Source organism: Halorubrum ezzemoulense (assembly GCF_004126515.1).
GTDB classification, from domain to species: Archaea; Halobacteriota; Halobacteria; order Halobacteriales; family Haloferacaceae; genus Halorubrum; species Halorubrum ezzemoulense.
The window spans coordinates 338,658-392,821 of the sequence record NZ_CP034940.1 but is presented as its reverse complement, the minus strand read 5'-3'; the positions used below and the strand labels follow the sequence as shown (position 1 = coordinate 392,821).

Annotated in this window: 57 protein-coding genes, 13 tRNA genes and 5 pseudogenes (2 of these 75 cut by a window edge); 29 read left to right on the top strand and 46 right to left on the bottom strand. The window is 63.2% G+C overall.

All coding sequences use genetic code 11. The features are described from left to right. The 5 genes from EO776_RS01920 to EO776_RS19710 form a co-directional block, all read left to right on the top strand. Positions 1 to 1,817, top strand: partial view of a helix-turn-helix transcriptional regulator gene (locus EO776_RS01920; protein ID WP_129452308.1) — the 3' portion only. Its footprint begins 1,036 nt before the window's first position; the window shows 1,817 of its 2,853 coding nt (coding positions 1,037-2,853); the start codon falls outside the window, past its left edge; it ends in the stop codon at positions 1,815 to 1,817. After that, on the top strand, positions 1,817 to 2,074 hold the full coding sequence (locus EO776_RS01915; RefSeq protein ID WP_129452307.1) for a hypothetical protein: 258 nt from the start codon (positions 1,817 to 1,819) through the stop codon (positions 2,072 to 2,074). The genes EO776_RS01920 and EO776_RS01915 overlap by 1 nt, the downstream gene beginning before the upstream one ends. Further along, positions 2,067 to 2,717 (top strand): restriction endonuclease, encoded by a 651-nt coding sequence (locus tag EO776_RS18805; RefSeq protein WP_186279041.1) that lies wholly within the window; start codon positions 2,067 to 2,069, stop codon positions 2,715 to 2,717. The genes EO776_RS01915 and EO776_RS18805 overlap by 8 nt, the downstream gene beginning before the upstream one ends. Before the next feature lie 128 nt (positions 2,718 to 2,845). After that, entirely contained in the window at positions 2,846 to 3,346 is a 501-nt protein-coding gene (locus tag EO776_RS01905; RefSeq protein ID WP_129452305.1) for a PaaX domain-containing protein, read from the top strand. Positions 3,347 to 3,376: 30 nt separating this feature from the next. Further along, complete coding sequence (locus tag EO776_RS19710) at positions 3,377 to 3,724, top strand: type II toxin-antitoxin system PemK/MazF family toxin (protein WP_129452304.1); 348 nt, start codon at positions 3,377 to 3,379, stop codon at positions 3,722 to 3,724. A 58-nt stretch (positions 3,725 to 3,782) separates the two neighbouring features. Here the strand turns inward: EO776_RS19710 and EO776_RS01895 are convergent, their stop codons facing one another. Then, entirely contained in the window at positions 3,783 to 5,033 is a 1,251-nt protein-coding gene (locus EO776_RS01895) for an RNA-guided endonuclease InsQ/TnpB family protein (RefSeq protein ID WP_094519895.1), read from the bottom strand. Between the two features lie 178 nt (positions 5,034 to 5,211). On the opposite strand from EO776_RS01895, the gene EO776_RS18800 reads away from it, so the two are divergent. From EO776_RS18800 to mntA, 5 genes are all read left to right on the top strand, one after another. After that, positions 5,212 to 5,820, top strand: a complete 609-nt coding sequence (locus EO776_RS18800) for a restriction endonuclease (RefSeq protein WP_186279040.1) — start codon at positions 5,212 to 5,214, stop codon at positions 5,818 to 5,820. Positions 5,821 to 5,891: 71 nt separating this feature from the next. Further along, positions 5,892 to 6,224 carry a ribbon-helix-helix domain-containing protein gene (locus EO776_RS01885; protein ID WP_089309126.1) on the top strand — a complete coding sequence of 111 codons (333 nt, stop codon included), beginning with the start codon at positions 5,892 to 5,894 and terminating at the stop codon, positions 6,222 to 6,224. Further along, positions 6,221 to 6,688 carry a hypothetical protein gene (locus tag EO776_RS01880; RefSeq protein WP_089309125.1) on the top strand — a complete coding sequence of 156 codons (468 nt, stop codon included), beginning with the start codon at positions 6,221 to 6,223 and terminating at the stop codon, positions 6,686 to 6,688. The genes EO776_RS01885 and EO776_RS01880 overlap by 4 nt, the downstream gene beginning before the upstream one ends. Before the next feature lie 137 nt (positions 6,689 to 6,825). Next, entirely contained in the window at positions 6,826 to 6,993 is a 168-nt protein-coding gene (locus EO776_RS18795; RefSeq protein ID WP_176450732.1) for a hypothetical protein, read from the top strand. 324 nt (positions 6,994 to 7,317) lie between these two features. Beyond that, on the top strand, positions 7,318 to 7,749 hold the full coding sequence (mntA, locus tag EO776_RS01875) for a type VII toxin-antitoxin system MntA family adenylyltransferase antitoxin (protein WP_186279039.1): 432 nt from the start codon (positions 7,318 to 7,320) through the stop codon (positions 7,747 to 7,749). Between the two features lie 143 nt (positions 7,750 to 7,892). Here mntA and EO776_RS01870 read toward each other — a convergent pair whose 3' ends face one another. After that, positions 7,893 to 8,306, bottom strand: a complete 414-nt coding sequence (locus tag EO776_RS01870; protein WP_129452303.1) for a MarR family winged helix-turn-helix transcriptional regulator — start codon at positions 8,304 to 8,306, stop codon at positions 7,893 to 7,895. Positions 8,307 to 8,433: 127 nt separating this feature from the next. On the opposite strand from EO776_RS01870, the gene EO776_RS01865 reads away from it, so the two are divergent. Further along, positions 8,434 to 8,982, top strand: a complete 549-nt coding sequence (locus tag EO776_RS01865) for a hypothetical protein (RefSeq protein WP_094580561.1) — start codon at positions 8,434 to 8,436, stop codon at positions 8,980 to 8,982. Between the two features lie 48 nt (positions 8,983 to 9,030). Here EO776_RS01865 and EO776_RS01860 read toward each other — a convergent pair whose 3' ends face one another. The 3 genes from EO776_RS01860 to EO776_RS01850 form a co-directional block, all read right to left on the bottom strand. Further along, complete coding sequence (locus EO776_RS01860) at positions 9,031 to 9,294, bottom strand: nucleotidyltransferase family protein (RefSeq protein ID WP_129452302.1); 264 nt, start codon at positions 9,292 to 9,294, stop codon at positions 9,031 to 9,033. Positions 9,295 to 9,386: 92 nt separating this feature from the next. After that, positions 9,387 to 10,580, bottom strand: a complete 1,194-nt coding sequence (locus EO776_RS01855) for an RNA-guided endonuclease InsQ/TnpB family protein (RefSeq protein WP_129452301.1) — start codon at positions 10,578 to 10,580, stop codon at positions 9,387 to 9,389. Between the two features lie 220 nt (positions 10,581 to 10,800). Further along, complete coding sequence (locus EO776_RS01850) at positions 10,801 to 11,745, bottom strand: hypothetical protein (protein ID WP_089309120.1); 945 nt, start codon at positions 11,743 to 11,745, stop codon at positions 10,801 to 10,803. Positions 11,746 to 12,776: 1,031 nt separating this feature from the next. Between EO776_RS01850 and EO776_RS01840 the strand changes: the two genes are divergently transcribed. From EO776_RS01840 to EO776_RS01820, 5 genes are read left to right on the top strand one after another with little or no spacing between them, the layout of a single operon-like run. Further along, the gene (locus EO776_RS01840; RefSeq protein ID WP_089309118.1) at positions 12,777 to 13,175 is read left to right on the top strand and encodes a DUF7344 domain-containing protein; all 399 of its coding nucleotides are present in this window, start codon (positions 12,777 to 12,779) and stop codon (positions 13,173 to 13,175) included. Between the two features lie 22 nt (positions 13,176 to 13,197). Then, complete coding sequence (locus EO776_RS01835) at positions 13,198 to 13,668, top strand: hypothetical protein (protein WP_246041467.1); 471 nt, start codon at positions 13,198 to 13,200, stop codon at positions 13,666 to 13,668. Continuing rightward, positions 13,608 to 14,576 (top strand): IS1595 family transposase, encoded by a 969-nt coding sequence (locus EO776_RS01830; protein ID WP_129452300.1) that lies wholly within the window; start codon positions 13,608 to 13,610, stop codon positions 14,574 to 14,576. The genes EO776_RS01835 and EO776_RS01830 overlap by 61 nt, the downstream gene beginning before the upstream one ends. 27 nt (positions 14,577 to 14,603) lie before the next feature. Next, positions 14,604 to 14,861, top strand: coding sequence for a hypothetical protein (locus EO776_RS01825; RefSeq protein WP_246041466.1), 258 nt, complete (start codon positions 14,604 to 14,606; stop codon positions 14,859 to 14,861). Further along, positions 14,839 to 15,120 carry a hypothetical protein gene (locus EO776_RS01820; RefSeq protein WP_089309116.1) on the top strand — a complete coding sequence of 94 codons (282 nt, stop codon included), beginning with the start codon at positions 14,839 to 14,841 and terminating at the stop codon, positions 15,118 to 15,120. The genes EO776_RS01825 and EO776_RS01820 overlap by 23 nt, the downstream gene beginning before the upstream one ends. Positions 15,121 to 15,221: 101 nt before the next feature. On the opposite strand, the gene EO776_RS01815 is transcribed toward EO776_RS01820, so the two are convergent. The 21 genes and pseudogenes from EO776_RS01815 to EO776_RS01720 form a co-directional block, all read right to left on the bottom strand. Further along, positions 15,222 to 15,557 (bottom strand): hypothetical protein, encoded by a 336-nt coding sequence (locus tag EO776_RS01815; protein ID WP_129452299.1) that lies wholly within the window; start codon positions 15,555 to 15,557, stop codon positions 15,222 to 15,224. 35 nt (positions 15,558 to 15,592) lie between these two features. Next, positions 15,593 to 15,665 (bottom strand) — tRNA-Gly (locus tag EO776_RS01810). A gap of 24 nt (positions 15,666 to 15,689) precedes the next feature. Continuing rightward, entirely contained in the window at positions 15,690 to 17,219 is a 1,530-nt protein-coding gene (locus EO776_RS01805; RefSeq protein WP_129452298.1) for a TROVE domain-containing protein, read from the bottom strand. Positions 17,220 to 17,287: 68 nt separating this feature from the next. Further along, positions 17,288 to 17,362 (bottom strand) — tRNA-Arg (locus EO776_RS01800). Between the two features lie 481 nt (positions 17,363 to 17,843). Next, a tRNA-Glu gene (locus tag EO776_RS01795) sits at positions 17,844 to 17,919 on the bottom strand. Positions 17,920 to 17,964: 45 nt separating this feature from the next. Beyond that, positions 17,965 to 18,369 (bottom strand): hypothetical protein, encoded by a 405-nt coding sequence (locus EO776_RS01790; RefSeq protein ID WP_049931919.1) that lies wholly within the window; start codon positions 18,367 to 18,369, stop codon positions 17,965 to 17,967. Positions 18,370 to 18,381: 12 nt separating this feature from the next. Continuing rightward, a tRNA-Met gene (locus EO776_RS18790) sits at positions 18,382 to 18,452 on the bottom strand. 104 nt (positions 18,453 to 18,556) lie between these two features. Beyond that, positions 18,557 to 18,629 (bottom strand) — tRNA-Glu (locus EO776_RS01785). Positions 18,630 to 18,663: 34 nt separating this feature from the next. Next, positions 18,664 to 18,790, bottom strand: a tRNA-Thr gene (locus tag EO776_RS18785). Between the two features lie 80 nt (positions 18,791 to 18,870). Continuing rightward, positions 18,871 to 18,953, bottom strand: a tRNA-Leu gene (locus tag EO776_RS01770). A 42-nt stretch (positions 18,954 to 18,995) separates the two neighbouring features. After that, a tRNA-Leu gene (locus tag EO776_RS01765) sits at positions 18,996 to 19,077 on the bottom strand. A gap of 47 nt (positions 19,078 to 19,124) precedes the next feature. Further along, positions 19,125 to 19,210, bottom strand: a tRNA-Ser gene (locus EO776_RS01760). Between the two features lie 369 nt (positions 19,211 to 19,579). Continuing rightward, positions 19,580 to 19,662 (bottom strand) — tRNA-Ser (locus EO776_RS18780). A 4-nt stretch (positions 19,663 to 19,666) separates the two neighbouring features. Beyond that, positions 19,667 to 19,739 (bottom strand) — tRNA-Pro (locus EO776_RS01755). Positions 19,740 to 19,991: 252 nt separating this feature from the next. Next, a tRNA-Asp gene (locus tag EO776_RS01750) sits at positions 19,992 to 20,065 on the bottom strand. Between the two features lie 3 nt (positions 20,066 to 20,068). Next, positions 20,069 to 20,144: transfer RNA gene (locus EO776_RS01745), tRNA-Gln, on the bottom strand. Between the two features lie 627 nt (positions 20,145 to 20,771). Next, a pseudogene (locus tag EO776_RS01740) lies at positions 20,772 to 21,215 on the bottom strand (zinc ribbon domain-containing protein); the annotation flags it as partial. A gap of 64 nt (positions 21,216 to 21,279) precedes the next feature. Continuing rightward, positions 21,280 to 21,840, bottom strand: coding sequence for a hypothetical protein (locus tag EO776_RS01735; protein WP_094520793.1), 561 nt, complete (start codon positions 21,838 to 21,840; stop codon positions 21,280 to 21,282). A 2-nt stretch (positions 21,841 to 21,842) separates the two neighbouring features. Beyond that, entirely contained in the window at positions 21,843 to 22,295 is a 453-nt protein-coding gene (locus EO776_RS01730) for a hypothetical protein (protein ID WP_246041463.1), read from the bottom strand. Continuing rightward, positions 22,279 to 22,551 (bottom strand): hypothetical protein, encoded by a 273-nt coding sequence (locus tag EO776_RS01725; protein WP_129452297.1) that lies wholly within the window; start codon positions 22,549 to 22,551, stop codon positions 22,279 to 22,281. Before EO776_RS01725 ends, EO776_RS01730 begins: the two co-directional genes overlap by 17 nt. A 15-nt stretch (positions 22,552 to 22,566) precedes the next feature. Then, positions 22,567 to 22,818 carry a hypothetical protein gene (locus EO776_RS01720; RefSeq protein WP_080508589.1) on the bottom strand — a complete coding sequence of 84 codons (252 nt, stop codon included), beginning with the start codon at positions 22,816 to 22,818 and terminating at the stop codon, positions 22,567 to 22,569. Positions 22,819 to 23,091: 273 nt separating this feature from the next. Between EO776_RS01720 and aglF the strand changes: the two genes are divergently transcribed. Next, positions 23,092 to 23,862 carry a UTP--glucose-1-phosphate uridylyltransferase AglF gene (gene aglF / locus EO776_RS01715; RefSeq protein WP_049931913.1) on the top strand — a complete coding sequence of 257 codons (771 nt, stop codon included), beginning with the start codon at positions 23,092 to 23,094 and terminating at the stop codon, positions 23,860 to 23,862. Positions 23,863 to 23,966: 104 nt separating this feature from the next. Here the strand turns inward: aglF and EO776_RS01710 are convergent, their stop codons facing one another. Together EO776_RS01710 and EO776_RS01705 are read right to left on the bottom strand one after the other, a co-directional pair. Continuing rightward, complete coding sequence (locus EO776_RS01710) at positions 23,967 to 24,407, bottom strand: hypothetical protein (protein WP_049931912.1); 441 nt, start codon at positions 24,405 to 24,407, stop codon at positions 23,967 to 23,969. Beyond that, on the bottom strand, positions 24,404 to 24,922 hold the full coding sequence (locus EO776_RS01705; protein WP_049931910.1) for a DUF7342 family protein: 519 nt from the start codon (positions 24,920 to 24,922) through the stop codon (positions 24,404 to 24,406). The genes EO776_RS01710 and EO776_RS01705 overlap by 4 nt, the downstream gene beginning before the upstream one ends. Before the next feature lie 90 nt (positions 24,923 to 25,012). Here EO776_RS01705 and EO776_RS01700 point away from each other — a divergent pair. Next, a pseudogene (locus EO776_RS01700) lies at positions 25,013 to 25,222 on the top strand (UTP--glucose-1-phosphate uridylyltransferase); the annotation flags it as partial. Between the two features lie 48 nt (positions 25,223 to 25,270). Here the strand turns inward: EO776_RS01700 and EO776_RS01695 are convergent. From EO776_RS01695 to EO776_RS19230, 3 genes are all read right to left on the bottom strand, one after another. After that, positions 25,271 to 25,675 carry an HVO_A0114 family putative DNA-binding protein gene (locus tag EO776_RS01695; protein ID WP_049931933.1) on the bottom strand — a complete coding sequence of 135 codons (405 nt, stop codon included), beginning with the start codon at positions 25,673 to 25,675 and terminating at the stop codon, positions 25,271 to 25,273. Positions 25,676 to 25,698: 23 nt separating this feature from the next. Beyond that, positions 25,699 to 26,004 (bottom strand): toxin-antitoxin system TumE family protein, encoded by a 306-nt coding sequence (locus EO776_RS01690; protein WP_049931908.1) that lies wholly within the window; start codon positions 26,002 to 26,004, stop codon positions 25,699 to 25,701. A 123-nt stretch (positions 26,005 to 26,127) separates the two neighbouring features. After that, positions 26,128 to 26,463: a DUF7342 family protein gene (locus EO776_RS19230; protein ID WP_246041461.1), complete on the bottom strand. Its 336-nt coding sequence runs from the start codon at positions 26,461 to 26,463 to the stop codon at positions 26,128 to 26,130. On the opposite strand from EO776_RS19230, the pseudogene EO776_RS19575 reads away from it, so the two are divergent. Both EO776_RS19575 and EO776_RS19215 read left to right on the top strand, forming a co-directional pair. Next, positions 26,450 to 28,663 (top strand): annotated as a pseudogene (locus EO776_RS19575) (nucleotide sugar dehydrogenase); the annotation flags it as partial. The gene EO776_RS19230 and the pseudogene EO776_RS19575 sit on opposite strands and share 14 nt — an antisense overlap. Positions 28,664 to 28,666: 3 nt before the next feature. After that, positions 28,667 to 29,161, top strand: a pseudogene (locus EO776_RS19215) (UDP binding domain-containing protein); the annotation flags it as partial. A gap of 3 nt (positions 29,162 to 29,164) precedes the next feature. Here the strand turns inward: EO776_RS19215 and EO776_RS01675 are convergent. Then, positions 29,165 to 29,638 (bottom strand): hypothetical protein, encoded by a 474-nt coding sequence (locus tag EO776_RS01675; RefSeq protein ID WP_199237899.1) that lies wholly within the window; start codon positions 29,636 to 29,638, stop codon positions 29,165 to 29,167. Next, positions 29,635 to 30,081, bottom strand: a complete 447-nt coding sequence (locus EO776_RS01670) for a VanZ family protein (RefSeq protein ID WP_049931902.1) — start codon at positions 30,079 to 30,081, stop codon at positions 29,635 to 29,637. The genes EO776_RS01675 and EO776_RS01670 overlap by 4 nt, the downstream gene beginning before the upstream one ends. Positions 30,082 to 30,209: 128 nt before the next feature. Here EO776_RS01670 and EO776_RS01665 point away from each other — a divergent pair, with 128 nt between their 5' ends. The 3 genes from EO776_RS01665 to EO776_RS01655 are packed head-to-tail and all read left to right on the top strand — an operon-like array spanning position 30,210 to position 32,906. Beyond that, positions 30,210 to 31,310, top strand: a complete 1,101-nt coding sequence (locus EO776_RS01665; RefSeq protein ID WP_094520791.1) for a DUF4330 family protein — start codon at positions 30,210 to 30,212, stop codon at positions 31,308 to 31,310. A 60-nt stretch (positions 31,311 to 31,370) separates the two neighbouring features. Then, positions 31,371 to 32,033: a hypothetical protein gene (locus EO776_RS01660; RefSeq protein WP_094520790.1), complete on the top strand. Its 663-nt coding sequence runs from the start codon at positions 31,371 to 31,373 to the stop codon at positions 32,031 to 32,033. 45 nt (positions 32,034 to 32,078) lie between these two features. Then, positions 32,079 to 32,906, top strand: coding sequence for an undecaprenyl-diphosphate phosphatase (locus EO776_RS01655; protein WP_094520789.1), 828 nt, complete (start codon positions 32,079 to 32,081; stop codon positions 32,904 to 32,906). Positions 32,907 to 32,965: 59 nt separating this feature from the next. On the opposite strand, the pseudogene EO776_RS01650 reads toward EO776_RS01655, so the two are convergent. The 3 genes and pseudogenes from EO776_RS01650 to EO776_RS01640 form a co-directional block, all read right to left on the bottom strand. Further along, positions 32,966 to 34,224 (bottom strand): annotated as a pseudogene (locus tag EO776_RS01650) (RNA-guided endonuclease InsQ/TnpB family protein). Positions 34,225 to 34,369: 145 nt separating this feature from the next. Beyond that, positions 34,370 to 35,110, bottom strand: a complete 741-nt coding sequence (locus tag EO776_RS01645) for a bacteriorhodopsin (RefSeq protein WP_129452295.1) — start codon at positions 35,108 to 35,110, stop codon at positions 34,370 to 34,372. After that, positions 35,103 to 36,710 (bottom strand): methyl-accepting chemotaxis protein, encoded by a 1,608-nt coding sequence (locus EO776_RS01640; protein ID WP_129452294.1) that lies wholly within the window; start codon positions 36,708 to 36,710, stop codon positions 35,103 to 35,105. The genes EO776_RS01645 and EO776_RS01640 overlap by 8 nt, the downstream gene beginning before the upstream one ends. Positions 36,711 to 36,890: 180 nt before the next feature. On the opposite strand from EO776_RS01640, the gene EO776_RS01635 reads away from it, so the two are divergent. Further along, positions 36,891 to 37,340, top strand: a complete 450-nt coding sequence (locus EO776_RS01635; RefSeq protein WP_094494352.1) for an acyl-CoA thioesterase — start codon at positions 36,891 to 36,893, stop codon at positions 37,338 to 37,340. Between the two features lie 75 nt (positions 37,341 to 37,415). On the opposite strand, the gene kdgK1 is transcribed toward EO776_RS01635, so the two are convergent. Then, positions 37,416 to 38,372: a bifunctional 2-dehydro-3-deoxygluconokinase/2-dehydro-3-deoxygalactonokinase gene (gene kdgK1 / locus EO776_RS01630; RefSeq protein ID WP_099289233.1), complete on the bottom strand. Its 957-nt coding sequence runs from the start codon at positions 38,370 to 38,372 to the stop codon at positions 37,416 to 37,418. Positions 38,373 to 38,461: 89 nt separating this feature from the next. After that, a complete protein-coding gene (locus tag EO776_RS01625) occupies positions 38,462 to 40,483 on the bottom strand; it encodes a glycoside hydrolase family 36 protein (protein ID WP_089308872.1) in 2,022 nt (673 codons plus the stop codon). A gap of 121 nt (positions 40,484 to 40,604) precedes the next feature. On the opposite strand from EO776_RS01625, the gene bga reads away from it, so the two are divergent. Beyond that, on the top strand, positions 40,605 to 42,716 hold the full coding sequence (gene bga / locus EO776_RS01620; RefSeq protein WP_049931894.1) for a beta-galactosidase Bga: 2,112 nt from the start codon (positions 40,605 to 40,607) through the stop codon (positions 42,714 to 42,716). Positions 42,717 to 43,357: 641 nt separating this feature from the next. Here bga and EO776_RS01615 read toward each other — a convergent pair. Genes EO776_RS01615 through EO776_RS01590 form a run of 6 tightly spaced genes read right to left on the bottom strand, consistent with a single transcriptional unit; the run spans position 43,358 to position 49,792 of the window. Next, positions 43,358 to 44,212 (bottom strand): SDR family NAD(P)-dependent oxidoreductase, encoded by an 855-nt coding sequence (locus tag EO776_RS01615; RefSeq protein ID WP_089308870.1) that lies wholly within the window; start codon positions 44,210 to 44,212, stop codon positions 43,358 to 43,360. Positions 44,213 to 44,252: 40 nt separating this feature from the next. Then, the gene (dgoD, locus tag EO776_RS01610; RefSeq protein ID WP_049931892.1) at positions 44,253 to 45,401 is read right to left on the bottom strand and encodes a galactonate dehydratase; all 1,149 of its coding nucleotides are present in this window, start codon (positions 45,399 to 45,401) and stop codon (positions 44,253 to 44,255) included. A 6-nt stretch (positions 45,402 to 45,407) separates the two neighbouring features. Then, complete coding sequence (locus EO776_RS01605; protein ID WP_086215462.1) at positions 45,408 to 46,529, bottom strand: ABC transporter ATP-binding protein; 1,122 nt, start codon at positions 46,527 to 46,529, stop codon at positions 45,408 to 45,410. A 3-nt stretch (positions 46,530 to 46,532) separates the two neighbouring features. Further along, positions 46,533 to 47,369 (bottom strand): carbohydrate ABC transporter permease, encoded by an 837-nt coding sequence (locus tag EO776_RS01600; protein ID WP_049931890.1) that lies wholly within the window; start codon positions 47,367 to 47,369, stop codon positions 46,533 to 46,535. Further along, positions 47,369 to 48,439, bottom strand: coding sequence for a carbohydrate ABC transporter permease (locus EO776_RS01595; RefSeq protein WP_049931889.1), 1,071 nt, complete (start codon positions 48,437 to 48,439; stop codon positions 47,369 to 47,371). Before EO776_RS01595 ends, EO776_RS01600 begins: the two co-directional genes overlap by 1 nt. A gap of 18 nt (positions 48,440 to 48,457) precedes the next feature. Next, a complete protein-coding gene (locus EO776_RS01590) occupies positions 48,458 to 49,792 on the bottom strand; it encodes a sugar ABC transporter substrate-binding protein (RefSeq protein ID WP_049931888.1) in 1,335 nt (444 codons plus the stop codon). Positions 49,793 to 50,116: 324 nt separating this feature from the next. Here EO776_RS01590 and EO776_RS01585 point away from each other — a divergent pair, with 324 nt between their 5' ends. From EO776_RS01585 to EO776_RS18775, 3 genes are all read left to right on the top strand, one after another. Next, positions 50,117 to 50,863, top strand: a complete 747-nt coding sequence (locus tag EO776_RS01585) for an IclR family transcriptional regulator (protein WP_049931886.1) — start codon at positions 50,117 to 50,119, stop codon at positions 50,861 to 50,863. Positions 50,864 to 50,923: 60 nt separating this feature from the next. Then, positions 50,924 to 51,562, top strand: a complete 639-nt coding sequence (locus tag EO776_RS01580) for a bifunctional 4-hydroxy-2-oxoglutarate aldolase/2-dehydro-3-deoxy-phosphogluconate aldolase (protein WP_094521477.1) — start codon at positions 50,924 to 50,926, stop codon at positions 51,560 to 51,562. Between the two features lie 75 nt (positions 51,563 to 51,637). Further along, positions 51,638 to 51,814: a hypothetical protein gene (locus EO776_RS18775; protein ID WP_155120039.1), complete on the top strand. Its 177-nt coding sequence runs from the start codon at positions 51,638 to 51,640 to the stop codon at positions 51,812 to 51,814. Here the strand turns inward: EO776_RS18775 and EO776_RS01575 are convergent. Further along, positions 51,808 to 52,671 (bottom strand): ABC transporter permease, encoded by an 864-nt coding sequence (locus tag EO776_RS01575; RefSeq protein ID WP_176450727.1) that lies wholly within the window; start codon positions 52,669 to 52,671, stop codon positions 51,808 to 51,810. The two genes, EO776_RS18775 and EO776_RS01575, sit on opposite strands and share 7 nt — an antisense overlap. Beyond that, a complete protein-coding gene (locus tag EO776_RS01570; protein ID WP_094521478.1) occupies positions 52,668 to 53,735 on the bottom strand; it encodes an ABC transporter ATP-binding protein in 1,068 nt (355 codons plus the stop codon). Before EO776_RS01570 ends, EO776_RS01575 begins: the two co-directional genes overlap by 4 nt. Before the next feature lie 56 nt (positions 53,736 to 53,791). Here EO776_RS01570 and EO776_RS01565 point away from each other — a divergent pair, with 56 nt between their 5' ends. After that, positions 53,792 to 54,164 carry the 5' portion of a hypothetical protein gene (locus EO776_RS01565; RefSeq protein WP_049931879.1) on the top strand. 86 nt of this gene lie beyond the right edge of the window, so only the first 373 of its 459 coding nucleotides appear in the window; the start codon lies at positions 53,792 to 53,794; the stop codon falls past the right edge of the window.

Sequence of the window (54,164 nt, the reverse complement as noted above, 5' to 3'; positions counted from 1 at the left end):
CCCCTCAACAATCCACAAGTACAGTGTCGCCCCGCCGGGCAGGTGGGGAGACACCCACTCCCGACGAGTGGGTGGCGGCAACCGGCGACCCCGACGCAGACGCCGACTACATCCAGTGGCTCAGTGGCCCTGCAAACGCTCCAAGCAACCTCCACGAGCGATTCACCACCGTCGCCCACGACGATGCCATCACGCTCGTCGACGACCAACTCCACGCGTTCGACGACGGCCGGGTTACGTACCTGAGCCACACCAACGAGGATACCCACGTCGTGCTCCAGTGGGGTGGCCCCTTGGCCACCCTGGGACGTCTCGCGGGGGCCTTACTGAGCGAGAAAGCCCTCTCGAAAATCCTCACACCCTCCCGGCTCGGCTACGAGTTCGAAGCGATCGATGACGATACCCAAGCGTATCCAACAGACCGCATCCTCCGCCGTGGCCACCAAGTCGGCTGGTACAGCGATGCCGAAACCACCTACGGGGCGTGGCGCGATCGAATCACAACGGTTCGAGACCGACTCCTCGCACAGGTTGCCGAACTCACAGGTAGCGACGACACCGCCGCCCGCGCCAACCTCTTCGAAAATCTCCACGGCCTGATCGCGTCGGCGACCCAGCTGTATCACGCAGCCGGTATCGATCTCACGACCACCCTTAGAGTGCCCGATACCGACGCCCTCGCACGCAACCCCGCTCAACGACAGGCCCTCTGTGAATTCCTCGCCAAAACAGCTCTCAAACAATCCGTCTACGGAATTCACTCGGGCTACCGCATGCTGTTCGAAGACCGGCCCGCAAAGCTGTGCCGGCGACTCCCCACCGAAACGGCCCACGACGCGACGATGGATCTCACCATGTCGTGGGTGGTTGCCGGCCCGACGATCACGGAGCTCCACGACGACATCACCGCCGCCCTCGCGAGCGAACTCACGACGGTCCGGGAAGCGATCGCTGACGGCACCGAAACCGCACCGACACTCGAAATCCCGGTCGTCGACGGGACGACCTACCCCGCCATCCGGCGGGTGATCGACGAGGTCGCGATGACCCACGACGCCCAGTGGACACCCCGCGAGCGCCAGCGACTCGTGCGGCTGTGTCTGCGCTCGTTCGGCCCGGCGGACACCCACCAGGCATGTCCGTACGACGTCGTGGTGAGCCTCCTACAATCGCTGAACGAGTCTCAAACGCCGACGCTGGCCGCGGTCGAGCGCGCAGCGGCCACGCTCCCCCCGGAGCGCTTTCGACCCGATCTGACGCCGACAGCGACGAAGCTGTACGCCACCCTACTGTGTGCCGACGGGCCACTCGGCCGCTCAGAACTGATCGAGCAAGCAGACATCTCCGCGAGCAGCTATGACCGTCGCCTGAGCGATGTCCGCGATCTCGATCGCGTCACGCCCGTCCAGCAAGGGGGCCATCGCCGGTGGGCAACGACGACTCCGACGCCACGCCCGAAGACACCGCCAGTGACGGCGTGGCTCCCGGCGAACAGCGATCGGCCCGCGCCGCTGGTGACGTATCGACAATCAACCACACCCGCCGGGCCGAACAGCCCGGATCCCGACCGCACGGGGAGAGACGATCGCAGTGGGTGGGACAGACACCCACCACTCTCGATCACCACCAAACCCAGCGGAAACACCGCTCATACCACGCGTCCAATGACGACCACCAACACGAGCCGCCAGCCGAACAGCCACGCCCACCAGCTCCCAGCCACCCAAGACCACCCAAATACCATGCCACCGACGACACACCCGACAACAGCAGTCGCGACCCCACAAACACAGCTCCCGAATGGAGGTGACCAATAGTGAGCGACCAAACACTCGATCTGGAGACCACGATCAGACGCGATCGCCCGACAGCGACGGACGGAACTGTCCAGGTCAGCACCGACAGCACTGACGTCACGGAGGGATCGCGTGTCCTCCTCGGCTTCGGCGATGACCGCGAGGTCACCTTCGCCGTACTCACGCCGACAGAAGCCCAAACGATCGCCACAGCTCTCGAAGACGCAGCCCAGCAGGCAGACGCCGCAGACACACTGGAGGACCCAACCGATGAGTAACGACAGCCTCGATTTCACGGACGAAATTGACACCGTGGGCACCCCCGACGGCGAGGATCCGGACCACGATCCAACCAACGGTCGCTGGCTCGAGACTCGGGTCGCCGAGACACTCGAGCAGTGGGGATACAGGACAGCCCGCAACGAGTACTGCTTCGGGCTCGAAACCGACGTGATCGCCCGCCAGGACGATCTCCGTGGTGATCCTGACGATTTTCTCGTCATCGAGTGTAAAGACTGGCACCAAGTCCCGGTTCAGCGGGACGCTGTCGAAGCGGTCGCGCTGCGGGCCGCACTCATGCGGGCAATGCCCGTCCTGGCTGTCTCCCGCCGCGTAACTGCGAGTGCGTGGCGGTTAGCCCAACTACTCGACGTGCGGATCGTCACCGAACAGGATCTCGACAAAGGCCAACTCCCGCCGCTGACCGAACGCCGGCCGCCGAGTGGAACACTCAACGCGCGGCGAGAACCGCTCATCCACGACGTGCGTGACCGGCTCCCGCTTCTGGTTCACCGTCGAAGCAGCCTCGATATCGAAGCCCCTGTCTTCCACATCGCGGATCACGGTCCGTGTTACGTGCCAGATCGAGCGGGCAACGACGAGTACGTTAAGGCCGCCGACAGCGACTACGAGTTCGGATAAGTACGGTGGTAGAGGGGGTAGACGACCTTTCGTAGGGTATCCTGAATATGCCTCCTTACGGTCACACAAATCTGACCACCATGATACTTATATATTACAAACGCATACAAACATATACATTTAGACTCATGCCCATCGATCTTCGAAGACACGACCCGGACGACGCGATCAATATCCGCCCGGGCACAAACAAAGCCGCAATCGTCAAACTTCTTTATCGGAATACGAACCTTGCGTACACGCCGGCAGAGATACAAAACGCACTTGATCTGCCGCGCGGCACCACGTCGACGACGCTATCTCGCCTCCATGATGACAGACTGATCGGCAAAACGAATGATGGTCTCTACCACGGACTTGAGCGACGGGATGACGTGAGGCGGTTCGCACGGAGCCTCGTTCAACTTGACGAGATGGCGGATCGGTACCCAGAGCCGGGTCTCACTCCAGATGACGTTGAACAAACTGGTGCGGGCGCACGAAGAGAGATCCCACGTGATCGCGCTGACACCGAAGAGGATCAGTCCGGGGAGGAACCAGCACCCGCGGACTGGGTCAACAGCACCGCTGCTCCTTCAACAACGGAGAGTAACACTGACGCTGACTCAGCGTCCGGTGACAGAGAGTAACGCTGCGGGATTCGATAGAACATCTTTCATATGGGCTACTACTACCCGCAAGGCAGTCTCGTGTTTGCTGCGGATCCAACCGGGGCACATAGCAATCCGCGGCCAGTAATCGTGATATCTGATGCTGATCGGCCGTACGTTGAGCAAGAAGCCACGGTTGTATGTCTAACCACACAGGCTGAGTACTCGTACGAGGTTACACGGTTGCCCGACGGCGTACTTGAAGGAGTGGAGCTGCGGAAAACGAGTTATGTGATGCCGTGGGCGATTTATACGATTCCACTATCGTCGATCCGAGATAATCTCCCGTCTGGGACCCTCACTGATGAGGGGATACAGCTTGTTGCGGATGTGATTGATCAGATGGTCCGACCGTGACATCCTCCTCGCCGTAAACGGCGAGGCTTCCCGTACCGCAGGTGGGATATTTGCTGGTCTACGACACGACCTGTTCTCTCGTGTGAAACGTCCCGCTCTCGCGGTCGAACAAGTGTGTCGATGGCTGTGCCACACAGCCGTTACTCCTATCCTCGCCGTGAGGACTCGGAGTTATCTTCTGACGCATATTCTCCGCCCCGTTACAATCCGCGTTGGCTACCAACTCGCACGACGAGCAGACGTACAGCCCACGTTCGACACGGTTCGACTTCGTGTCGTCTCCACATCGCGAACACGTTTTCGAGGTGTTCCACTCGTTCTCTTTCAGCACCGCAACACCGCGCATCTCGCCTTTGTATTCGAGGTACTGGTAGATGCGGTCGAACGCCCATGAGTGTAGTTTCTTATTCCCGGTTTTGCCCCAGTCCGATTCTCGGACGTCTTCAGGCCAACTCACCGCGAGCGTGCCGACACCGCGTTCGACACACTCCGTGATGATGGCGTCCGTCAGCGTGTGATAGAAGTGTGTCTCACGTTCGGAGAGCTTCCGACGTGCCCACATCGACTGCGCTGACGGGCCGTTCTCTCCCTCGGTGTCGTACTCGGCTCTGGTGAAGTAGTGTTTGTCTTCTTTGAGCGAGTTGCCGGGGTATAGGACGTATTCATCCGGGAACGCGACCGTTGCGAGATTCGTAATTCCGAGGTCGATCCCTGCCACGCCGTCGCCAGTCGACTCCGCTGTTTCGAGTTCGATCTTACAGACGAAGTGGAGTTTCCATTCGTCACCGTTCCGGACTGCCCGGACGTTCTGTACGCGGTTGACTTCCGAGAGATCAACGTCTGGTCGAGTCTGGTATTCGCAAAGCAGGAAGTCTGAGAAGTGTTCTTTCAGATTCGAACCTTTCGAGAGTCGGACGCGGTTGTTCTCAGGGTCGTGTTTGAACCCGTCTTCTTTGAACGTGACCGTGGAACGTGGTCGGCTGTCGCCGTGTTTGCGGTAGCCGGGCGGATTCGCCTCACTGGAGTTGTGTCGCAGATCGAACCATGACTGGAAAGCGTCAGAAAGTTCTTCAATGACTTTCTGACTGGATTGTGCGTTCAAATCTTTCCAGCACGACTGGTTCTTCATGTACGATTTCAGCACACTACCGTTTGGGATCTCGCCGGTTGCGTCCCAGATACGGTCGGCTGTCCATCGTGCGACGTTCCAGATCTTCGAGGCGGAGTCTCCGAGCGAATCAAGACCATCACAGACCTGTTGGTGGTTCTGGATGGAACCAACGTAGGTACGTATGGCCTTAATCGCCATACATAGACTATGTAGACAAACTAACTTAATGGTGTGGATGTGTGTGGAATATCCAACCTGCCGTCCGTGATGGATTGGGTCAGCGTTGTCGGATTCACTCCCGGCGTAAACGCCGGGATTCTCTCCTCGTAGAAAGATAGGTAACGACAGCCCTGATTTCACGGACGAAATTGACACCGTGGGAACCCCCGACGGCGAGGATCCGGACCACGATCCAACCAACGGTCGCTGGCTCGAGACTCGGGTCGCCGAGACACTCGAACAGTGGGGGTACAGGACGGCCCGCAACGAGTACTGTTTCGGGCTCGAAACCGACGTAATTGCCCGACGGGACGACCTCCGTGGTGACCCTGATGATTTCCTCGTCGTCGAGTGTAAAGACTGGCACCAAGTCCCGGTCCAGCGGGACGCCGTCGAAGCAGTCGCGCTGCGGGCCGCGCTCATGCGGGCAATGCCCGTCCTCGCTGTCTCCCGCCGTGTCAGTGCGAGTGCGTGGCGGTTAGCCCAACTACTCGACGTGCGGATCGTCACCGAACAGGATCTCGACAAAGGCCAACTCCCGCCGCTGACCGAACGCCGGCCGCCGAGTGGAACGCTCCACGTACGGCGGGAACCGTTCATCCACGACGTGCGTGACCGGCTCCCGCTTCTGGTTCACCGTCGAAGCAGCCTCGATATCGAAGCCCCTGTCTTCCACATCGCGGATCACGGTCCGTGTTACGTGCCGGACCGGACGGGCAACGACGAGTACGTCAAGGCCGCCGACAGCGACTACGACTTTGGGTAAGAGCGGACGCTGGGGAGGTCACACCTCATCGGTGCCATAGACTTATTTAATTGTAATACCATCGTACTACCATGAAGTACGCGAGTGTCAGTGTCAAATTCCCGGTTGAATTAGATACCGAGATCGAGCGGTTCCTTGATGAGACAGGTATTTACACCAATAAAAGCGAGTTCATCAAGGAAGCCTGCCGGTCGCATCTTCGCGAACTTAATGACGACACAGCAATCACTGCGCTTCGCCTAGAGCAACTACTCGCGCAGGCTGAGCAGAGCCACCAATCAGATGCCGATATCGATGACGAGCTCACGGCACTCGGCGAGAAAGTCGATGCAGACGATCTTGAACGGGCCATCGAAGAGGCCCGTGAGGAAACGGCCACACAAGTGTACGGATCTGATTCGTGAAGATCCTTGACACGAATCTGTGGGTATTCGGTACACTGCGAACCAACGAACAGGCAACCGAATTGCTGACAGCAATCGATCGCGGTGAGACAACATCGGCGATTAGTGCGTATATGCTCCAAGAGGCGTTCGCCGCATTCGATCGCACGAAGGGCCTCTCTGCGGCAGAACGAGACGCTGTCAAAACCAATTTTGTGACACGCCTCACCCGGATGACGGGCCTTATCGAAGCGCCATCAAGTCGTGATGCGAGCGATGCGCTTCTTCGAGAACAGCGGTCGGCGCCCACAGTGCGAACACTGGCCCGCGTCTGTGGCATCCAGCCAAAAGACGTTCCAATCCTTGTGTTGGCGTTTGAGCACCGTGACCGCAAACCGACTATTCTCACGAATGATCAGTCCTTCGCAGAATTTGAGCCGGCAGCACACTCACTTCCTGAGATAACTATTACCCACATTTCCTGACCACACCAGCATGGTCTCTCACCCAACTACTTGATGTCCGAATCCTTACTATCGACGACCTCACCAAGGAGTCGCTCCCTCCACTGACCGAACATCGACCGCCGAGAGGAACGTTCCGCACCCGCCGAGAGCCGCACGTGAGCGAACTTCGAGATCGTGTGCCGCCGCTGTTTATCCGACGGAGTGATCTCAACATCGAGGCGTTGGTGTTCTTCGCTGGTGGGCAGGGCCCGGGTTACGCGCCGGATCGGTCGGGTAACGACGAGTATGTTGACGCCCACGACAGCGACTACGACTTCGGGTGAGAGCGGGCGCTTCCGGTCACATTACCACCAGTACCATTCGTCTTTAGTTAAGCTTGATAGTAATACAATTCCGAAAAGTATGCTTGTCAGTATTAGATGTAGGAGAAGCCACAGATGAGACACCAGTACCGGCGAGATCGAGCGATAAGCAACCATCACAAACGGCGTTTTCTTGCCGTATCTGGTGTGGCTGGGCCGTATTTGAGCGAAAACCACAGCTATCGAGTATTACTGAAGATATTAACTAAAGACGAATGCCACCAGTACCGTGTTGGAATGTAACTTGGCGGAATTCTTTTGTGATGATACGATGAGGATCCTCGTATGGAACCGAATGCTGATCAGTCACAGATACGCTCCGCTCTCAAGGATGTGGTCTGTGCTGATCCGGACATCGTCTTCGCCGTTGTATTCGGATCACAGCTTTCGGGAACAGTAACGCACTCATCAGATTTTGATATCGCGGTCAAGTTCACAGCAGACTGTTCTGAACGGGACCGGTTCAAAAAGCGGTGTGTACTGTCTGGTGAGCTCCAAGGAGAGGATCGCCCGTTCATCGACGTGTCCGATATTGACTCGCTCCCGCTGGATGTCGCACACGACGTGGTAAATGGCGAGCTACTCTGTGGCGATAAACAGGCCTTCGAGCAGTTCAAAACAGACATTGAGGCGGAATTTGACGAGCAACGTGAGACGCTTCGCCGGCACCAGCGTACGGTCATCGATCGGATAGCGGAGGATGGATTGCGTAGTTGACGAACGCGTCATTGCGGTCAAGCTCGAACAGATCGAACAGTACTACGCCAACCTCAACGCGAAACTTTCCCGTCGAGAGTTCCTCTCGAGTGAATCGCCTCGGAGTCAAGCCCCGAGACAGTCACCTCGAACCGCCTGTACAGCTACGACTCGGTGGGGCGTGGTGCGTTCTCGTACTTGACCATCTTCTCGGGCTTGTCTGTGATTGTCTCGTAGATTTGTTGGAGCGTCACCTCGGCTGCAAGGAGGTTGTGATCGTCGAGGAACTTCCGCCCTTCCGTAGTGAGGCCGTAGAATTTCCACGGGTACCCTTGTCGACGTTCGTCGGCGTCGAGGGCGACTTCGTTGACCATACCAGCGTCGATCAGTTTCTGGATGTGTTTGTAGACGGTGGCGTCGCTGACGCTGGGATTGAGCTCCTCAAGTTCGTACATCGATGGAAGCTGATCGGGATGTTGGAGGATGTTGTTGATGAGGGAAAATCGCGTCTGCTGGGTGACGAAGTGGACGAGTTCACGCGACTCCATCTCTTCAGCAGTCCCAAGTTCGGTGCTCATACTGTACAGTACACGACGTGGCGACAAGTAGTTTACTCTCGAGTAAATCACGCTACGACAACCCAAAGTACTTGAAAAGGTAATTTACGACATAAACTATATTTCTCTACTATGAAAACCTCACAGTATGCCTGATGAGGAGTCGCCGGTTCCTGGTGACGTTCTCAAAAGTGCCAAAGACCAGCTTGATCAGGAGGAGATATCGCTAGCTGACAATGAGGAAGTTCTCCACGCCTTGAGCGAGTTGACGCCGGCCTACGAGAACGATCGGTCGTACTTCGTCCTTGGGAACTATGATCGAGATCCGATCCGACGGCTGAACTTAGTGGTAGACCGTCTCAACCGTCGCACCGATGCGTACGCGTTCCGAATGGTCGATATCCGTGGAGAATGGGACAACAGCATCCAAAAATTCTGTCTGATTGCTGATATCGTGACGCATCTCGTCGGTGTCGCCGAGAAGGAGCCAAGTGACTTCCTCGTCGAACAGGGATTGCTCGTCGGGACGACTGAGTACTTCGCAAAAAGTCATGTTCTCAAGCGGACGTACGAGGATGAGGAGCATCCGTTTGGCTGGATGCAAGACGGTGTCTTCGAACTATTTGACCAGGAGGAACGGCTCTATTGCTGGCGGACCGAGGAGGATCTCGTTGAGGTGGCGAGCAAACTACCTTGATGTTCTCGACGCCGTCAAGGATGTCATCGAGATGATCCAAAGCCGCTGTCATACGGTGACGAGCTCGTCACGGACACGAGTCTCAATCCGTGGCTTCAACGAGTCTTTCGTCACGAGGTTGACCTCAATACCAAGCTCCTCCGCCAGTTCGTTTTCCAATCGAACGAGATCGAATAACGTTACTGGCTTGTCGAACGCGACAAGTATATCGAGATCACTATCGGATTCTTGTTCACCACGGGCATACGATCCGAAGATACTCAACTCGCTGATCGGATACTCCTGCTCAAGTTTCGGCGTCAACGACCCCACCCTACTTCACTCGGTCTAGCGACCTCGTTCGTTGAGGGTGGGGCTTGTCAGTGATCTCGGCCTCTAACCCATAGAGGTGAGGGCTGTATGCCCTAACTCGGCGTCCGCGATCCTGACTTCAGAGCGTATTGACTGACACTCCTCCCACGGGGCGGCTGATGGCCCCGCCGGAGATACAGTTCTGCCACGTTCTTCGCTGCGTTGTAATCGGCGTGATTCTGTTTCCCGCAGTGACGGCACTCGAAGGCTTCGCTGTGGCGGTTCTTACCATGGACGAACCCGCACTCGTTGCACCGCTTGGATGTGTTTCGTGGGTCGATTGTATCCACGAACAACCCCTCGTACTCGGCTTTATACTCAACGAAATCCTTGAGCTTCCGGAAGGCCCACTCCGAGTGCCATTGCGCGAACGGCAAGTCGTCACGGATGTCACTGAGGTCTTCGAGGATGATCCCAGCGCAGTCGTGGGCGAGGGCTTCTTCGACAATCCCATTCGCTACACTGTGGAGGACGTGCTTTACGTACCGCTGTTCGCGGCCCGATAGCTGCTCAATCGTGCGATGGGCCGACTGCGTGCCTGTCCCCTGTAGTTCACCACGGACACGCTCACACTCGCGGCGATAGTGGTTCAGCTCACCAGCACCGAAGAATCGTGCCGTACTGGTGACGGCGATCTGGTTGACGCCAAAGTCAACACCCAGTACCGCTCCGTACTGCGTCGTTGACTCATCAGCGTCTTGTTTTGGCGTTCGATACCCGAGGTGGATGTACCACTCACCGTTACGGTAATGTAGCGTGGACTCAGTGTACTCCCACTCATCATCGGTGAGATAGTCGTACTGGTATCCATCCGGGTTCTCCGGTAGTGCGAGATCCGCGTGGACCCTGGAGTGGTCGCCTAGCGTCGTGAGCGTGATCTTCCTTTGGTCGGGAAAGACGGTGAGTGTTCGCCGGTCAAAGACCATCGACCGGCTGGTGAACTGCGGTTGTGTGGCCGTCTTATCCTGTTTTCGGCGTTCGATGCAGGACTTAATCACCCCAGCAACCTCATGACAGGCGAGCGTAGCGTGTTGGTCGCCCAGCTCGGTTTCCTTCTTGATCGTTTCCTTAGCGTGATTTCTGACATCGGACTTGGTGTGGCAGGTTTCCCATGCGAGGTCGCTGCCAATATTGCAGCCGTCGCGCCACTCGTCAATGGTATCGAGTAGCAGTTGCGCATCCTCGGCTGAACGAAGCTCAAGCCGGGTAATGAGCGTGCGACGGTGGTACTTGTCGTCCGACGCCATATATTCAATAAAGTGCTAACAGTATCTATATTCTGTGGTGTCGGCTCCTCCCCTCCCTACTCGCTCCCCTTCGGTCGCTCCTTGAGGAAGGGGACTCCGCCTTGTGATTAGTTGATCACGACGATGTATACGCCGCACTACAAGACCTCGAACGCTATCGGGACTTCCTACACGACGTACAGGCGTATCTCAACGAGATCGATGCGCTGTAGTTGATGAGCTATTTTGCGACCCAATTGGCGAGTTCGGGAAAACACTCGAGACAGTATTCCACCACCATCCCACGCTCGATTACGTCCGAGACAGTCTGGGCATCACGCTGTAGTTGGTCTCGCGGATCCTCGTCGGTCTCGTCGAACACATCGAATCCCAACTCACGCTCGTAGCCACAGGGAGGATTTTCGGCTCGGTGGACGATCGACGGTCCTGACTTTTGTGCCGCAGTATACTGACTATCGATCTCTACCGGTGTCGAAAGGATTTCTTCACCAACAGAGTCACGTATGGCCGGTAGTTGGTCGGGCTGAATTTCACGAAGCTCCGAGACGTGATCCATCGCGGGCTCGAACCCCATCGCGTCATCGAACGATCCATAGTCACACCGCCGCACGGGCATATACGAGAGCCGAAGACGATCCGCCGCAGATCCGACTTGTTGGCGAATGGCGCGTGCCCGATACAGCATCGACGTGTACGTCTCGTGGACAGAGTCGACATTCCAGGACGCGCTCATATCGCGCCGTATCTGGACGAGAAACACCGCACCTTCGACACCGGACTCGGTCAACAGCCCACCGTCCCCTCGTTCTTTCGACAGGCGCATTTCTGTCGCGTACGCTGGGAAACACTCAGAACACGGAGACAGGTCTCGGTTAAGCGCTTCCTCGTGTGTTAGATAGAGGTATCGTGACTCCGTCGAGACATCAGAGTGCTGTGCTGTCGTCACTCGTACCCCGGATTCGGTGACGAGTTCGCCCGTCTCCACGGCTGGCGGATCCCCGTCTGTTATCCGAGTAGCATTGTGGAACCCATGGAACGTGTCCAACTTAGGAGATCCATCGTCATCGTACCTGTGCCACCACTCAACGGCTACAGGGTCATCCGGTGCGGGCGTGTCCTCATTTAATGGGGGTAATTCAGCCGGTTCAGGGGTGTTGTATGTCATTATTGTGGGCCTCGTTCGCGGGAATTGTAAACCAGCGCGGATCGATGATTCGCAGCTGTTCGCGCTCCCCAGCTAGGTGGCATACGCTCGGTCTACTTGTTGCGTGAGATCTCGACGAGCTGGCCGTCAGTGAATTTCGCGTCGAGACTGACGTAGTCACCATCGATAGATCGGTGGAATTCGAATGTGCCGTGATATGCCGTATCCGACCACCCGTGGTGGATCTTCCGCATACTTCCCCGGCCCGTTCGATCTCGGTGTCAAATCCATCTGTCTCCTCGTTGTACCCGGGACGTTCTTCCTCAGGGACGTGCTCATACTCGGTGTCCTGCTTCAACAACCGCCCCGCTGACGTGACCTTGTAGTTCTCCAGCATCGGCTGGTGACGTGTGAGCGATTTCGTCTGCCACGTGATCTCGAATGGATCGGCACCGATATCTGGGAATGCTACATCCAGGCCGTCTTCGAACGTTAATCGATCGAATAATCCCATTAGCACACTTCAGAGAACCTAGCGGTCAGTTCCACATTCAACCTGTACTCTGCGATGCGAAATTGTCGAAGCGACATGGTGTACCCGACGGGGATGTCCCACTTTGTTGTACCCGCTACAAATAAACAAGACGAATGCCCCGGGGCGCGATCTCAAGACGATTCACAGCGCTGTCGGATTCGGTGCTCCAGTTCAGTTTGTATCTCCCGATTGGGATGTAGGAGTTGGCAGTTCAGGCTCCTGTGAGATATGACGAGACGACGAGACACATCCACACGGAGTGTGGATCTCGATAGGCTGTACCATGCGGATTCAACTAGACAGGACGGAGACTCCCCCGAGTACGTTTTCGGGTTTGAGGTTCGGTTCACGATCCAGCGAGGGCCACGCCGTCGCTTCCGGTTCGAACCCAGACAGAGCGGGCCTGGTTGGTGGCGCTTCGAAAACGAGTGGGTCGGCTGTCGCTGGCGGCCAGTCGGCCGTGAAGTCGTTGATCACGTCGATCTCCGAGTCACACTAGCCGATCAGAGAGGTCCCCATGAGCGGTGACGGCCCATACGACGGGCCGGGCGAGGACGAAGACCTCCCGCTGTATCGCGAGACAGATCTGTTCTATCTGCTGAGCCACCACCGCAAGCGCACCGTCGTGCTCACGCTCGCCGTAGCGCCGTGGAGTCGCGTCCACCTGCGGCAACTCGCAGAGATGCTTACGCTCCTGGAAGCGGATGCGGAACACCAAACGCTCTCGACAGCGCAAGTACGGACGGTCAGAACGAACCTCAAGCGGTCACATCTCCCACCGCTCATCCGAACTAGCGTTATCGCCTGGGACGACGAGCAGGCGGACGTCATCGTCCCTGGTCCGGCGTTCGCGAGCGCCCTCCACACGCACACAACGGCTGGGCATTCGCTGGCACGCTCGCCAGACGATTTATGACCAATCCTGACAACCAACATGTATGAGTGGTATCGAGCTTCGAGATGAGACGCTCTCTGTCGACCGTGCACTGAACCAACTTGATGAGCTGGCTATCGCGTTTTCAGATATCCTTGATCAGGTCGGAATTGAGCACGTCTACATTGCGGGATACGTCTCGATTCTTGCTGGCCGAGCACGCTCAACCGAAGATGTCGATGTACTGATCGAGCCGATTGATGAGGCGACAGCAGACACTCTCACAACACATCTTGAGGCGGAGAACTTCTGGGGACCAGCAATGCCGCTGTCATCACTGTACAGTATGCTTGAGAACGGCGATCCAGTCTGGGTTGCGCCAACGGATCAAATCACCCCGCATCTCGAAGTGACGCTCTTCAGTAGACTGGCGGAACCAGGAGCATTAGTGCCTCTGGCCCGGCAAAAACGGGTATGTATGAAGACCGTCCTGCCTTCGGCCAGAGGCTATCAGAACTTGCGGAACTTGGGGTAATAGAATTTCGGGCCGAGCCGCTCGACGCCATCGTCGAGCGGCGTCTCAAGACGATCTGGGAAGAACGCTCCTGTCCACACTGCGGCGCAGACAACCTCCACGCTCTCAACGGCTCTGACCGCATCTGGTGTGGCCGCTGTGACTGGAAAACCACGTACACGCGAGGGACACCCTTCTACGATTCGGAACTCACCCCAGGTGAGTTCCTCATCGCCTTCATCCTCTACGCTGATACACTCCTCAGCATTACCCAAATCGCTGAACTCCTCTCACCGTGTTACACGACGCTTCACGACCAGCTCAGAGAGTTTGAAACCGCGTTCTGTCGGGGATTTCCGACTGTCTGGGAGCGCATCTCCCAGACAGTCGATGGGCCAACACAGGTCGATGAAACACAGCAGGTGTGTTCGGGCTTCAAAGGCCAAGATCCGCCGCGGGAGGGACTCAACCGCGGCGGGTCGCCCGAGGGTGGACGTACCCGCTGGACAGGGGATCAGGGTGACGAACTGACGCTCGTCGCGGCGTGCCGCGACGTGCTTCGCGTGGTCTCAGCTCAGGAAGGAAGCGACTATGAAGATGACCTTGGGCCAGTTATCGAGGAAGCAGACGACCTCTCCCAGCCGCTGGGAGAGGTCTGGACCGATGGACTGCCAGCTTACCGAGGCATGGAGCACGATCACCAATACGTTGTCCACGACGAGAGGTACGTCTCCGACAAAGGCGTCCACACGAACCAGGTAGAGTGTCTCTGGTCAGTGCTCCAACCGTGGTTGGCGAAGTTCCGCGGCCTGTCCAAGCAGGGCTTGGAACAGGCCGCTCGGACCTACGGCTTCCTCCGGTCACTGAACCTTACTGGGGCACCGATCCACAGTCTCGTGGACTGTATCGCTGTCAATGTATTCCGCTAGTTCCGCCAGTCTACCGAAGAGCGCGAAGTGAAAACGGTCCGCGATGAGTTCGATCAGGCATCGCTTTCGCAGGCGATCACCGCACAGATCGGGTCCACATCGATTCCAATCGGGCCACTCGAACTCCAAATCGCGTACAAACTACATCTCGGCGCACAGAAAGACATTGAAGACGCCGTCCACCTGTATACCCTCTTCGAGGAAACACTTAGTGCGGCCCGCCTCGAACGATGGGCACAGCGACTCGACGTTGAGGCCGAATATGAGCGACTCACTCAAGCCTGACACTCTCGACGCGAAACACGATGGTGACTGGCAGCAGCGCATCACCGCGATCAAACGCTGGGTGGCGTATATCAACGCAGAGCCACCGGAAACGTGGGGGCCACAGCAGAACGCAGTGGTCAATGGACAGCTCACTGCTGCCCAACACGTCGCAACCTCAGCAGCCCATCAACAACACGTGACAGCAGTTGCCCAAGAGATTCGTGATCTTCAGGAGAGCGACACCGAGACATCGACCGTACGAGACGATCACGACTGATCAAGCGACCGATCAGGTGACACGAGTCGCTCGTGACGACCAACGTTATCCTCCCCGGCCGGAATAACGTCCTCTCAAGAACGATGTGGTAGCCTGCGTCATCAAGGCAGACCCTGATCCCATCCGATTCGTTGGATCGACTCAAGACCCGGAACCTCGGCAAGTCGGTCTCTGATCTCCGCTTGAGTCATTGTCGTCGTCCAACGAACTGCGACTCCAACGGTAATGACCGTGGCCGACAGTTTTGGCTCGATACTGTGGAGTTCGTCTATCAGTACGTCATCGACAGCTGCCGTCTGTGAGAGACGGTCTTCGGCGTCGGTAACGAGATCACCGTCTGCGCCACAGGGGATACGGATCGTCACGACGGCAGTTGTCGTCGAAGCTGTGTCGTTGGTATTGGTTACAGCCATTCTATCATCTCCGTAGAGGAGCACCGCATGGGCTAATTGGTCCAGAGCTGTGCTCCGAGTGCGCGAGGGACGATTCGAACGCCCGTCTCGGTCGTGGCAGGACCGCGTGGTACCGAACGCCACCACTCGCGCATGGTGAAAAATGAGAGAACCAGACTATACAGGCTCGAACGCATCGATGCCGCCGAGAACCTGCGCCGGCTTCTCGGCGTGCTTGATGAACGTGAGCACATTTTCCGTCCAGCCAGAGATATTGTAGACGTTCTCGTAGCCTTCCGGTGTTACCAGATCACCGTAGGCGGCAAGATCGACGAGATACAACGCCGTGTCTGTAGCGACCTCCGCTCGGTAGGCATTGAACGCCGACTTGACGGTCTGGGCATCGCGCGCCGTGAACGGCGTGCTGTCCCAGATCTGCATGTCGGTAAAGACGACGATGCGCTCAACGGGCTCACCTCGCTCGCGGAGGTAATCGATTGCCTTCCAGCCGTTCGTCGAATTGCCGACGGCCTCGTCGATGGCCAGCACTGCGTCTTGACGCTGGAGGACTGGCGTGTCGACGTGCATCGGAACGGTCTGGAAGTCGTCGCCGAACCCGCCGATCTCGGCACCTTGATCGGCCAGGATCGCCCCGAATAACGCGCCGATCTCTTTCAGGCGGAGCGTGCTATTCGTGGACAGCGCCATGTCCATCGACCCTGAGAGGTCCACAGCGACGAATGTATCTCCGAGTCCGTCGGGCACCGTCTCGACAGCGACGTCGATCGCCTTTTCCAGCCACCGTTCGACCGCTGGTGCTTGGACCTCCGCATTCTGGAGCGCGGTGTACGCCTGGTAGTACCGGAACGGGTACAGCGGCGCGTACCGGACTGCTTCCAGGTCAAGGTGGTCCACGATGGTGTCCTCGTCAACGCCGGCTTCAAGCATGTTCCGGAGGTTCCGGATCGACGCGAAGATCGGCAGCGTGTACTCGTCGTCCTCGATGAGCAGTTCCCAGGCGGCTTGGGTGTTGCCGCGCTCGGAGATAACCGTCTCCCAGGTGTTCGGCGACGGCAACGGGTCGACGCCGGGATAGTCGTCGAGATCGCCGCGCATGAATCGCTCGAACAGCACCTCTTGGTCGGTGTCGACGGGCGTGGGGTGGACGCGGTTGAACACGTCGTGTAGCGTCACCTCACGCCGCGACAGTTCGTACTTGCCCAGCGTGTAGGCGTCGGCCATCGAGACGAGCGCGTCTTCGATCCCGCGTCGAAGCGGCCACGGGGCAGTCCCGCCGAACAGTTGGTCGTGGATGGCAAGTGCGGTCGCCGTCTCGTCCATCCGCTGGATGATCGCTGGAGCCCACTCGCGGATGAGCGACTCGGGTGAGTCATCCTTGAACCGGTCGTCGTTGGCTGCCAGCACGAGCAGGACCTGTGGAATGTCTCGCAGGGAGAGTTCCTGACGCGCGTACGCGGCGAGTTTCAAGACGAACTCTGGATCCTCGTCTGCCGCGGCGTCAAATCGCCGGACGACAGCAGCGAGTTGCTCGTCATCGGTCTCGTAGAACGAGCCCTCCAGCAGTTGGTTGATCGTGCGCTTGTACAGTGCGAGTCGTGGGTCGGCAGGCTCGAACGCTTCTCCACCCTCGTAGTTGGTGGTTCGCGTCGCCTCCGCGACCGTTTGTTTTGGCGTGTTGAATTCCATGCTATCACGCGGAGCCGCAACAGGCGACTCCGATACCGGTGCTGCTCACACGTGCTGCGAGCAGCGAACGTCTCCGGCACGATTCGAACGTGCGACACTCGGCTTCGAAGGCCGGTGCTCTGTCCGGACTGAGCTACGGAGACAAAGACGTGGCCGGGAAACCGCTGGAGCCGGAACAGCGTGCTACCTTTACACCACGGTGGAACAGTGAGATTCCACCGCCGGGATTCGAACCCGGACTTCCGGCTCCTGAGGCGAAGGATGACTCCAACTCGACGGCCACGAGATGAGTGATGGCGACCGGAACACTGTCGGGGCGGGACCGGTGTCAAGAACACTCTTGTGCTCTCTTTGTCCGGGATGTTATCGATGGACGGCGCCACCGACAGGATTTGAACCTGCGAGTTCCTAGCGAAGCAACGCCCCGACTCGACGGTCGCCACGTGCGGCCGGTCAACCGGTGGTGCGACGGGCTATGACTCCCGTTGGATGTGCTTTGCGGGCGAAGAAACGCACCACCTCGACGACCACACGCTTGGGGAAAGCCGGCCGTGACAGCGTCACGGATCCGTGGCTGCCCGCTATGTCAGACACGGAAAACGCTGTCAGGACCAGCCCCCCGAGTGCTCCCGAGGGGAATCGAACCCCTGGCCTCCAGTTTGAAAAACTGGCGTCTCTCGCCAACGGAGACTCCGGGAGCGCTGGAGAGTAAATCAAGCGCTGAGGTGCGGCGGACACGCACGGATTATTGCAGGCGTTCGAAGCCCTCGAGTTGCCCGTGCGTGAACGTCACTTGATACGTGACAAGTGTATCGAGATCCTCGACGGAGTGTGTGAGCTCGAAACGGCCGTGGTAGTCGTCTCGTTCGATCCAGCCGTCGTGGACTCGATTTAGACTGCCGGCCATGTAGCGAAAATCGTCCTCGTCGACGTCGTCACGGCTCGCGTATGGTCTGTCTTCCGGCGGGACCGCTTCGGTGTGCCACTCCTCTTCTAAGAGATGACCATCCGCCGTAATCCGAAATGTGGTCATAGTCGGTCGGTCGATACATTTCGTCTGCCAGTCGACGTCCTCGGCAGGAGTCATCCCTTCGGGGTACTCCGGTAGGTGGACGTCGTCGTAGAGTTCGACTGTATCGAATAGTCCCATTATTGTCCTCTATTGCGGGACCAGGAGTCGAACCTGGACCTCGGGAATATGAGCCCCGTGGACTGCCATTATCCTATCCTGCAGCACCACAATTCGGAACTCACCCATGGGCATCTCTCAGTTCTCCACAGCTGTCCGTCCCTCAGTCTCGCCGGCTGGAAGTGAGAGGTCTCGGACTGTTGGAGAATGCTCCAGCCCGGATTCGAACCGGGGGCTCGGCCGTGAGAGGGCCGTGAGTTTGGCCGCTACTCCACTGGAGCGGGTGGGCCTCTCCTGAAACGGGTCATCGGTCAGTGGGACGGGCAGGATTCGAACCTGCGTGTTCTCGTTACAAGTGAGATGAAGGAACTCTCACCGTCGCACCGGATCTCCGGTGAAAATTCGGCGAGAGTGTGTGAATGCCAGGCTCTTCCACCGTCCCGTAGTCTCCCCGGCACGACTCGAACGTGCGTCTCCTCCTCTACAGGGAGGCATCGTAGCCGTTAGACCACAGGGAGAAAATGTCGCCGCGAGGATTCGAACCTCGGAAGGACCTACGCCAGCGGGTCTGAGCCGCTTCTCGTTGACCACTTGAGTACGGCGACGTAACGGTGAAGCGAGAATTGTCTCCAGGCACGATGGCCGGATGCCGCCACCAGGATTCGAACCTGGGAAGGACTAACCACACGGGTCTCGACCGTGTCCGTTTGACCACTCTGGCATGGCGGCGCAATTCGAGAATCGCCGGCGACTCTGCGAATCACTTTGGCACGCAGCGGCGGGAGAGCGATTTGAACACTCGTGTCCTTGCGGACGCTGCGGTTCCAACGCAGTCCCTTGACCAAGCTAGGGAAACCCCGCCAACGGTGAGACGGAGAGTCGAACTCCGAAGCCTCCTGGCTCTCGGTTTCAAACCGAGCGCGGTCGCCTATCCGCACGTCTCACCATCTCCGTCAGAACTTGCTCCGATGAGCCCGCCTCGCGTTTCTCACCAGGACACCGGAAGACGCGCATTACTCAGCTTCTGAGCTTTACTACCGAGGCGAATGTGTTCATCAGCACCCAGTCACAGCAGGGATGGATGACGGTTACCTCGTTCCGTGGAAGTACGCGCCGTCCTCGGTGACGCAGATTCTCACACTTCCAATCGTGTCGATGGACGTTGTCTCACCGAGTGGAACGTGGCGGAACGCTTCTTCTTCGCAGTCAGGGCAGACATTCGTTGGCATCACGCCGTGTCCCGGATTCGAACCGGGAACCCGTCGCCGGGGCTGGCGTAGCAGGCCAGTGGGGTCACCATTCCCCAGTCACGGCACACTGAGCCGACGAGGATTCGAACCTCGGTCCTGTGCGCCCAAGGCACAGTTCGTCGTCCGCTGGACCATCGGCTCACTGGACTGCCGAGCGTTCGGCAGTTAGTTATCTATCTGTACGACTGTTTCCAACTGCGCAACCGCGACCGAGTAGTCGTGGTTGCGCGTCTCATCGCGGGGGCGTACTTCGGGAGGTTCCCGGGAATACCACACCGGCTCATGTAGGTTGTAGACCCTGCTGGGCCCAGCATCGTCGGAACGATCCAGCTGATCGCACCAACGGGCTGCCTACCTCGATGGGTATCCCCACGTGGTTTGTCCACGCGTCCACGCCGACGCCGGGATTTGAACCCGGATCACGGCCGTGACAGGACCGTATGATCGCCGGATTACACCACGTCGGCATGTCGCCCCGGCCGGAATCGAACCGGCGACTTCCGGATTCAAAGTCCGGCGTCCCTCGCCAGCGGAGACTCCGGGGCTTGACGTAGCCGCAGCTAACGCTGCGGGGGGTGTGTGCTAGCGACTCCTCGTACGCTCAGCGCGTACGGAATCGCTCGTTCGTTCCATTGTCAGGAACGAACGCAGACCAAACTGCCACGAGCTTCAGTCGCCGTACTCGCGTGACGCTGTGAGCTAAGCGAGTACGAGGCGAAAGCAGGCGGCACTCCCGTGTTCCCCAGCCCCTGACGGGTAGTCCGCGTGGGAGCCAGGTTATGCGGGTGAGAGTGTCCGGAGATCGCCGGAGTGCGTCGCGCTCTCGTGTTCGATGGTGACGCAGGCTCGACGATTCTCGTCCGGTCTCTCCGCACGCTGGTCTTGTAGGTACTCGCTGAACACGCGACCCGCGGCTAAACAAGAGCAAGCACGCCGCGGTTTGAAGCGAGTATCGACCATGTTGCGGGATTCTCCGTTTACGAGGTTTATTTTGGACGTCTGTTACAGATTATTGTGGGAACTGTATTAAAATTAGTCAGGGTGTGGTAACTATAGGCACTATTTTGACGAATCTAGTTCGCGGTCCGATCAGTCAACTACCCCACCCTACTTCGCTCACTCTGACGGGTTCGCTCGTGGAGGGTGTCGTCAGAACTCTTCGAGTTCTGGCTGCTAACCAGAAGTCTGTGACTTCTGGTGATGGGGCTTGTCCGTGAACTCGGCCTCGAACCCGTCCGGGTGGGCGGTGAATCCGTCACTCGGCGTCACTGTTCCAGACTTGAGGGCAAGCTGACTGTTTCCCGTCCGTCGAGACGACTGTTGGCCTCGACGGACGTACCGCATCCCGATGTTCTTCGCCGCATTGTAGTCCGCGTTGGCTTCCGACTCACACTTCACGCACCGGAAGCCGATCCGAGTCGTGCGATTCTCCTCAGCTGTGAATCCACACTCGGCACACCGCTGTGACGTGTACGCCGACCCGACTTGCTTCACCGAGATGCCGACCGCTTCGGCTTTGTATTCTACCTGCTCGTACAGGGTTCGGAACGCCCACTTGTGACCCCACGACGCACCCGTTCGGTTGCGGATGTCTGTCAAGTCCTCAAACGCAGTCACGAACCCGCTATCGACGGTGGGGCTGTTGTGGCTCAGCCCGAAACACAGGTCGTACTCGAAGAAATCAACCGTGGAGATACTCTTGGCGCAATTGCGCCACATATTGTGTATCCCAGCCTTTGGTTTCGACGTAGTAGCTGAGCACAGCGTCGACGTATTCTATGGGCAGGATCTTGTGAGTTGCGAGGATACAGAGCATGTGTGGTGTCGTGAAGAGTGTGTTCCGGTCGTCAAGTGCGAGATTAATGAAAAGGTAGTTGGTAGTGTTGAATTCGTCCGTGATGAAGAGTTCTGCCTCCAACTCGTTGGCCAGCCAGACACCTTCGGCCTCCCCCTGATCAAGCCCATAGTCGATCGGCTCGTCGGCCCGGTTGTCGACATCGTGTGTTGTTATATGATGGGCAGCTTGGAGGATGAGATCCGCGGCAGCAGCTAGGAGGTCATCATCTCCCGTGGCATGGGTGACCTCGCCGAGAACACTCGCTGGTACGTGGACGTCGTACCCGGTGAGGAGTGTTTTGAGTGGGTCCCCGCCAGAGGGAGCCTTCGGCCGCCCGTCAACGACCGGCGTGGCGAGATTCAACAGTACATTCGTATCGACGACGGCAACGGCGTGCTCCGACATTATCAGGCACGCGACTCGTCATCAGAATCAGCCGAATTTGAATCCGTCCATTCGGAAATCTCGCCGTCGTAGAAGGCATCGTCACTCGGGAGCCCATCCTCGAGTGTGGGTATAGCGGGCGTCCGATCGATCGACTCTCGGAGGAGTTTCAATCGCAGTGCCTCCTCACGGCCCAGAATTGCTTCGACGGTGTCGTAATCGACCCGGCCGTCGTAGTAGGCGTCGCTCAGCCGTCGCTGGAACTCCTCGTCGTTTACAAGCTCTTCGAGTTCGTCTTCAAGTGCGTCGATGATGAGACGGGTACGAGAGATGTCGAGGATTTCAATCGCGCTATCGGCGCGCTCAACGAGGGACTTCGGGGCGTTAAAATCGACGCGTGTTTTTTCCTCAGCCATCACACTATGTGTAGAATCCACACACACATAGTTTCTTTGCCGTTCAATCGAGTGGATCATTCGTTGACCACTCAACGCCCTCCCACGTTCGAACGGTGTCGCCAACGACCGTCCGAAACTCATCGACCGGCGTGGTACGGACACTGGAGGGCATCGGACCATAATCGTCCCACTCCGCAGTGTAGCGGACGACTCTCGATCGAAGACGGCCGTCCGCCGAGTCCGGATCGTACGTTTCGAAGATGTGGTGGACACCGAGCACGAGTACTTCTCCGAGTTCGTCGTGGCGGTAGATTGTATTTTCAGTGAGATTCATACGCGTTCGACGTGCTTATTCAATCTCTGCGTCCGGGCGATCGATACCGGCTTCCAAGTCGGCGAGATCGCGTTCGAGCCGATCGATGTGCGTTTCGAGGTCTTCGACGCTCATCAGAGCGAGACGGAGGAACGCGTCGTCCCGCTCCGGCATCAACGGAAGCTGACTCGTCGATGCCGGCAGGTCGTCCGACTGTCGTGCGCGTTTGCGGACAAGTTCTTCACGAGCGCTGCGCAGTTCTCGACGGATGAGTTCATCGTCGTCCATGGGTTGGCACACACCGGAGTACAGCCCGCTACGGCCCCGGAAGGGCGGTCGCACGGACCGTCTCACCGAGTGTGTGGCTTTCCGACCAACGTTCGGAGATTCATGATAGCGTGTGCCGAGACCTATGACAAATACTTTTTGTAGAGTACATAAGTTCCAGTACAGCATCAACTCCATCGGCGCCAGTCACACACTACAAGTCGTGTGGACAGTGCGACCAGCCGACTCGGAAAGGCAGAATCCTTATGATTGCCTGACCAGAATCCTCGAATCATGCAAGCAGTCGTACTCGCGGCCGGCAAGGGCACGCGCCTCCGCCCGCTCACGGACGACAAACCGAAGGGGATGGTCGAGGTCGACGGCAAACCCCTCATCACCCACTGCTTCGATCAGCTGATCGAGCTCGGCGCCGACGAGCTCATCGTCGTCGTCGGCTACATGAAGGAGGTAATCATCGACCACTACGGCGACGCCTACGAGGGCGTCCCGATCACCTACACGCACCAGCGCGAGCAGAAGGGACTCGCCCACGCGCTCCTCACGGTCGAGGAACACGTCGACGACGACTTCATGCTCATCCTCGGCGACAACATCTTCCAGGCGAACCTCAAGGACGTCGTCCGTCGCCAGCGCGAGGAGCGCGCGGACGCCGCCTTCCTCGTCGAGGAGGTCCCCTGGAAGGAGGCCTCCCGCTACGGCGTCTGCGACACCAACCAGTACGGCGAGATCACGGACGTCGTCGAGAAGCCCGAGGACCCGCCGAGCAACCTCGTGATGACCGGCTTCTACACGTTCACGCCCGCGATCTTCCACGCCTGCCACCTCGTCCAGCCCTCGAACCGCGACGAGTACGAGATCAGCGACGCCGTGGATCTGCTCATCCAGTCGGGCCGCACCATCGACGCCATCGGCCTCGACGGCTGGCGCATCGACGTGGGCTACCCCGAGGACCGCGACGAGGCCGAGCGCCGGCTCCAGGGCGACGACGCCGACGCGGACGGTGACGAGGCGGACGCGGACGCAGTCGTCGAGTCCGACGCGTAGGGCGACGAGAACGAGAGCTATCGCGACGCCATTAACGCGGTCTTTGTTGCCATCCGCTGGAGAATCTCACGGAGCATAGCCGTAGGATCGGGACAGTTCCCGTACTACAGTTCTCCCGTGTAGTCGGGAATGACGTTGTTGAAGAGGTCCTCACAGCACTCCCAGAGGAGTTTCGGAGGAGACGCCGCTTCGAACACGACCGCTTCATACGCCGGAGTTTCCATCGAAGCTGTCTGGTACTGGAAATGCGCTGCGCCGAGGTCGTCGTGGTCGTCGTCTTGATGCCAGCCGCAGTGGAACTCCGCGTTCGGATCGGCGTAGTCGATCCTGAACTCGTCATGGGGCGGCGTGAGCTTCCAGTGGACCTCGAGCTGCGGTGACTCGGAGCCGGTCGGCGGGACGACCCGCTGTGAGTCGATCGCAGCGGCGAGGTACCGCTTCTGGATCGCGTCCGGTTCGAAGCGGACGGAGGTGACCTCCGCTTGTCGCTCCAAGACGTCCTTGAGCGTCCGGTAGAGGGCCGGATTTTCCGCACCGCGGTTCATGCGGACGCGGAGCGGCGTTCACCGGGGAAGCGGTCGTAGAGGCGGAGTGCGTCTTCGACGAGACGCCGGCGCGTCTCGAGGTGATCCCACTCGCGGGCCGCTTGTCGACGATTGCGTTCGTCTGTGACGTCGTCTGTCCGGCCGAGGCTCGCACGGAGCTGATTGGCCGTTTCGACGTCGTATTTCGTCTTCCACGTGCGGATCTGCTCGTTTATGTCTTCGAGGCTCGCAGCGAGTTCGTCGGGCGAGTGTTCCTCGTAGAGTTCGCGCATCTCGGCGAGATACTGACCCACCGGATCCGGCTCGTACGTCGTCTGCTGACCGCGCGTGTCCGATCGCAGTGTACCGTCGTCGACCAGTCGTGTGAGGTACTTCGTCGCCGTCTCGTGGGCGACCTCGGCTTCTTCGGCTATCCAATTGGCTGTTCGGGGTTTCCCGACCGTGAGGGCGACCGCTTCGACGCGATCGGCCGCCGACAGACCGTTAGTCCAGCTCCGGTCCGGTTCGTCGCTCATGACCGCTGATATAGTCCCTACGTAGAAATAATTTGAGGTAGTTCAAATTAAATGTGATACACGGCGGCTCTCGGTCCACCGCGTCTGTCCTCGAACCGCGACGAGTACGAGGTCGGCGACGCCGTGAATCTGCTCATCCAGTCGGGTCACATCATCGACGCCGTCGGCCTCAACGGCTGGCGCGTCGACGTCGGCTACCCCGAGGACCGCGACGAGGCCGAGCGCCGGCTCCGGGGCGACGACGCCGACGCGGACGGTGACGACGCTGACGCCGACGCGGTCGTCGAGTCCGACGCGTAGGGCGCCGAGGACGAGCGGTATCGTGAAAGCGCTACGAAAGTCTCTCGTTCACGGTGCTGCTGTGCCGACGTTCCCGTTCGAACTCGCGAAGGGGATATCTATCTCGAGACCGTCGTAAGCCAGCAGCGGCTTCTTCGCTTGTCCTGTGCCGCCGCCTTCGAACTCGATGACGCCGATATCTTCGAGTTCGGAGAGATTGTGGTGTACTTGCTTGTAGTCTCGATCCACCAGGCCCGCAGTTTCACGAATGCTTTCGGGTTCGTGTTCGAAGATTGCCTCCAGTAGCTCCAAGTTCTTCGGACTAAGGAGGCGGTTGAGTTCAGCGTACGAGCCGAAGTTGAGTACTGGCTGAGCGTCGTCGAGGTCTTCATCCTCTTGGGCGGCCTTGATACGGCTGCGCGTACGCTGGTCGAGGCGATCGCGTTTGCCGACGGTGATTTTGAGCGTGGGCATGGTGTGTCTCTCTTGGAAGCGTCCTACTCCGGCCAGTCCCACGAAACGGGGGTCAGCTCTTCGACGTCCCGCTTGAAGCGGTCATACAGGGCCAGCATTCCCGGAAACGGAATGGTTTCGTCATCATCTCTTGTGTGGCGTTCGTGACCCTTCGTCCGTTCGTGGGCGTTATCGTAGCGAAGGATGGTGTCGCCGCCAACCTCTCCGAGGTGTAGGCCGTAGTCCCATCCACTCGGGTATTTTGCCGCCTCCGTCTGCCGGATGGTCACATCAACGACGTAGCCATCTTCGACATCCTTCCAATCTTCGATGGTGGTGTAGGACGCCATCCGTCACCCTATGTTGTCATCTCCATAGAAATAAAGGTGTGGACGAAAGAACATAGGTTTGGAGATAGAAGCCGAACATATCCGAGAGAGGTTCAAGAGAGGGCTGGGTTTCCGCTCCGATACTCATGCGGACGCGGAGCGTCGTTCGCCGGGGAAGCGGTCGTGGAGGCGGAGTACGTCTTCGACGAGGCGCCGGCGCGTCTCGAGGTGGTCCCACTCACGGGCCGCTTGTCGACGGTCGCGTTCATCTGTGAGGTCTTCTGTCCGGCTGAGGCTCGCACGGAGTTGGTTGGCTGTTTCGATGTCGACTACCCCGAGGACCGCGACAAAGCCAAGTGGAGCCTCGCCGGCGACGAGATCGCAGAATCCGACACCAGCATCGAGGATGTCGACGAGCCCGACGCGGTGCCAAACCCTAAAACGCCCGTCCCCGAACCCCCATCTAATGCGCGTGAGCATCGTCGGCAGCGGCTACGTGGGGACGACCGTCGCGGCCTGCTTCGCCGACATGGGCCACGAGGTGGTGAACGTCGACATCGACGAGGAGATCGTCGCGGCGATCAACGACGGCCGCGCGCCGATCCACGAACCGGGTCTCGACGACCTCCTCGCGGAACACGGCGGCGGCACGCTCACGGCGACGACCGACTACGCCGCCGTCCGCGACACCGACCTCACGTTCCTCGCGCTGCCGACCCCCGCGAACGACGACGGGAGCATCGACACGTCGATCATCGAGGCGGGCGCCGAGGCGCTCGGCGACGCCCTCCGGACGAAGGACGGCGACCACGTCGTCGTGACGAAAAGCACCGTCGTCCCGACGACCACCGGGGAGACGCTCGCCCCGATCCTCGCCGAAGCCTCGGGGAAGGAGTTCGGCGACGACCTCCATGTGGCGATGAACCCAGAGTTCCTCCGCGAGGGGACGGCCGTCGCGGACTTCCAGTCGCCCGACAAGGTCGTGTTCGGCACGCGGCCCGACGACGCGGTCGCACTCGACGCCCTCCGCGGTGTGTTCGAACCGCTCCTCGACGCCACCGACGCCGCGGTCGTCGAGACGGGGATCGCCGAGGCCGAGATGATCAAGTACGCCAACAACGCGTTCCTCGCGAGCAAGGTCAGCCTCATCAACGACATCGGGAACGTCTGCAAGCAGTTCGGCGTCGACGCCTACGAGGTGGCTGACGCGGTCGGCCTCGACGACCGGATCGGCGAGCGCTTCCTCCGCTCCGGCTTAGGGTGGGGGGGAAGTTGTCTGACGGGCGATCAGCGCATTCTAGCGAAGGACGAGACGGGTACGAGACATCTCACGCTCGGCGAGTTCTTCGACGAGTACGTTTCCGACGGGACCGTCGACGACGTTTCGGTACTCAGTCGGTCGGAACAGGGCGAGTTCGCGTTCAAGCCCGTCAAGGTGGCGACGCGCCGCCGATACGACGGTCCGCTACACACGATCCGGACGAAAATGAACAAACGGGTGACCGTCACGCACGACCATCCGATGATTACGCTAAAGGGGAACGATACCGCGGTCAGGCCGGCTGCGGAGCTCGAAGCGGGAGATTCCGTACCGGTGTTGGCCGATCTCCCGAGCGATCCCGTTTCGGAGTTTGACCTCATCGAGATCGTTGCCGAGTCGCCCGACTTCGAGAACGATCGGGTGTATCTGAAACCGTCGACGCCGTTGGAGGCGAACAAAGACAAGGTGTACGAGGTGCTTCGCGCGTATAACGGTCAGTTCGATTATCACAAGGTCTCCGATCTCGTCCGAGATAACTACCTGCCGCTCGACGTGTTTCTCACCTACGAGGAGGAGTTGCCGGTCGACAGGGAAGACCTGTCCCTCTACACGACACGGGGCGGTGGGCAGACGTACGTGCCAGCTATACTCCGCGCGGACGAGCGGTTCTGGCGGTTCATCGGGTACTATCTCAGTGAGGGCCACATCAACAACGACACCTCTGGACACGGGTCGACCACCAGAAGACGGATTCAGTTGAGTTTCCATCCAAGCGATGAACCGGAGTACGTCAGCGATGTTGAGTCGTACTACGAGGATCTGGGGATTCGGTATCAAACAAGGCAACAGGAGACTACGACGGCGATCAGCGTCTCCAGCCGGGTTTTCGCCGCGTTCCTCGAGTGGCTCGGCTGTGGTACCGGCTCCTACTCCGCGGCGATCCCCGACGACGCGTTCCAAGCGACGGCCGACGAACGCGTGGCGTTGCTTTCAGGACTGTTCCGCGGTGACGGGCATATCGAGTACACCAATCACTCGAACGCCGTTGTCTACGACTATGGCTCCGTTAGCGAGGAGTTGATCGACGGGATGACGCTGCTACTCCACAGTCTCGGCATCGTCCCGAGCTACAAGACCTCGCAGTCGGCGAAGTCGACGCGGCCGGCCCACTTCCTGCGTGTGAGTTCGAAACGCCAGATCGCGGCGCTGAAGGAGCTGTTCCTGCCCGAAGAGCAAGACCGGATCGACGATCGGCTCGACGCGTATGATCGGGACATCGCACCGACGGGGCACACGGCGGACGGCGGATTTACCTCAGTTCCGGTTCGCGATGTCACCGTCGAGGAGACGACGACGGACGTTTACTCGCTGGAAGTCGCCGAGGACCATACGTTCGTGACGACCGACGGACTAGTCGTTCACAACTGCTTCCCGAAGGACACGAATGCTATAATTGCGGCCGCGAAGGATACCGGCTACGACCCCGAGTTGCTCGAGGCGGCCGTGCGCGTGAACGACGGGCAGCCGGATCGGCTGCTCGCGCTGCTCGACGACCACGTCGACGTGCGCGGCGAGCGCGTCGCCGTCCTCGGGCTCTCGTTTAAGTCGGGCACCGACGACGTCCGGAACTCCCGAGCGATCCCCGTCATCAAGGGGCTACAAGCGCGCGGTGCGACCGTGGTCGCGTACGATCCGGTGGCGACGGAGAACATGCGCGCGCACTTCCCGGACGTGGAGTACGCCGACTCGGCGGCGGCCGCGCTCGACGGCGCGAGCGCGTGCGTCGTCTGTACCGACTGGGACGAGTTCGCCGCGCTCGACGCGGAGTTCGACGCGATGGACGCCCCGATCGTCGTCGACGGCCGGCGGATCATCGAACGGCGCGACGGACTCACCTACGAGGGACTCACCTGGTAGCGATCACTCGGACCGACGACGCCATAGGCCGCTCGCGACGAGGAGCGCCCCGACGCCGCCAGCGGCGAGCGACCCGGCCAAGAGGGGATAGCCGATATCGATGACGACGCGGACGAGGTAGATCGACCCCTCGTACCCGACGAAGTAGTGGTTCGTCACGTCGTTGCGGTACGCGAACCGAGTACCCTCATCCGACGGCCCGCGGTCCGAGTAGATGCGGTCTGCCGAGTTGACCGCCCCCCTGACTGCGGCCTGTTCTTCCGGAGACAGGGCCGCGAACTCGATCGGCTCGATCTCGCTCGGCGAGTACGCGTCGAGCGACGCCGCCATCGCCTCCTCGGTGGGTGCCTGCGCATCGATCGACGTCTCGTAGGCGGGTAGCCCGAGGTACGCGCCGCCAAGACACGCGAGTAGGCAGCAACAGCCGAGCGCGACGCGGAGGGAGACTCGCGTTCGGTTGAACTGGACCATGCTCACTGGACCGGCGCCTCGATCTCGCCAACCCGCCGCATCCGATAGAACCGAACCCTGCGCGTCAGTACGCGCCAGCACACGGCCGCGACGGCGGCCCCGACCGCGTTGGTGAGCAGGTCGCCGAAGTCGGCCGTGCGCGCGTCGAGCGTCGACTGGAGCAGCTCGATACTCCCGCCGTAGCCGACGGCGAGCAGGAACACGACGCCCAACACGGTTCGGTCGCGCCACGGCGAGTCCTGAAACGCGTACGCGAGCGTCACCGCGAGTCCGGCGTACGCCAGCCCGTGGAGCCACGTGCCGTACGGGAACACGCCGAGGGGACCGGTCCGTATCACGCCGCTTCCTGGCGGCGTGAACACCGAGTAGTAGAGGATCGTCGACGCGACCGCGACGACGCCGGCGAGGCGGAGCCACCGCGGCACGAGCGGGAGTCGGAGCCGACTCATCGTACCACGCTCCTCTGTGGGCGCCGGCAAAAGGGTACGGATCCGCGCAGTTGAGCGCACGCCGAACGAATACGCTTTTTACGCGCGCGCCGGTCGTCGTTGGTAATGCCGCGCTCGGAGGGACCTCCATGGAGTTGATCGACGACGAGGGACGGCTGTTCGGCCGCGTTAACGTCATCGACGCGCTCGTCGTGCTGCTGATCGCCGCCGTCGTCGTCGCAGGCGCCGCGTTCGTGCTCACCGACGACGCAGCGCCGCCACCGGAGACGGACACCACGTACGCGACGCTCGACGTTGGCACCGTCTCGCCGTACGTTGTCGACGCTATCGAGGAGGGTGATGCCTACGACTCCGATAGCACATCAACACTCCGGATAACAGACGTTCATCTCACGCCACAGGACGGTCAGACTCGCGTCGTCCTCCGCGTAGCGCTTGAAGGCGAACGCAACGAGCAAGGAAGTCTCACGTACGCAGGGGCCCCACCACGACTCGGACGGACGCTCGATATCACGACCGACCGCTATCAGGTCAACGGCCAGATTCGTGACGTCGGCGACAGCGACGCATTGGCTACCGAACAACAGCGCGTGTTGCTCTCGAGTCAAGTCGATGCGGGCACCGCGCAGGCGGTGACCCCGGGTGACGAGATTCGCCTCAGCGACCGCACCGTGGCCCGCATCAACAACGTCACCACCTACACGACCAACCGATCGACCCAACGACAGCTGTTCGTTGAAGCGACGCTCGCCGGGCACCGCCAGCAGGACCGGCTCCGGTTCGGCGGCAGTCCAGTCAGGCGAGGACAGAGCGTAACACTTCCCACAAATGAGTACACACTCGACGCGCGAATCGAACAGGTCAGCCACGATATCGACATGGACGCGACAACGACCCGGACCGTGACGCTCCGGATGGAGGAGGTTCGCGAGGACTTCGCGGACGCCATCGAACCGGGGATGGTCGAGCGGACCGGCGACACCACCGTCGCTCGCGTCACCGGCGTGGAGACGGAGCCGTCGCTCATCATCACCACCGGCGAGAACGGCAGCGTCAACGTCGTGGACCACCCGGTGAACCGCGAGGTGACGATCACCGCGGACCTCCAGCTCCGAGAGATGCCGAGCGGCCTCGCGTTCAAGGGCGACCAGATCCGGCAGGGGTCGACCGTGGCGCTCGATCTCGGCACGGTTACTGTGGAGGCGACGGTCGTCACCGTGGGGCGGTAACCACGTCCAAGTCCGCCACAGTCGCAACACACATGAGCGCCCACCCGAAGATCGATTCAGATGAGTGACGAGACGGAGGCGGGTACGCTGGCCGGAGGCGTACGGCGGGCGGCCCGCGAGTCGCGTCTCGGTCGCCTATCGCGGCGCACCGCCGACGCCGTGCGCGACTCGTACCTGTACCGCTGGCTCACCGCGGAGCCGGACCCGGATGTGATCGTGATCGATCTCCGGGAGACGTGGACGGTCGGCCCGTTCATTCGCCTCCTCGATGCGGTCCTCGACCGGCTCCTCCCCGCGCTCGACGACTCTCGCCTGGCGGCCGCGGTCCGGGCCGGCGTGCGGCAGACGTTGGCGGCGCCGGCGGTCGCCGTCGGGCTGGCGCTCCTCGCGGCGGGCCTCGCCCTCGGACTGGCGAGCGTCGCGGCCGGAACGCTCGGGACGACTCGCCTCGTCGTTGCGGGCGGCCTCGTCGCCGCCGGCGTGCTCGCCACCCGCGAGCGCCGGAGCTGGGCGGCGCTGCGCGAGACGCGTCCGGTCGAGCTCCTCGTCGCCGCGCTCGAACCCCCGGAGCCGCCGGAGGGAGCGACCGCCGACGCGAACGCGACTGAGACCGGACGGGAGCACCGCTCGACGGACGAGGACGCGAACGCGGGCGACCCCGACGGGACGGAACCGTCCGAGCCGGACTCGTCGGTCGACGGGCGGACCCGCTCCGGCCGCTAGGCCAAACGGGGTCGCTTAAGTGACTGCCCGCGCCCGATTTGGGTAGTGACCACCACGGAGCTGCTCGTTGCGATACTCGCCGGGATCGTTCAGGGGGTCGTCGAGTGGCTCCCCGTCTCGAGTCAGGGGAACCTCTCGCTCGTGCTCACGCTCGTCGGCACCGACCCCGCGGTGGCCGTCCAGCTCGCCTTATTCCTCCAGCTGGGGACGACGCTGTCGGCCGCGACGTACTACCGCGCGGAGATCGCGACCATCCTCAGGGCGATCCCCGGGTGGCGCCCCGCGACGGCGTACGACGCGGACCACGCGATCGCGACGTACGTCGTCGTGGCGTCACTTTTCACCGGGCTCGTCGGGATTCCGTTATACGTCCTCGCCGTCGACCTCGTCAGCGAACTCACGGGCGGCGTCTTCGTCGCCGCGATCGGCGTCCTCCTCGTGGTCACCGGCCTGCTCCAGCGGGCCTCGGACACGGTGAGCATGGGCGGCCGCGAGACGCCCTCGCTGGTCGATTCGATCCTCGTCGGGGGCGCGCAGGGGTTCGCCATCCTCCCCGGGATATCTCGGTCGGGCGTGACCGCGAGCGCGCTGCTGTTCCGCAGCTACGACCCCCCGACCGCGTTTCGGCTCTCCTTTCTGCTGTCGATTCCCGCAAGCGTCGGCGCGGCCGCGCTCACCGTCACGAGCGCGGGCGGCCTGCCGGGGATCGCGCCGGTGCCCGCGGCGGTCGCGCTCGGCGTGAGCGGCGTCGTCGGCTACCTGACGATCGACGCGCTCATGCGCGTCGTCGAGCGCGTCCCCTTCGCGACGGTGTGTTTCGCCCTCGGCGCGCTCGCGATCGTCGGCGGGGGCGGGATCGCGCTGCTCGTGTGAACTGAATCACGCGACGGCAACCCGTCTACGGGTTTCCCGGCTGCGTGAACTACCCTACCCTACTCGCTCACGGCTGACGCCGCTCGCTCCTTGAGGGTAGGGCTTCCTGCTTCTACGACGCGCTTTGCAGACACCGAATGGGTGTCCGCAGGGAGCGCAGTCTCCACAGGCGTATCTTCGGGCCATCCCAGCCCTAATTCAGCAAAGCCTCTCTGCAAGACGTTCATCGCCGCATTCGCGTCACGGTCACATTCAAACCCACACGAGGGACACGAATGCTCTCTAACCCAGATAGGTTTCGCTGTCTCCACGCCACACGACGCACACTCTTTCGTCGTGCCCCGCGCTTCGACTTGAACCACGTGCGTCCCGTACAGCTCGGCTTTATATTCGAGCAGAGTGATGAACTGTCGCCACGCCGCATCCTGCTTGTTCTGGGCGTTGTACGACTGTTCCAGCATCCCCTTCACATCCAAGTTCTCGACGAACACCGCGTCGTACTCGCGGACGAGCCACGTCGTGAGTTTGTGCTGGTAGTCCAGCACCTTCCGCCGGATGTGACGCTTGATTTTCGCAACCTTCAGTCGTTGTTTCTCGTAGTTGTTTGACCCTTCCTCTTTGCGAGAGAGTTTGCGTTGCTTGCGACGGAGTTGTTCGTACTCGTCTCCGAGATCGAGCCAATCTACAGTTTTCCCGTCCGAGGTGTGGATGTAGTTACGGATACCGAGATCGATTCCAACGCTGTTGTTCGTGTTGAGTGCATCTACGCTGGGTTTCTCGGGGAGATCGGCCTCATCGGTTTCGAGACCGAAAGAGACGAACCACTCACCGGTTGTCTCTTTTTTAATCGTGACTTCTTTGATCTCCGCTGTATCTGGGAGTTCGCGGTGGTAGCGGATCGGGATGTCACCGATTTTGGAGAGCCAGAGTGTCGCGTTGCGGCCACTCGTGTTTTTGAGTTCGAAACCGGACTGCGAATACGTCATACTCTGAAACTCCGCTGGCGATTTCCACTTGAGCATCCCGACCTTCTGACCATTCCGTTTCTTCTCAGAGAGATTCGAGAGGTTCTGATAGAACCGCGTGACGGTTCGCTGGAGTGCTTTCGAGTGAACCTCTGTGAACACGGAAAACTCGTCTTTCCAGTCGGTGAGACGGTCGTGATGCTTGTACGCCGACCCAACGTTGTCGGCGTCGTTGTGATTCGTGTACTCGTACCGCGTGAAGTTGTACGCTTGGCGATGAACGTCGATGTGCTGTTCGACAGTCTCCGCCACCTTTGTGTCGGATAGGCGTGGTAGCGGTGACTGTATTCCATCGCTGTCCCTCAGTTTGGGATATGTTTATTTAATGGTTTGTACTGCGTGCGGCGATTCATCCCCTCCCTACTCGCTCCCGATAGTCGCTCCTTGAGGAAGGGGCATTCTCGCCTCAATTCTGGTAAAAAGTCCGATTACGCCGACTCAGTCCGCGCTCGACACCGACACCGTTGCGGTCGTGCCCCGACCCGCATCACCGTCCTCCTCGCCGATCTCGGAGTCGGCCTCGGCCGCCAGCGTCTCCACGTTCGCGAACACGAAGCCCGCGAACCCGACCCGGAGCAGGAGGTCGAGGTACTCCAAGGTCACCGCCGCGGAGAACTGATCGAACAGCCCGGCGATCTGTAACATCGCCCACGCGATCAGGACGCCGAACGCGAACAGCGCGAGGTTCCGCGTCTTCTTGTAAAACAGCTCCCGGGCGGGCGGCTGTCGGGCGGCCGCGCCCGCGATCGGGCCGAAGAACAGCCCGATCAGGACAAGGTAGCCGACGAGGATCCCGAGGGTGCCCGCCGTCGCGAGCGCGCCTTCGAACACCTCCGCGAAGTCGTAGCCGAGCCGCATCGCGACGGTGAGCGCGACGATCCCCCAGACGTACCGCCGGCCCGCCCCCGAGACGAACGCCGCGAACCCGAACAGGAAGGGGTACGCGACGTAGTCGGAGAGCAGCTGCCCCGCCTCCAGCGTGCCGCTCCCGACCGAGAACGCCCCGATCCCGGCGCCCCACGTCCCGATCCCGACGCCCGCGAGCGCCACGACCGCGACGAACGGGTAGCAGTACCGCCGCAGCTCGGGGGGTTTACGCCGCGCCAGCGCGAGCAGGACGACGGCGGAGACCGCGTAGACCCCCGCCGAGGCGAACCGCACCGTCGACGGCTCAATCATCGGCGCTCACCTCCGCGTCGCCGGCGGCGCCCGCCGGGGGCTCCGTCCCAGCGTCCGTCCCCGTCGCGGTCGTCGCGGCCGCGACGTCGGCCGCGTCTCCGCGCGTCTCGAACTGGGCGAGCCGCTCGGTGAGCGACGCGGTCCGCTCGGCGAGCGCCGTCGCCGTCTCCGCGAGGTCGCCAACCGTCTCGGCGGTGTCGTCGGCGGTCTCGGCCAGCGTCCGCGCGCGGTCGGCCGCGTCGGTCGCCGAGTTGTGGACCTCCTCGACGCGGGCCGCGACCGACTCGATCCCCTCGGCGCCCTCGTCGGTCGCGCGGGCGATATCCCCCATCGCGACGTCGACGTCCTCGACGGTGCCGGTGAGTTCCTCGATCGCCTCGCCCGCCGCCCGGACCGCGGCGGTCGTGTCGTCCAGTTCCGTCATCGTCCGGTCCATCTCTCCGGCGACCGCCGACACGTCGTCGGTCACCTCGCCGATCGTCGACTCGATTGCCGTCGTCGACTCGCGCGTCTCCTCGGCGAGCCTCTTCACCTCGTCGGCGACGACCGCGAAGCCGTCGCCGTCACCACCCGCTCGCGACGCCTCGATGGAGGCGTTCAGCGCGAGGATGTTGGTCTGCTCAGCGATGTCGGCGATCACGTCGGTCGTCTCCGCGACGCCGTCCATCCGGTCGTCGAGCCCGGCGACGAGGTCGTCGAGCTCTGCCAGCAGGTCGCCGATCTCGACGATCGCCTCGACCGCCTCAGTCGCGCGCTGCTCGCCCTCCTCGCCGAGCTCGGCCGCGGCGCTCGCGTCGCCGGCCACCTCGTCGGTGGTGGAGGCGATCTCCTCGACGGTCGCCGAGAAGTCGTCGGTGTCGGCGGCCGTCTCGCGCAGCCGGTCGGTCTGCTCGTCCAACTCGTCGGCGAGCGTTCGCATCTCGTCGGCCACCTCCTCGTTCATCGCGGCCACGTCGTCGGCCTCGGCGGCCATCTCCTCGCTCGTCGCCTCCACGTCGCCCGCGAACGTCTGGATGTCCTCGATCGTCGTCGAGAGCCCGCCGGTCATCTCGTTGTACGCGGCCGTGATGCGCTCGATCGCGTCGACCTCGCTCTCCTCGGAGAGCTGTCGGGAGAGGTCGCCGTCGGCCGCCCGCTCCATCGCGCCGCCGATCTCGTCGGCGCGTTCGAGCAGCGTGTCGGAGAGCTCCTCGGCCTCCTCACGGGCCGTCTCCGCCTCCGACTTCGCGCGTTCGGACTCGGCGACCGCGTCCCGCAGCGACCGCCGGGTCTCGTCGAAGGCGTCGAAGAGCCGCCCGATCTCGTCGCCGCGATCGGAGCTGGCGCTCGCGTCGAACTCGCCGCGGCCAACGGCCTCGGCCGTCTGCGTCAGCCGCCGGAGCTCGACGGCGACGTTGCCGACCATGACGATCCCCAGCAGGCCCAGGTTCAGGGTGAGGACGACGCCGATCCCCATGAGCGACGCGGTCGCGGCCTCCGGCGTCCCGACCGTCGCGACGTGGCCCGCGAAGAGGCCGACGAACCCGAGCGTGACGACGAGGGTCGAGAGCACCGCCGCCCCGACGCGTCGACCGTACCGCCCGGTGATTACGTTCAGCATGTATGATCGGAGAGTAATAACCACCTTACTTAGGAGTACAGGCGAAATTACCGGGATCGATAATCAGAGCGGCGAGCGTGCGAGCCGCGGGCAGAGCGGTCGGCGATCGGAAATCGAGCGACTGCGAGCCGGCGACGCGCTGGGGCGCGGGCTTTTCCCTCGGCCGTGCCACCCGTATCCATGCCCAGCGTCAGCGAGACCTACATCGAGAACCGCCAGCGCGTCCAGCCCACCCACACGAACAACTACGCGTCGGCCCACGGGGGGAACGTCGTCAAGTGGATGGACGAGATCGGCGCGATGTCGGCGATGCGCGCCGCGGGCGAGACCTGCGTCACGGCCAAGATCAACGATCTCGACTTCAAGCGGCCGGTGCCGCAGGGGGACACCTGCGTCATCGAGTCGTACGTGTACGCGGTCGGGCGGACGAGCCTCCGGACGCGGATCCGCGCGTACCGCGAGTCGCCGCGGACCGGGGAGCGCGAGCTCACCACGGAGTCGTACTTCGTGTTCGTCGCCGTCGACGCCGACGGGGAGCCGACGCCCGTCCCGGACCTGGAGGTCGCGGGCGAGCGCTGCCGCGAACTCCGCGACGAGGCGCTCGCTGCGGAGCCAGACGAGGACCGCTGAGCGGCCGAGACGACCGATCCAAACGAGGACCACCGAACGTGCGGGCCGACCGCCGCGCGCGCGACGCTCGACGCGTCAGCGGCTGATCCGGTCGGCGCCGTCGATGACGGACGCGACCTCCGCGCGGGTCGTGACCGCGAGGTCGCCGTCGGTCGTCCGCTTCACGGCCGCCGTCGCCGACCCCCACTCCAGGGCCGCGGAGACGTCGCCGCCCCGCAGTCGCTCGGCGACGAACCCGGCGACGAACGCGTCGCCGGTGCCGATCGCGTCGAACGTCTCCGCCTCGAACACCGCCTGCTCGTACACGTCGCCGCCCGTGAGCGCCGTCGCCCCCTCGTCGCCGCGGGTGACCACCACGGTGTCGAGGGCGTGGTCGGTCGCGAGGCCGTGGGCGACCTCGACGGCGTCGCCGTCGCGGTCCAGCACCGCCCGCGCGTCCCGGTGCGGGACGAACAGGGTGTCGACGTGCTCGAACAGCGTCTCGTACGCGTCGCGCGCCTCGTCGGGCCCCCACAGCTTCGACCGGTAGTTCAGGTCGAACGAGCGGGTGGCGCCCGCCTCGCCCGCGCGGCGCAGCAGCGCGGTCGTCGTCTCCGCGGCGGCCGGCGACAGCGCCGGCGTGATCCCCGTCGTGTGGAACCACTCCGCGCCGTCGAGCGGCGCCGCGGGGAGCTCGTCGGGCTCGACGGTCGTGATCGCGGCGTCGGCGCGGTCGTAGATCACGTTCGTCCCGCGCGGGGCGCCGCCGTGTTCGAGGTAGTACGTCCCGACCCGACTCTCGTCCGGGTCCGCCCACGCGACTTCCGGGCTGACCCCGTGACTTCGGAGCTCGCTCGTCACCCGCCGGCCGAGCGGCGAGTCCGGGAGCTTCGACAGCCACGCGGCGTCGGCGCCGAGCCGCGCCGCGCCGACCGCGACGTTGCTCTCCGCGCCGCCGGCCTGGACGGCCAGCTCGCGCGTCGTCTCGAGCCGGTCGCCGCGCGGCGGCGACAGCCGGAGCATCGTCTCGCCGAAGGTCACGAGGTCAGTCATCGGCGCCACCCCACACAGCAGGTCTCGAACGTGTTCATACCCGGTGCTACGCTCGACCAATTATAAGAACGGGTGATCGGCGGCGGTCGTCACTCGCGGTCGAGCGCGAACGTCACGCGCTCCCCGTCGACCGCCGCCGTGAGGGCCCCGTCTCGAACGGTCGCCCCCGACGCGCGGTCCGACCCCCCCGTGAGCGTCGCGGCGTCGCCGAGCAGGTCGCCGTCCTCGGCCGAGACGACGGCGAACACGGCCGCGCCGTGCGGCGGCAGCTCGCGCTCGACGACCGGACCGGCAACAACCGAGCCGGAGAGCCCGTCCCAGACGACCCGGTCCGATTCTGGTCCCCCCCTCCACCCGTGCTCGCGCGCGTCGAACCTGACGGTCGACAGCTCGTCCGCCCAATTAAACAGGGCGACGGTCGTGGCCCCGTCGCCCGGCCGGTCGCAGACGACTCGCGACGGGAACCGCTCCTCGTCGAGTCGCCCGACCTCGCCGCCGGTCGCGGGCGGGATCGTCCGTTCGAGAAGCCGGCGGCCGGCCGCACCGATCTCCGCGAGCCGGTCAGAGAACACGTTCACGCCGCCGGTCGCGGCGACGAGCGCCGCGAACGACTCACGCTCGGCCGCGGTGAGGTCGCTCGTGTCTCGGACGAGCTGGCAGTCGGGGTCGTTGAGCCACCACCGCCGGTGGAGAAAGTTTCGGGTGAGTGTGTTGCGGACGGCGTTTTTCAGCCCCGGCTGACTCCCCGACTCCCCCGGCGTCTCCCATGTCGGGTCAGTGTCCGGGCCGACCCGCATGGCGTCGAAGAGCCCGACGCTCGGGGCCATCGGCGCGCCGCAGCCGAGGAGGAACGCGTCGTCGCCGGCCGCCTCGGCGATCGCTTCCACGCCCCGCCGATACGCCTCGATCCGGGTGGCCTCGGGGTCGTGCCGCTCGCCGGGGAGTGCCGCCGCGAAGAGGAAGTCGAGCTTCAGGTAGGTGAATCCCCACTCGTCGACAACCGTCGAGACGGTCTCGCGGAGCCAGTCGAGGACCTCTGGGTGCGTCGTGTCGAGCCCGTACAGCTCGGACCCGGCGCGGAAGCCGCCGTCGACCGGCGTTCCCGGACCGTCGCCAGCGCCGTCCGTCGGCTCCGTGACGAACCAGTCCGGGTGGTCGGCATACAGGTCAGCGCCGGCCTCCACGTAGAACGGCGCGAGCCACAATCCCGGGCGGTACCCCGCGGTCGCGATGTCACCCGCAACGGTGCTCATATCCTCGAACCCGTCGGCGATCGACCGCCAGTCACCGAACGCCTCCATGTAGCCGTCGTCGACTTGGACCACGTCGACCGGGATCTCCCACCCTCTGAGTTCCGCGAGGTTCTCCCGCACGTCCGCCTCGGTGACATCGGTGAAGTAGTGGTACCACGAACACCACCCGGTCGGCGCGCGCTCGGGTACGCGGGCGTCCATCCGCTCGCCGACGCGGTCGGCCAGCGCGGCCAGTCCCTCCCGCAGGTCGCGGTCGGCGTCAACCCACAACGGCGGTAGCTCGGTCCGCTCGCCGGGCGCCAAGCGCGTCCCCTCCAGCGGACACACCGCGCGCAGCGTCGCGACCCCGTCGGCGTCGTCGGCCACCTCGAACCGCGTGCAGAACCGGTCGTGTTCGAGGAACCCCGCCGTGACGCCGCGATCCCCCTCGACGAGCCCGGTCAGGTAGCTGCTGACCCGGTCGTCTGTCGACGCCGCGAGGTCGTTCATCATCGGGGCGTTGTCGGGGTCCTCGATCGGGAACCGCTCTCCGACGGAGAGCGTCCCCGTCGGCGTCCACGACTGGTACCCGTGCCGGTACACACGCGCGTCAGCGCCGAACGCGGTGTCGAACGCGCACGTCACGTCGCCGACTCGGACCGGTTCCTCGCCGGCGTTCTCGACGGTCACGGTCGCGGTCACGCCGCCGCCCTCCGTCGACAGCGACACCGCTGCGACCCGCACCCGCCCGTCTTCCCCGTCGGTCGCCGCCGCGTGGAGGCTCCCGACGAGGAGGTCGCCGGCGTCGTCCGCGACCGTGACCTCGCGGTCGGTCGGGTCGTACGTGACTGCGGTGGTGTGCGCCCTGCCCTCGTTCATATCACACCCTCTCCGTGCCCCCACAAATACCCTGCCACGCGAGCGCCCCGTCGGGCGGAGGCCGACCGCCGTCGACTCCGCCTATCCGAACGCTTAGGTGACACGGTCGACACGGTGAGCCATGCGAACCGGAGTCTGTTACTTCCCGGAACACTGGCCGAGCGAAGAGTGGGAACGCGACATCGCCGCGATGGCCGACGCCGGCCTCGAATACGTGCGGATGGCGGAGTTCTCGTGGGGAGTTCTTGAGCCCGAGCGCGGGGAGTTCGACTTCGGGTGGCTCGACGAGGCGATCGAGCTCGTTGGCGACCACGGGATGGAGGCGGTGTTATGTACGCCGACGGCGACGCCGCCGAAGTGGCTAGTCGACGAGCGGCCGTCGATCCGGCAGGAAGAGCCCGACGGCACCGTCCGTCAACACGGCAGCCGCCGCCACTACTGTTTCAACTCCACCGCCTACCGCGAGGAGACGGCACGGATCGTCGAGCGGGTCACCGAACGGTACGCCGACTCGCCGCACGTCGCCGGCTGGCAGACGGACAACGAGTTCGGCTGTCATCGGACCGTCCGCTGTTACTGCGACGACTGCGCCGAGGCGTTCCGGACGTGGCTCGCGGACCGCTACGGCGACATCGACCGGCTCAACGAGGCGTGGGGGAACGCGTTCTGGAGCCAGCAGTACGGCTCGTTCGAGGAGGTCGACCCGCCGGGGCCGACCCCCGCGGAGCACCACCCCTCACGGCTGCTGGCGTACGCGCGCTTCGCCAGCGACTCGGTCGTCGAGTACAACCGCCTCCAGGCCGACCTGATACGCGAGGCCGACCCAAACTGGTTCGTTACTCACAACTTCATGGGACGGTTCCCAACGCTGAACGCCTACGACGTGAGCGCGGACCTCGACCGCGTCGCCTGGGACTCCTACCCGACGGGATTCGTTCAGGACCGCTACGACGGGGAGGCGTCGCCGGACCAGCTGCGGGCCGGCGACCCCGACCAGGTGGGGATGGACCACGACCTCTACCGGAGCGCGCTCGACAGGCCGTTCTGGGTGATGGAACAGCAGCCGGGCGACGTCAACTGGCCGCCGCACTGCCCCCAGCCGGGCGAGGGCGCGATGCGGCTGTGGGCCCACCACGCCGCCGCTCACGGGGCCGACGCGGTGCTCTACTTCAGGTGGCGGCGCTGTCTCGAGGGGCAAGAGCAGTACCACGCCGGCCTCCGGAAGGCGGACGGCTCGCCCGACCGCGGGTACGCTGACGCCGCGCGCGCTAGCGAAGAGTTCGCGGCGCTCGACAGCGCCGACCACGTGGACGCGCCGGTGGCGGTCGTCTTCGACTACGACTCCCTGTGGGCACTCGACGCGCAGCCCCACGCCCCGGAGTTCGACTACTGGGCGCTCCAAGAGGCGTTCTACGGCGCCGTCCGCGGTCGCGGCGTCCAGGTGGACGTGGTCCCGCCGAGCGCCGACCTCTCCGGATACGCCGCCGTCGTCGCGCCCGCGCTCCACCTCGTCACCGAGGACCTCGCCGACCGGCTGACCGACTACGTCGCCGGTGGCGGGGAGGTCCTCTTCGGACCCCGAACCGGCGTGAAGGACGCGGAGAACAAGCTCCGACCGACGTCGCAGCCCGGCCCGCTGACCGACCTCGTCGGCGCGGCCGTCGACCAGCACGAGTCGCTGCCGCGGCGCCTCGAAACGGCGGTCCGGCGGGCGGACGGTCCCACGGACGACGGGAGCGATGCCGACGACGGCGCGGCGCCGTCCGCCTCGTTCCGGACTTGGGCCGAGTGGCTCGACCCGGACGCCGCTGAGGTCCGGTACACGTACGAGGTCGACGGGCCGGCGGACGGTCGACCGGCGGTCGTCGCCAACGCGGTCGGCGACGGACGCGTCACCTACTGCGGGGTCTGGCCCGACCCGGACCTGGCGGACGCGCTCGCGTCGGCCCTGCTCGACCGCGCGGGTATTCGTTACGCCGATCGGCTTCCGGACGGCGTCCGCGTCGGCTACCGCGGCGGCCACACGTGGGTGACCAACTTCACGGGCGACCGGCTCCGACTGCCCGGGATCGACCCCGACTCGCTCGCGGTCGACGACGCCGACCGGGACGCCGTCGACGCGGCGGGTGACGGCGGCGAGGACTCGCGCGCTGACACCGCCGTTGTGGGGTCATACGGAGTCGTCGTCATCGAGGGCGACCGCGTGGACGGTCTGCGGGTCGCTCAGCCGTAGTCGGACACGTCAGTCGAAACATACGGCTCCGCTGAATCCCATTCTTAAACCTTTTCGCCTGAAACAGCCGGTCGTTGAAAAGTGCTACCTGATCGATAGCGGGAGTGAGTGTTGTAGATCGGTGGTGCGAATAAGATATTTAAATAGGCGTGCGCCACGGCGTCGATCGTTTATAAATGGACGAAGCGGTCGGCGCGGGCCCGGGAGCGGGCCGGAGGCCCGCGAGCGGCGCCGGGCGAGGGAGTCGGTGGCGGGCGGAGCGAAGCGACGGCCGCCAGCGACGAGGATGGGGAGGTTTGAGGCTGCGGTGCTGTTCCGGGGCGGGAATCGAAGGGGCAGCCGCGAAACCGCCACAGGCGACGCAAGCACCGCAGGGAGGGAGTGGCAACGACCGACTGAGGACCGCAGCGAGCGCATCGAGTCCTCGCGACTGGGGCTTTAGAGGTGTTCACCGCGTCGTCGAGCGCATATAAACAGCTACCAGCAACACCACTCGATCAGTTATAAACGACCGCACTCGCGACCTGCGATACGCACTCCCGCCCTCACCCGTTGCCGTCCCCGTATTGATCACGACGATTCACAGTGTGTGATCGTCGGAGCAATTCAACAGCCACCAATTCGGAATCTTCCTCGACCGGCTACTCCGAGCGCTCTCGCGCCCGGTAGTCCGGGAGGGTGTCGTCCTGCATCACCGCGCCGCGGCCGCCGTCGACGAGGAGGGCGGCGCCCGTGACGAAAGCGGCGTCCTCGCTCGCGAGGAAGGAAACGGCCCCGGCGACGTCGGCCGGCGTGCCGATCCGGCCGGTCGGGTGGATCGACTCGACCTCCTCGAACCGCCCCTCGGGGAGCTCGTCGCGCGTCCGCTCGATCTCGACCCAACCCGGCACGACCGTGTTCACCCGGACCCGGGGGCCGAAGTCGACGGCGAGCGACCGCGTCATGCCGTTGATCCCCGCCTTCACCGCGTTGTATGGGAAGTGCGCGGGCATCGTCGCGTACGCGTGGTTTGACGAGACGTTCACGATCGCCCCCCGGTCCATGTGGTCGAGCGCCTCCCGCGCCGCGAGCCAGTACGCCCGGAAGTCCGTCTCGACGACGAACGCCCAGTCGTCGAGCGTCGCCTCGTCAGCCGCGGTCTCGGTCTGGACGCCGGCGTTGTTCACGAGCACGTCGAGCGAGCCGTACTCTTCGACGGCCGCCTCGGCGAGCGCCGCCACGTCGTCCGGGTCGCGCATGTCGGCGCGGACGAACGTCACGTCGCCGGCGGGCGCGCAGTCGGCCGACTCATCCGGGGACAGGTCCGCGATCCGGTCGACGACGGCCTCACCGGCCTCGACGGTGCGGCCGCTGACGACGACGTTCGCGCCCTCGGCGGCCAGCCGCTCCGCGACTCCGGCACCGATGCCGCGCGTCGACCCCGTGACGATAGCGGTCTTCCCGGCGAAGCGTCGGGGCACCGCGTGGTCGGTCGGTGATTCGTGTCGGCGGGTCATCGCTCTCTCCCGCGTCGCCGCGTTTGTGTCAGCATCCGGATCACCACTCCGCCACGGAGCCGTCGTCGTGCCGCCAGACGGGGTTGTGCCAGTCAACGTTGCCGTGCTGTTCCCGGACGTGCTCCTCGTCGATCTCGATCCCGAGCCCGTCGCCGCCGGGGATGTCGACGAAGCCGTCGCGGTACTCGAACACCGCCGGGTCGGCGAGGTAGTCCAGCACGTCGCTCGTCTCGTTGTAGTGGATGTCGAGCGACTGCTCCTGGATCAGCGCATTCGGCGTGCAGGCGTCGACCTGAATGCAGGACGCGAGCGCGATGGGCCCGAGGGGGCAGTGCGGCGCAATCGACACGTCGTACGCCTCGGCCATGGACGCGATCTTCTTCATCTCGGTGATCCCCCCCGCGTGCGAGACGTCGGGTTGGATCAGGTCCACGGCGTCCGCCTCGAGCACCTCCTTGAAGTCCCACCGCGAGTACATCCGCTCGCCGGTCGCGATTGGGATCGTCGTCGACTGCCGGATCCCCGAGAGCGAGTCGTTGTGCTCGGGCAACACCGGCTCCTCGATGAACATCGGGTCGTAGGGCTCCAACGCGGCCGCGAGCCGCCGAACCATCGGCTTCGACACGCGTCCGTGGAAGTCGACCCCAATGTCGACATCGTCGCCGACGGACTCCCGGACGGCCGCGATCCGGTCGACCGCGTCGTTCACGGTGGCCGGGGTGTCGATCGGCCGCAGCTCCGCGGTCGCGTTCATCTTCAGCGCCGAGAACCCCGCGTCGACCTTCTCGCTGGCGGCCTCGCCGACGTCTGCCGGCCGGTCCCCGCCGATCCACTGGTAGACGCGGATACGGTTGCGCGCGCGGCCGCCGAGCAGCTCGTGGACTGGCGCGCCGAACTGCTTCCCCTTGAGGTCCCACAGCGCCTGGTCGACGCCGGCGATGGCGCTCATCAGCACGGGGCCCCCGCGGTAGAACCCCCCGCGATACATCGCCTGCCAGTGGTCCTCGATCCGCGTCGGGTCCTCGCCGAGCAGGTAGTTGTCGAGCAGCTCCTCAACGGCCGCGACGACCGTGTGCGAGCGCCCTTCCACGATCGGCTCTCCCCAGCCGACGGTACCGTCGCTCGTTGTGAGCTTCAAGAATAGCCAGCGAGGCGGTACTTCGAACAGCTCGTAGTCGGTGATGTACATGATCGCTTAGTTCTGTGTCGTTCCGACGACAGCGCTGTCGACGGAGTCCGTTTTGGTTTTCAGCGCGTCGCCGGTCTCGACGTCGAACAGGTACAGCGCCGCCTCGTCGAAGTCGAACGCGACCTGTGACCCCTCCGCCGGCCGGACCGTTGGGCTGACGCGGGCGGTGAGCTCGTGGCCGCCAATCTCCATGTAGAGGAAGTTCTCGTTCCCCATCGGCTCCACGACCGTCACGTCGGCCGCGTTCCGACCCGATTCGACGACCTCGATGTCCTCCGGCCTGACACCGACACTGACCCGTTCGTGTCCGTCGACCGGCTCCGAGTCGTCGAGCTCGTACGCGAACCCCCCGGGACCCGCAAGGGTACCGTCTTCCACGTCGGCCGTAAGGAGGTTGATGCTCGGCGATCCGATGAAGTCGGCGACAAACCGGTTCACAGGCGAGCGGTACACCTCCTCCGGCGACCCGACCTGCTGGAGTACACCGCCGTCCATCACGGCAATCCGATCGCCCATCGCCATCGCCTCCGTCTGGTCGTGGGTGACGTACACCGTCGTCACGTCAAGGTCGGCCTGTAGCTCCTGTAGCTCGGTCCGCATCTCTGAGCGGAGCTTGGCGTCGAGGTTGCTGAGCGGCTCGTCCATCAGGAACACAGACGGCTCTCGAACGATCGCCCGTCCAAGGGCCACGCGCTGCTGTTGCCCCCCGGAGAGTGCCTTCGGTTTCTCGTCGAGCAACTCGCGTATCCCGAGCATTTCGGCGACGTCCTCAACTTTCGCTTCGATCTCGTCGCCGGTCAGCTTCGTCGAGAGCTTCAGCCCGAAGCCGATGTTACCCCGGACGGTCATGTGCGGGTACAGCGCGTAGTTCTGGAACACCATGGCCACGTCCCGTTCGCTGGCCCGGTACTCCGTGACATCCTCGCCGTCGAACCGTATCGTCCCCGCCGTCGCGTCCTCAAGACCGGCGAGACAGCGGAGCGTCGTCGACTTCCCGCAGCCGGACGGCCCGACCAATACGAGGAACTCGCCGTGGTCGATATCGACGGAGAGGCTCTCCACGGCAACCACGTTCTCGGTTCCGGAGTCGTACACCTTGTCTAATTCCGTGATGTTGATTCCTGACATTGGTTACTCTTTGAGCGACCCCGCGAGGATGCCACTGACGAACTGTTTCTGTAGCACTAAGAACAACACGACCATTGGAACGATGGCAAGCGTCGCCGCCACCATGATCTGGTCGTAGTAAATCCGCTGGAACCCGGTCAGCTGCGCCAGTCCGATGGGGATGGTGTACATGTCTGCCGACTCGAGGATCACGAGCGGGTACAAGAACAGGTCCCACTGGAACAGGAACAGGATGATCGCCAGCGCGGCCAGCGACGACCGCATTGTCGGTAAGGCGATCCGATAGAATATCTGGAACTCCGTCGCACCGTCCATCCGGGCGGATTCGAGCAGCGCGTCCGGGATCGATTTCATGTTCTGCCGCATGAGGAAGATTCCGATGGGGTTGGCCGCCCACGGGAGGATGATCGCCCGGAAGGTGTTTGTCCAGTCCAGCTGTGCCATCAGCAGGAACAGCGGGATGACGAGCAGCTGGATCGGCAACACGAGCGTCGCCAAGATCGTATAGAAGATCGGTTCCTTGTACTTGAACTCGTACTTGGCGAACGCGAAGCCACCCATCGAACACAACACGAGCGAGAGCAGCGTGTAGACGACGGCGATGAAGACGCTGTTCCGGATCGTACGGACGAAGTCGAGCCGCTCCTGTAGTGCCGCGAAGTTGTCGAGGAATGCGGTGCCGGGAATCAACCGCGGCGGGAACTGGAGGAACTGCTCCTGTGGGAGCGTCGCCGCCACCAGCATCCAGTACAGCGGTACCATCATCACCACAACCATCGTGATGACGAAGGCGTAGGTGAGGAACCGCCAGACCGCGTCCTTCCGGCGTTGATCGCGCATCAGTCCTCACCCCCGAGCTTGATCTGGATGATTGAGAAGATGCTAACGACCACCACGAACACGACCGTAAGCGCACTCGCATAGCCGAGGTTGAAGTTGACGAACGCCTGCCGGTAGATGTACTGGACGATCGTGATTGTCGCGTTCGTCGGGCCGCCGCCAGTGATGACGTACGGCTCGGCGAACAGCTTGAACGTCCCAATCGTCGACAACACGACGACGAATAGCAGCACCGGTTTAAGCTGCGGGAGCGTGACGTAGCGGAACTTCTCCCACCGGTTCGCTCCGTCGATCTCAGCCGCCTCGTACAGCTGCTGTGGGATCGTCTGGAGACCAGCGAGGAGGATAATCATATTGTACCCCGTCCACCGCCACGTCACCGCGGCGATGATCGTGTTCCGAGCCCAAAACTCACTGGTCAACCACGGTATCGGACCGAGCCCGACACCGGAGAGGACGTAGTTCAGGAATCCCAGCTGCTCGTTGAAAAGCAGCAGGAACACCGTCGAGTACGCGACGAGGTTCGCCGAGACCGGCAGCGCGATCGCGGTGCGGAACACTCCCTTGAGACGCATGAACGAGGCGTTCAGCGCGAGTGCGAGCGCAAGTGCAAGCCCAATCATAAGCGGGACCTGAACCGCGAGGATGTACGAGGTGTTGAACATCGACTGCCAGAACAGATCGTTGCCGAGCAGGCGGGCGTAGTTCCCGAGCCCGACGAAATTCAGCTGCGCGATCTGTGGAATCTCGACGTACAGCGGGCCGAGGTCGATCCAGAACAGCGATCCTTCGCCGACGCCCTGATACTCGAAGAACGACAGATACAGCGTGTAAAACACCGGGAAGGCGAGAAACAGCCCGAACAGTACGAAGAACGGTGCGATGAACAGGTACGCGACGCGCGGCAGCGCCGGCATCGCCGCCGTCAGATCCTGCCTGGCGAACCGCACTCTGTCCCATCCCGGTCGCGCCGCTCGTCTGAGCCGTCTCCCGACGCTCTGTATCCTCGCCCGGGCGCGTCGGCGGTACGTCTGCTCGACGCGGTCGTTTGTCTCGTCAGAAGTGGCCATTCGATCGGTCCCTCCGAGTTACGCGAGGTCCCGATCGGTGTTCTCGGCGACAGTCTCCGCGGCCGCCTGGACGGCTTCTTCGGGCGACTGCTCGCCGTTGATCATCCGCTGCAACTCGGTCTCGATGGCCTGTGACACCTCTGGCGTGTCCGCGGTAAACCGGTATCCGGGCGCGTCCTGTGCGACCTCAGCGAAGAGCGCTCGTGCGGGCTGACCGTCGTAGAAGTCCAGTTCCTTGTCGAAAACCGGGTCGTCGTAGGTGGTCTCCAGCGCCGGGAAGAGACCGTACTCGTCATACATCGCCAGCTGCATCTCCTTGGTCGCCAGCGAGAACTCCATGTAGTCCCACCCACGCGCATGGGCCTCGTCGGACACCTGGTCGGCGATCATAAGGTTGGAGCCGCCCCAGTTCGACGCGCGCGGCCCGCCCGACTCCAGCGCGGGGATCTTGAACACTCCCCAGTCGCCCGCGGTGTCGGGAAGCTCGGCCCGCAGAGTCCCTTCCATCCACGCCGCCGAGGGGAGCGAGGCGATCGTCGCGTCGCCGTAGGCGCTGAACCAGGCGGACGTCCATCCTTCAATGTTGGCCGCGATATCGGCGTCATAGATCTCCTTTATATTGCGGGCCACACGGAGCGACTTCTCGTTGTGGATGTTCACCTCGCCGCTCTCGAGGAAGGGCTCGCCGGACAGCTGGCGGAACTGATACCGCCAGACGCCGGAGAGGTCCCCCTCAGGGAGGTTGAGCATATACTGGTCATCCGGGAGCTTCTGGCCCTCCTCGATGAACTCCTCCCACGTCTCGATGCTGTCCGGGTCGATATCGTGTTCGTCGTACACCGACCGGCGGTAATACACCGCCGTGGGACCGGTGTCCCACGGGAGCGCGTAGATGTCGCCGTCGACGGTGAGGGCCTCCCACTTCCCGGAGACGAAGTCGTCCTGAACGCCCGCTTCCTCGATCTCGTCGGTGAGCGGCGCGACGGAGCCCGTGTCGATGAACGACGGGCCGTCGACGGACTCCAACATGGAGACCGCCGGCGCGCCGGAGCCCGAGAGCAGGTTCGTCTGGAGTCGGTCCTTCATCGCGGACCGACCGAACTCCTCGACGGCAACCGTCGCGTCGTTCTCGGACTCGTACTCCTCGGAGGTTATCATCAGCGCTCGCGCGGCAACATCCCACCCCCACACGTTGATCTCCGACGCCATGCCGTTGCCGCCGTCGCTCTCGTCGCTGCCGTCGCTCCCGTCACTGCCGTCGCTCCCGTCGCCGCCGTCTCCCCCACTTCCTGGGTCGCCGGTTCCGATACACCCTGCGAGTCCCGCGAGCCCCGCGAGTCCCGCGCCTTTCATGAGTCTACGTCGCCCGTATTGGGCGTAGTTTGGTTTGTTAGTCATGATCGAACCTGACTATCAGTCTCTTGCGTTACAGCTATATAAAATTACTGGGCATTTGTCCTAAAAACGGCTCAGAACCGCTTCATTTGTGTTTTCACGAGGTGAACAGAGGCGATATATATGCGTTTTTTCGAATTTGTTCCGTCCGAACCCAATAGTGTGAGCATAATGTAATTAATTTATAGACTACAATCATAATATAATACTCTTATCGGTGACTGTGTTCTCCTATACTAAACAAGTATTATACCGCTGTCTCTCATACCACTCTCAGAAACGATGGGAGATACGGACACCATCACTGTTCAGGCGACGGAGACGTCCATGCAGATCGTCGAGGAACTATACGACCGTGACGGCGCCGGAGTCACCGAGTTAGCCGACGCGATGGACGTCTCGAAAAGCGCGGTTCACAACCACCTCTCGACGCTCCGTACGCTCGGTTACGTGAAGAACACCAACGGGACCTACGAGCTCACCCATCGATTCCTGCGGATCGGGTTCGGGACGAGAGAACGCAATCCCGTCTATCAGGCGGCGCAAAGCGAGATACGAAAACTGGCGCGGAACACAAACGCGGTCGCGAACCTCGTGGTTCCGGAGAACGCGGACGCCGTCTATCTACATCGAATCGGCGCCCGAGACCACCCGATCTCGATCGGTGGGAGCGTCAAGCTCCATGCCGCCGCGGCCGGCAAGGCGATCCTCGCGTTCCGGTCGGCGGACGCGGTCGACGAGTACGTCGGCCGTCACGGCCTCGACCCGAAAACCGACCGGACAGTGACCGACCGGGCGACGCTCCGCTCCGAACTTCGGTCTATCAGGGACCGGAACATCGCGTTCGACCGCGGCGAACTCGACCCGGACTGGCAGTGCGCCGCCTCCCCCGTCGTCGTCGACGGCGACCCTGTGGGCGCGGTCAGCGTCTCCGGCCCGTCAGACGAGATGCAGGGGAAGCGGTTGGAGGAAGACACAGCCGGACTCGTCTCCAGCGCCGCGAAGACTATTGAACTCGAACTGTTGTGACGCGGCGCGACCGCGCTCAACACGGTTTAATTTAATACCCCTCCCCGAAAGATACTCGCCATGCGAACCGACCGACTCGACCGGATCACGGACAGCGGCGTGATCGCCATCCTCCGCGGCGTCGGCGTCGAAGAGGCCCCGGCGGTCGCCGACGCCGTCACCGACGGCGGCGTGACGGCCCTGGAGGTGACGGCGGACACGCCGGACGTGACGGCCGCGATCGAGGCGGTCGCCGAGCGCGTCGACGACGCCGCGGTCGGGGTCGGCACCGTCCTCGACGCGGAGACCGCCCGCGCGGCGCAGCTCGCCGGCGCCGAGTTCGTCGTGACGCCGACGGTGAACCGAGAGGTGATCCGGACCGCGAACCGGTACGGGACGCCGATCGCGGCCGGCGCGTACACGCCGACAGAGGCGATCGAGGCGTTCGAGGCCGGCGCGGACTTCGTGAAGGTGTTCCCGGCGAAGACCGGCGGTCCCGCCCACGTCGCAGCGCTCGGCGGGCCCCTCTCGCAGGTCCCGCTCGTCCCGACCGGCGGCGTGACGGCGGACGACGCCGGCGCGTACGTCGAGGCTGGCGCGGCGGCGGTCGGGGTCGGCGGCGCCATCGTCGATCACGACGCGATCGAGGCGGGGGCGTACGACCGGATCGCCGCGAACGCGCGGGCGGTGGTCGAGGCCGTGTCGGCCGCGCGGGAGTGAACCGGGTGGCTCCGACTCGACGAGGGGAGGTCCCGACCCGACACGCACATATGCCGCCGCGAACGTCGTTCGGGTATGCGTAAGTCCGGACGGGTGTTCCTCGCCGGCGTCGCGGCGGCGGGCGTCGCGGTCGGACTGTTGCTGTTGGTCGGGGCGCCGACCTCGCTGGTCCCGACCGGCGCGCTCGGCGCGGCGATCCCCGTGGCGCTGACGTACGCCGTGATGACAGCGGCCGACGACGACGCTCAGTAGTCGCCGAGCACGCCGAGCCGCCGCGCTCGGCGTGTCGCCAGCTGGAAGATGAGGTATCCTCCGGCGAGGTAGCCCCCGGCGACCGCGACGAGCAGCGCCAGGTCGGCGGGCGGGAACTCCCACAGTCGGGTCCCGTCGACCATCGCGCGCTGGAGCATCGCGCTGCCGTGCGCCAAGGGGAGGACGCGCGTCCACGGGAGATCGAAGACGGGCGCCGAGATCAGCCCGACGAACCCGAACTGGAGGAGGTTGAGCCAGTTGCCGATCCGCTTGTACAGCACCGTCACGCCGCCCGCGGCGAAGCCGAGCCCGAGGACCGAGACGATCGACAGCCCGGCGACGGCGACCACCGTCACCGGCGCGAGGCTGAGCCGCGTCCCGGTCGCGAGGAGCATCACGGCGAGGATCACCGCGCTCGTGAGGAAGGTGCGCACCACCTTCGCGACCCCCTTCAGCAGGGCGACGGGCGCGAAGCCGAACGGCGTGGTGATGTGGCGTTCGAGGGTCCCCCACTGCACTTCGCTGCCGATGTCGTTCGACACCGAGGAGTACGCGCCCACCGACAGCGTCCACAGGAAGTAGCCGACAACGATCCCCTCGATCGAGTCCGCCAGCGCCTGTCCGGCGAGCAGCTGCCCGCCGAGGAACAGCGCGGCGAAGAAGAACAGCGACACCACGATCCCGCCGATCGCGTTGGCCGGGTACCGCACGAAGATCAGGAACTCCCGATAGAGGACCGCCCGCGCCAAGTGGTAGTAGGTGGCCGGCCGGGGCTCGTCGTCCGGCCGCACTCCGTCGCCGGGTTCGGCCGCGGCCGCGCCGCCCGGATCCTCCGGCGGGCTCGTGTCCGCGCTCATCGCCGGTCACCCCCGGACGGGGCACCGAGGTCGCTCCCCGTGCGTTCGAGGAACACCTCTTCGAGGTCGGGCTGGACCGTGCGGATGTCCGAGACGGTGACGCCGGCCGCCCGCAGCGCGTCGGTCAGGTCGTACAGCCGGTCGCCGCCGGCCGCGACCGTCACCGCGGGCGGGCGCGCCTCGCGGTCGACGTCGAGGACCTCGAACGCCTCGCGGAGGCCCGCGACCGCCTCGGCGTCGAGGTCCGGGCTGGCCACGCGCACCGCGTCGCTCGCGGCCGCGCCGAGCAGCGCCTCCACGCTGTCGTCCGCCACGATCCGCCCGTTCGACAGCATGACGACGCGGTCGCACACCGCCTCGATCGTCGTCATGTCGTGGCTGCTGACGACGATGGTGAGCCCCTCCTCGACCGCCAGCCGGCGTAACTCGGCCCGGAGCGTCCGCGCGCTCTCTACGTCGAGCCCGAGCGTCGGCTCGTCGAGGAAGACCAGCTCCGCGCCGCCCGCCAGCACGCTCGCCAGCGACACCTTCTGTTTCATGCCGCGCGAGAGGTCCCGAACGGGCGTGTCCGCCTTGTCGGCCAGGTCGAGCCGGTCGAGCAGGCGGTCGTGACGCGCCGCCACGGAGTCGGGGTCGACTCCGCTGATCGTCGCGAAGTACCGGAGGTTCTCCCGGACCGTGAGCCGCCAGTAGTCGTTGCGCGCGCCCTCCAACATCGCGTCCACGTCGGCGTAAGCTGCGCGGCGGCCGTCGCCCACGTCGTTACCGAACACCCGGACCGACCCCGCGTCGGGGACGACGATGCCCAGCGCGCACTTGATCAGCGTCGTCTTACCCGCGCCGTTCGGTCCGAGCAGCCCGACGACGGAGCCGCGCTCGACCGCGAGACTCACGTCGTCGACCGCCGTCACCGCGTCGTCGCCGTCGCCGAACCGCTTGGTGAGCCCCTCGACCGCGAGGGCGGGCGGGCCGGTCAGCCCGTCCGTCGACGCGTCGTCGTCCGCGCTCCGGGTCTCGTCGCGCTTGCGGGGACCATCGCTCGCGCTCGCCGCGCTCCGTGCCATTGATCCGGGGTACGAGCCGAGCGGGGATATATCCGCGCTCGCGCCCCAACGCGGACATGGACCTCGACCAGTTCGCGGCGGACGCCCCCGACGACGACGCGCCCGGCGACGCCCGCGTCTGCGTCGTCGCGACCCAGCCGGACACCTTCGAGCGCTGTCGCGCCGGCTTCTACCCCGCGCCGCGCTCGTACGACCGCACCCGCGCCGACTTCGCGTACATGGCCTTCTACCGGACCGAACCGGTGTCGGCGGTCACGCACTACGCCCGCGTCACGGCCCGCACCGAGCAGACCCGCGGTGAGCCCGGCCCGATGGACGAGGCCGACTGGAAGGCGCTCATCGACCCGTTTTCGGAGGAGCGCGTGGTCGTCGTCTTCGAGTTCGACGACCTCGTGCCGCTGGAGCGCCCGGTCGAGAACGACCTGAACG

Coding starts and splice junctions, on each gene's coding strand:
- EO776_RS01590 (WP_049931888.1), bottom strand. CDS start 49,792: ATGAAAGGCGCGGGACTCGCGGGGCTCGCGGGACTCGCAGGGTGTATC.
- EO776_RS01665 (WP_094520791.1), top strand. CDS start 30,210: ATGGAGTTGATCGACGACGAGGGACGGCTGTTCGGCCGCGTTAACGTC.
- dgoD (WP_049931892.1), bottom strand. CDS start 45,401: ATGTACATCACCGACTACGAGCTGTTCGAAGTACCGCCTCGCTGGCTA.
- EO776_RS01735 (WP_094520793.1), bottom strand. CDS start 21,840: ATGTCGGAGCACGCCGTTGCCGTCGTCGATACGAATGTACTGTTGAAT.
- aglF (WP_049931913.1), top strand. CDS start 23,092: ATGCAAGCAGTCGTACTCGCGGCCGGCAAGGGCACGCGCCTCCGCCCG.
- EO776_RS19710 (WP_129452304.1), top strand. CDS start 3,377: ATGGGCTACTACTACCCGCAAGGCAGTCTCGTGTTTGCTGCGGATCCA.
- EO776_RS01720 (WP_080508589.1), bottom strand. CDS start 22,818: ATGGACGACGATGAACTCATCCGTCGAGAACTGCGCAGCGCTCGTGAA.
- bga (WP_049931894.1), top strand. CDS start 40,605: ATGCGAACCGGAGTCTGTTACTTCCCGGAACACTGGCCGAGCGAAGAG.
- mntA (WP_186279039.1), top strand. CDS start 7,318: ATGGAACCGAATGCTGATCAGTCACAGATACGCTCCGCTCTCAAGGAT.
- EO776_RS01605 (WP_086215462.1), bottom strand. CDS start 46,529: ATGTCAGGAATCAACATCACGGAATTAGACAAGGTGTACGACTCCGGA.
- EO776_RS01730 (WP_246041463.1), bottom strand. CDS start 22,295: ATGATCCACTCGATTGAACGGCAAAGAAACTATGTGTGTGTGGATTCT.
- EO776_RS01905 (WP_129452305.1), top strand. CDS start 2,846: ATGCCCATCGATCTTCGAAGACACGACCCGGACGACGCGATCAATATC.
- EO776_RS19230 (WP_246041461.1), bottom strand. CDS start 26,463: ATGCTCACGCGCATTAGATGGGGGTTCGGGGACGGGCGTTTTAGGGTT.
- EO776_RS01570 (WP_094521478.1), bottom strand. CDS start 53,735: ATGGCACGGAGCGCGGCGAGCGCGAGCGATGGTCCCCGCAAGCGCGAC.
- EO776_RS01850 (WP_089309120.1), bottom strand. CDS start 11,745: ATGACATACAACACCCCTGAACCGGCTGAATTACCCCCATTAAATGAG.
- EO776_RS01660 (WP_094520790.1), top strand. CDS start 31,371: ATGAGTGACGAGACGGAGGCGGGTACGCTGGCCGGAGGCGTACGGCGG.
- EO776_RS01575 (WP_176450727.1), bottom strand. CDS start 52,671: ATGAGCGCGGACACGAGCCCGCCGGAGGATCCGGGCGGCGCGGCCGCG.
- EO776_RS01805 (WP_129452298.1), bottom strand. CDS start 17,219: ATGGAATTCAACACGCCAAAACAAACGGTCGCGGAGGCGACGCGAACC.
- EO776_RS01840 (WP_089309118.1), top strand. CDS start 12,777: ATGAGCGGTGACGGCCCATACGACGGGCCGGGCGAGGACGAAGACCTC.
- EO776_RS01690 (WP_049931908.1), bottom strand. CDS start 26,004: ATGGCGTCCTACACCACCATCGAAGATTGGAAGGATGTCGAAGATGGC.
- EO776_RS01855 (WP_129452301.1), bottom strand. CDS start 10,580: ATGGCGTCGGACGACAAGTACCACCGTCGCACGCTCATTACCCGGCTT.
- EO776_RS01580 (WP_094521477.1), top strand. CDS start 50,924: ATGCGAACCGACCGACTCGACCGGATCACGGACAGCGGCGTGATCGCC.
- EO776_RS01870 (WP_129452303.1), bottom strand. CDS start 8,306: ATGAGCACCGAACTTGGGACTGCTGAAGAGATGGAGTCGCGTGAACTC.
- EO776_RS01640 (WP_129452294.1), bottom strand. CDS start 36,710: ATGCTGAACGTAATCACCGGGCGGTACGGTCGACGCGTCGGGGCGGCG.
- EO776_RS01705 (WP_049931910.1), bottom strand. CDS start 24,922: ATGAGCGACGAACCGGACCGGAGCTGGACTAACGGTCTGTCGGCGGCC.
- EO776_RS01645 (WP_129452295.1), bottom strand. CDS start 35,110: ATGATTGAGCCGTCGACGGTGCGGTTCGCCTCGGCGGGGGTCTACGCG.
- EO776_RS01635 (WP_094494352.1), top strand. CDS start 36,891: ATGCCCAGCGTCAGCGAGACCTACATCGAGAACCGCCAGCGCGTCCAG.
- EO776_RS01670 (WP_049931902.1), bottom strand. CDS start 30,081: ATGAGTCGGCTCCGACTCCCGCTCGTGCCGCGGTGGCTCCGCCTCGCC.
- EO776_RS01725 (WP_129452297.1), bottom strand. CDS start 22,551: ATGAATCTCACTGAAAATACAATCTACCGCCACGACGAACTCGGAGAA.
- EO776_RS01885 (WP_089309126.1), top strand. CDS start 5,892: ATGAAGTACGCGAGTGTCAGTGTCAAATTCCCGGTTGAATTAGATACC.
- EO776_RS18775 (WP_155120039.1), top strand. CDS start 51,638: ATGCGTAAGTCCGGACGGGTGTTCCTCGCCGGCGTCGCGGCGGCGGGC.
- EO776_RS01790 (WP_049931919.1), bottom strand. CDS start 18,369: ATGGGACTATTCGATACAGTCGAACTCTACGACGACGTCCACCTACCG.
- EO776_RS01895 (WP_094519895.1), bottom strand. CDS start 5,033: ATGGCGATTAAGGCCATACGTACCTACGTTGGTTCCATCCAGAACCAC.
- EO776_RS01710 (WP_049931912.1), bottom strand. CDS start 24,407: ATGAACCGCGGTGCGGAAAATCCGGCCCTCTACCGGACGCTCAAGGAC.
- EO776_RS01625 (WP_089308872.1), bottom strand. CDS start 40,483: ATGAACGAGGGCAGGGCGCACACCACCGCAGTCACGTACGACCCGACC.
- EO776_RS18805 (WP_186279041.1), top strand. CDS start 2,067: ATGAGTAACGACAGCCTCGATTTCACGGACGAAATTGACACCGTGGGC.
- EO776_RS01835 (WP_246041467.1), top strand. CDS start 13,198: ATGAGTGGTATCGAGCTTCGAGATGAGACGCTCTCTGTCGACCGTGCA.
- EO776_RS01865 (WP_094580561.1), top strand. CDS start 8,434: ATGCCTGATGAGGAGTCGCCGGTTCCTGGTGACGTTCTCAAAAGTGCC.
- EO776_RS01595 (WP_049931889.1), bottom strand. CDS start 48,439: ATGGCCACTTCTGACGAGACAAACGACCGCGTCGAGCAGACGTACCGC.
- EO776_RS01615 (WP_089308870.1), bottom strand. CDS start 44,212: ATGACCCGCCGACACGAATCACCGACCGACCACGCGGTGCCCCGACGC.
- EO776_RS01585 (WP_049931886.1), top strand. CDS start 50,117: ATGGGAGATACGGACACCATCACTGTTCAGGCGACGGAGACGTCCATG.
- kdgK1 (WP_099289233.1), bottom strand. CDS start 38,372: ATGACTGACCTCGTGACCTTCGGCGAGACGATGCTCCGGCTGTCGCCG.
- EO776_RS01830 (WP_129452300.1), top strand. CDS start 13,608: ATGTATGAAGACCGTCCTGCCTTCGGCCAGAGGCTATCAGAACTTGCG.
- EO776_RS01820 (WP_089309116.1), top strand. CDS start 14,839: ATGAGCGACTCACTCAAGCCTGACACTCTCGACGCGAAACACGATGGT.
- EO776_RS01695 (WP_049931933.1), bottom strand. CDS start 25,675: ATGCCCACGCTCAAAATCACCGTCGGCAAACGCGATCGCCTCGACCAG.
- EO776_RS01600 (WP_049931890.1), bottom strand. CDS start 47,369: ATGCGCGATCAACGCCGGAAGGACGCGGTCTGGCGGTTCCTCACCTAC.